At 45.3% G+C, this 57,529-nt stretch carries 64 protein-coding genes and 1 pseudogene; 63 read left to right on the top strand and 2 right to left on the bottom strand.

Features of this window, described 5'->3' with window-relative positions:
- Positions 1 to 364: 364 nt before the first annotated feature.
- A complete protein-coding gene (locus C7R93_RS18845) occupies positions 365 to 925 on the top strand; it encodes a PsbP-related protein (protein ID WP_158264036.1) in 561 nt (186 codons plus the stop codon).
- Between the two features lie 184 nt (positions 926 to 1,109).
- Here the strand turns inward: C7R93_RS18845 and C7R93_RS31055 are convergent, their stop codons facing one another.
- A complete protein-coding gene (locus C7R93_RS31055) occupies positions 1,110 to 1,262 on the bottom strand; it encodes a helix-turn-helix domain-containing protein (protein ID WP_341866944.1) in 153 nt (50 codons plus the stop codon).
- Between the two features lie 272 nt (positions 1,263 to 1,534).
- Between C7R93_RS31055 and C7R93_RS18850 the strand changes: the two genes are divergently transcribed.
- A complete protein-coding gene (locus C7R93_RS18850) occupies positions 1,535 to 1,753 on the top strand; it encodes an ATP-binding protein (RefSeq protein ID WP_106840265.1) in 219 nt (72 codons plus the stop codon).
- 12 nt (positions 1,754 to 1,765) lie between these two features.
- Positions 1,766 to 2,047, top strand: a pseudogene (locus C7R93_RS18855) (magnesium chelatase subunit ChlI family protein); the annotation flags it as partial.
- 488 nt (positions 2,048 to 2,535) lie between these two features.
- On the opposite strand, the gene C7R93_RS30720 reads toward C7R93_RS18855, so the two are convergent.
- Entirely contained in the window at positions 2,536 to 2,748 is a 213-nt protein-coding gene (locus tag C7R93_RS30720) for a protease inhibitor I42 family protein (protein ID WP_341866940.1), read from the bottom strand.
- Positions 2,749 to 3,336: 588 nt separating this feature from the next.
- Between C7R93_RS30720 and C7R93_RS18870 the strand changes: the two genes are divergently transcribed.
- From C7R93_RS18870 to rseP, 60 genes are all read left to right on the top strand, one after another.
- Positions 3,337 to 4,059: an EAL domain-containing protein gene (locus C7R93_RS18870; RefSeq protein ID WP_106840376.1), complete on the top strand. Its 723-nt coding sequence runs from the start codon at positions 3,337 to 3,339 to the stop codon at positions 4,057 to 4,059.
- 29 nt (positions 4,060 to 4,088) lie between these two features.
- On the top strand, positions 4,089 to 4,445 hold the full coding sequence (locus tag C7R93_RS18875) for a hypothetical protein (RefSeq protein WP_106840268.1): 357 nt from the start codon (positions 4,089 to 4,091) through the stop codon (positions 4,443 to 4,445).
- Positions 4,442 to 5,254 (top strand): CBS domain-containing protein, encoded by an 813-nt coding sequence (locus C7R93_RS18880; protein WP_106840269.1) that lies wholly within the window; start codon positions 4,442 to 4,444, stop codon positions 5,252 to 5,254. Before C7R93_RS18875 ends, C7R93_RS18880 begins: the two co-directional genes overlap by 4 nt.
- Before the next feature lie 123 nt (positions 5,255 to 5,377).
- Positions 5,378 to 5,692: a YbjQ family protein gene (locus C7R93_RS18885; protein WP_047067945.1), complete on the top strand. Its 315-nt coding sequence runs from the start codon at positions 5,378 to 5,380 to the stop codon at positions 5,690 to 5,692.
- A gap of 71 nt (positions 5,693 to 5,763) precedes the next feature.
- The gene (locus C7R93_RS18890; RefSeq protein ID WP_106840270.1) at positions 5,764 to 6,102 is read left to right on the top strand and encodes an SCP2 sterol-binding domain-containing protein; all 339 of its coding nucleotides are present in this window, start codon (positions 5,764 to 5,766) and stop codon (positions 6,100 to 6,102) included.
- A gap of 84 nt (positions 6,103 to 6,186) precedes the next feature.
- Positions 6,187 to 7,080, top strand: coding sequence for an AlbA family DNA-binding domain-containing protein (locus tag C7R93_RS18895; RefSeq protein WP_106840271.1), 894 nt, complete (start codon positions 6,187 to 6,189; stop codon positions 7,078 to 7,080).
- A gap of 36 nt (positions 7,081 to 7,116) precedes the next feature.
- Positions 7,117 to 8,172: a hypothetical protein gene (locus C7R93_RS18900; RefSeq protein WP_106840272.1), complete on the top strand. Its 1,056-nt coding sequence runs from the start codon at positions 7,117 to 7,119 to the stop codon at positions 8,170 to 8,172.
- A 186-nt stretch (positions 8,173 to 8,358) separates the two neighbouring features.
- The gene (sucC, locus tag C7R93_RS18905) at positions 8,359 to 9,519 is read left to right on the top strand and encodes an ADP-forming succinate--CoA ligase subunit beta (RefSeq protein WP_007719385.1); all 1,161 of its coding nucleotides are present in this window, start codon (positions 8,359 to 8,361) and stop codon (positions 9,517 to 9,519) included.
- A gap of 154 nt (positions 9,520 to 9,673) precedes the next feature.
- Positions 9,674 to 10,576: a succinate--CoA ligase subunit alpha gene (sucD, locus tag C7R93_RS18910; protein ID WP_007719376.1), complete on the top strand. Its 903-nt coding sequence runs from the start codon at positions 9,674 to 9,676 to the stop codon at positions 10,574 to 10,576.
- 133 nt (positions 10,577 to 10,709) lie between these two features.
- Positions 10,710 to 11,828 (top strand): DNA-processing protein DprA, encoded by a 1,119-nt coding sequence (gene dprA / locus C7R93_RS18915; protein WP_106840273.1) that lies wholly within the window; start codon positions 10,710 to 10,712, stop codon positions 11,826 to 11,828.
- Between the two features lie 106 nt (positions 11,829 to 11,934).
- Positions 11,935 to 14,013 (top strand): type I DNA topoisomerase, encoded by a 2,079-nt coding sequence (gene topA / locus C7R93_RS18920; RefSeq protein ID WP_106840274.1) that lies wholly within the window; start codon positions 11,935 to 11,937, stop codon positions 14,011 to 14,013.
- 39 nt (positions 14,014 to 14,052) lie between these two features.
- A complete protein-coding gene (gene trmFO / locus C7R93_RS18925) occupies positions 14,053 to 15,366 on the top strand; it encodes an FADH(2)-oxidizing methylenetetrahydrofolate--tRNA-(uracil(54)-C(5))-methyltransferase TrmFO (protein WP_106840275.1) in 1,314 nt (437 codons plus the stop codon).
- Between the two features lie 61 nt (positions 15,367 to 15,427).
- Positions 15,428 to 16,363, top strand: a complete 936-nt coding sequence (gene xerC / locus C7R93_RS18930) for a tyrosine recombinase XerC (protein ID WP_106840276.1) — start codon at positions 15,428 to 15,430, stop codon at positions 16,361 to 16,363.
- A gap of 21 nt (positions 16,364 to 16,384) precedes the next feature.
- Entirely contained in the window at positions 16,385 to 16,927 is a 543-nt protein-coding gene (hslV, locus tag C7R93_RS18935) for an ATP-dependent protease subunit HslV (protein ID WP_015891764.1), read from the top strand.
- A gap of 20 nt (positions 16,928 to 16,947) precedes the next feature.
- The gene (gene hslU, locus C7R93_RS18940) at positions 16,948 to 18,345 is read left to right on the top strand and encodes an ATP-dependent protease ATPase subunit HslU (protein ID WP_279629452.1); all 1,398 of its coding nucleotides are present in this window, start codon (positions 16,948 to 16,950) and stop codon (positions 18,343 to 18,345) included.
- Between the two features lie 40 nt (positions 18,346 to 18,385).
- Positions 18,386 to 19,165: a GTP-sensing pleiotropic transcriptional regulator CodY gene (codY, locus tag C7R93_RS18945; protein ID WP_106840278.1), complete on the top strand. Its 780-nt coding sequence runs from the start codon at positions 18,386 to 18,388 to the stop codon at positions 19,163 to 19,165.
- Positions 19,166 to 19,537: 372 nt separating this feature from the next.
- A complete protein-coding gene (flgB, locus tag C7R93_RS18950; protein ID WP_106840279.1) occupies positions 19,538 to 19,951 on the top strand; it encodes a flagellar basal body rod protein FlgB in 414 nt (137 codons plus the stop codon).
- 2 nt (positions 19,952 to 19,953) lie between these two features.
- Positions 19,954 to 20,412: a flagellar basal body rod protein FlgC gene (flgC, locus tag C7R93_RS18955; RefSeq protein WP_106840280.1), complete on the top strand. Its 459-nt coding sequence runs from the start codon at positions 19,954 to 19,956 to the stop codon at positions 20,410 to 20,412.
- Between the two features lie 18 nt (positions 20,413 to 20,430).
- Entirely contained in the window at positions 20,431 to 20,727 is a 297-nt protein-coding gene (fliE, locus tag C7R93_RS18960) for a flagellar hook-basal body complex protein FliE (protein WP_106840281.1), read from the top strand.
- Positions 20,728 to 20,757: 30 nt separating this feature from the next.
- Positions 20,758 to 22,347, top strand: a complete 1,590-nt coding sequence (gene fliF, locus C7R93_RS18965) for a flagellar basal-body MS-ring/collar protein FliF (protein WP_106840282.1) — start codon at positions 20,758 to 20,760, stop codon at positions 22,345 to 22,347.
- Between the two features lie 12 nt (positions 22,348 to 22,359).
- The gene (fliG, locus tag C7R93_RS18970) at positions 22,360 to 23,373 is read left to right on the top strand and encodes a flagellar motor switch protein FliG (RefSeq protein ID WP_007719331.1); all 1,014 of its coding nucleotides are present in this window, start codon (positions 22,360 to 22,362) and stop codon (positions 23,371 to 23,373) included.
- Positions 23,357 to 24,175, top strand: a complete 819-nt coding sequence (gene fliH, locus C7R93_RS18975; protein ID WP_106840283.1) for a flagellar assembly protein FliH — start codon at positions 23,357 to 23,359, stop codon at positions 24,173 to 24,175. Before fliG ends, fliH begins: the two co-directional genes overlap by 17 nt.
- Entirely contained in the window at positions 24,172 to 25,491 is a 1,320-nt protein-coding gene (fliI, locus tag C7R93_RS18980) for a flagellar protein export ATPase FliI (RefSeq protein ID WP_106840284.1), read from the top strand. Before fliH ends, fliI begins: the two co-directional genes overlap by 4 nt.
- Before the next feature lies 1 nt (position 25,492).
- On the top strand, positions 25,493 to 25,939 hold the full coding sequence (gene fliJ / locus C7R93_RS18985) for a flagellar export protein FliJ (RefSeq protein ID WP_106840285.1): 447 nt from the start codon (positions 25,493 to 25,495) through the stop codon (positions 25,937 to 25,939).
- 12 nt (positions 25,940 to 25,951) lie between these two features.
- Positions 25,952 to 26,860, top strand: a complete 909-nt coding sequence (locus C7R93_RS18990; protein ID WP_106840286.1) for a MotE family protein — start codon at positions 25,952 to 25,954, stop codon at positions 26,858 to 26,860.
- A gap of 61 nt (positions 26,861 to 26,921) precedes the next feature.
- Positions 26,922 to 28,145 (top strand): flagellar hook-length control protein FliK, encoded by a 1,224-nt coding sequence (locus C7R93_RS18995; protein ID WP_106840287.1) that lies wholly within the window; start codon positions 26,922 to 26,924, stop codon positions 28,143 to 28,145.
- A 23-nt stretch (positions 28,146 to 28,168) separates the two neighbouring features.
- Positions 28,169 to 28,564: a TIGR02530 family flagellar biosynthesis protein gene (locus C7R93_RS19000; RefSeq protein WP_106840288.1), complete on the top strand. Its 396-nt coding sequence runs from the start codon at positions 28,169 to 28,171 to the stop codon at positions 28,562 to 28,564.
- A gap of 101 nt (positions 28,565 to 28,665) precedes the next feature.
- Positions 28,666 to 29,484, top strand: coding sequence for a flagellar basal body rod protein FlgG (flgG, locus tag C7R93_RS19005; RefSeq protein WP_106840289.1), 819 nt, complete (start codon positions 28,666 to 28,668; stop codon positions 29,482 to 29,484).
- A 71-nt stretch (positions 29,485 to 29,555) separates the two neighbouring features.
- Complete coding sequence (locus C7R93_RS19010; protein ID WP_106840290.1) at positions 29,556 to 29,777, top strand: flagellar FlbD family protein; 222 nt, start codon at positions 29,556 to 29,558, stop codon at positions 29,775 to 29,777.
- A 15-nt stretch (positions 29,778 to 29,792) separates the two neighbouring features.
- Positions 29,793 to 30,248 carry a flagellar basal body-associated FliL family protein gene (locus tag C7R93_RS19015; protein WP_106840291.1) on the top strand — a complete coding sequence of 152 codons (456 nt, stop codon included), beginning with the start codon at positions 29,793 to 29,795 and terminating at the stop codon, positions 30,246 to 30,248.
- A gap of 39 nt (positions 30,249 to 30,287) precedes the next feature.
- On the top strand, positions 30,288 to 31,283 hold the full coding sequence (gene fliM / locus C7R93_RS19020; RefSeq protein ID WP_106840292.1) for a flagellar motor switch protein FliM: 996 nt from the start codon (positions 30,288 to 30,290) through the stop codon (positions 31,281 to 31,283).
- A complete protein-coding gene (fliY, locus tag C7R93_RS19025; protein WP_106840293.1) occupies positions 31,276 to 32,631 on the top strand; it encodes a flagellar motor switch phosphatase FliY in 1,356 nt (451 codons plus the stop codon). Before fliM ends, fliY begins: the two co-directional genes overlap by 8 nt.
- Before the next feature lie 36 nt (positions 32,632 to 32,667).
- Positions 32,668 to 33,030, top strand: coding sequence for a response regulator (locus tag C7R93_RS19030; RefSeq protein WP_007719294.1), 363 nt, complete (start codon positions 32,668 to 32,670; stop codon positions 33,028 to 33,030).
- Complete coding sequence (locus C7R93_RS19035) at positions 33,030 to 33,710, top strand: flagellar biosynthetic protein FliO (RefSeq protein ID WP_106840294.1); 681 nt, start codon at positions 33,030 to 33,032, stop codon at positions 33,708 to 33,710. The genes C7R93_RS19030 and C7R93_RS19035 overlap by 1 nt, the downstream gene beginning before the upstream one ends.
- Positions 33,707 to 34,468 (top strand): flagellar type III secretion system pore protein FliP, encoded by a 762-nt coding sequence (gene fliP / locus C7R93_RS19040; protein ID WP_106840295.1) that lies wholly within the window; start codon positions 33,707 to 33,709, stop codon positions 34,466 to 34,468. The genes C7R93_RS19035 and fliP overlap by 4 nt, the downstream gene beginning before the upstream one ends.
- Before the next feature lie 30 nt (positions 34,469 to 34,498).
- Positions 34,499 to 34,768, top strand: a complete 270-nt coding sequence (fliQ, locus tag C7R93_RS19045) for a flagellar biosynthesis protein FliQ (protein ID WP_007719290.1) — start codon at positions 34,499 to 34,501, stop codon at positions 34,766 to 34,768.
- A gap of 3 nt (positions 34,769 to 34,771) precedes the next feature.
- Positions 34,772 to 35,554 (top strand): flagellar biosynthetic protein FliR, encoded by a 783-nt coding sequence (gene fliR, locus C7R93_RS19050; protein WP_106840296.1) that lies wholly within the window; start codon positions 34,772 to 34,774, stop codon positions 35,552 to 35,554.
- Positions 35,551 to 36,648 (top strand): flagellar biosynthesis protein FlhB, encoded by a 1,098-nt coding sequence (flhB, locus tag C7R93_RS19055; RefSeq protein WP_106840297.1) that lies wholly within the window; start codon positions 35,551 to 35,553, stop codon positions 36,646 to 36,648. Before fliR ends, flhB begins: the two co-directional genes overlap by 4 nt.
- Positions 36,649 to 36,666: 18 nt before the next feature.
- Positions 36,667 to 38,709, top strand: coding sequence for a flagellar biosynthesis protein FlhA (flhA, locus tag C7R93_RS19060; protein WP_106840298.1), 2,043 nt, complete (start codon positions 36,667 to 36,669; stop codon positions 38,707 to 38,709).
- On the top strand, positions 38,706 to 40,052 hold the full coding sequence (gene flhF / locus C7R93_RS19065) for a flagellar biosynthesis GTPase FlhF (protein ID WP_106840299.1): 1,347 nt from the start codon (positions 38,706 to 38,708) through the stop codon (positions 40,050 to 40,052). Before flhA ends, flhF begins: the two co-directional genes overlap by 4 nt.
- A 4-nt stretch (positions 40,053 to 40,056) precedes the next feature.
- Entirely contained in the window at positions 40,057 to 40,920 is an 864-nt protein-coding gene (locus tag C7R93_RS19070) for a MinD/ParA family protein (RefSeq protein ID WP_106840300.1), read from the top strand.
- 31 nt (positions 40,921 to 40,951) lie between these two features.
- Positions 40,952 to 42,067 carry a protein-glutamate methylesterase/protein-glutamine glutaminase gene (locus C7R93_RS19075; protein ID WP_106840301.1) on the top strand — a complete coding sequence of 372 codons (1,116 nt, stop codon included), beginning with the start codon at positions 40,952 to 40,954 and terminating at the stop codon, positions 42,065 to 42,067.
- Between the two features lie 21 nt (positions 42,068 to 42,088).
- Positions 42,089 to 44,113: a chemotaxis protein CheA gene (locus C7R93_RS19080; protein ID WP_106840302.1), complete on the top strand. Its 2,025-nt coding sequence runs from the start codon at positions 42,089 to 42,091 to the stop codon at positions 44,111 to 44,113.
- 16 nt (positions 44,114 to 44,129) lie between these two features.
- Entirely contained in the window at positions 44,130 to 44,606 is a 477-nt protein-coding gene (locus C7R93_RS19085) for a chemotaxis protein CheW (RefSeq protein WP_106840303.1), read from the top strand.
- A gap of 5 nt (positions 44,607 to 44,611) precedes the next feature.
- Positions 44,612 to 45,238, top strand: a complete 627-nt coding sequence (locus C7R93_RS19090) for a chemotaxis protein CheC (RefSeq protein WP_106840304.1) — start codon at positions 44,612 to 44,614, stop codon at positions 45,236 to 45,238.
- Complete coding sequence (locus C7R93_RS19095) at positions 45,225 to 45,710, top strand: chemotaxis protein CheD (protein ID WP_007719270.1); 486 nt, start codon at positions 45,225 to 45,227, stop codon at positions 45,708 to 45,710. The genes C7R93_RS19090 and C7R93_RS19095 overlap by 14 nt, the downstream gene beginning before the upstream one ends.
- Before the next feature lie 3 nt (positions 45,711 to 45,713).
- Positions 45,714 to 46,097 carry a hypothetical protein gene (locus C7R93_RS19100; protein WP_106840305.1) on the top strand — a complete coding sequence of 128 codons (384 nt, stop codon included), beginning with the start codon at positions 45,714 to 45,716 and terminating at the stop codon, positions 46,095 to 46,097.
- Between the two features lie 16 nt (positions 46,098 to 46,113).
- The gene (locus C7R93_RS19105; protein WP_106840306.1) at positions 46,114 to 46,902 is read left to right on the top strand and encodes a FliA/WhiG family RNA polymerase sigma factor; all 789 of its coding nucleotides are present in this window, start codon (positions 46,114 to 46,116) and stop codon (positions 46,900 to 46,902) included.
- Positions 46,903 to 46,933: 31 nt separating this feature from the next.
- Entirely contained in the window at positions 46,934 to 48,352 is a 1,419-nt protein-coding gene (locus tag C7R93_RS19110; RefSeq protein ID WP_106840307.1) for a DUF342 domain-containing protein, read from the top strand.
- Between the two features lie 46 nt (positions 48,353 to 48,398).
- Positions 48,399 to 48,737: a hypothetical protein gene (locus C7R93_RS19115; RefSeq protein WP_106840308.1), complete on the top strand. Its 339-nt coding sequence runs from the start codon at positions 48,399 to 48,401 to the stop codon at positions 48,735 to 48,737.
- A gap of 32 nt (positions 48,738 to 48,769) precedes the next feature.
- Positions 48,770 to 49,285 carry a DUF6115 domain-containing protein gene (locus C7R93_RS19120; protein WP_244191581.1) on the top strand — a complete coding sequence of 172 codons (516 nt, stop codon included), beginning with the start codon at positions 48,770 to 48,772 and terminating at the stop codon, positions 49,283 to 49,285.
- Complete coding sequence (locus tag C7R93_RS19125) at positions 49,278 to 49,955, top strand: DNA polymerase III subunit gamma/tau (RefSeq protein ID WP_244191582.1); 678 nt, start codon at positions 49,278 to 49,280, stop codon at positions 49,953 to 49,955. The genes C7R93_RS19120 and C7R93_RS19125 overlap by 8 nt, the downstream gene beginning before the upstream one ends.
- 246 nt (positions 49,956 to 50,201) lie before the next feature.
- A complete protein-coding gene (gene rpsB, locus C7R93_RS19130) occupies positions 50,202 to 50,912 on the top strand; it encodes a 30S ribosomal protein S2 (protein ID WP_007719257.1) in 711 nt (236 codons plus the stop codon).
- Between the two features lie 139 nt (positions 50,913 to 51,051).
- Entirely contained in the window at positions 51,052 to 51,939 is an 888-nt protein-coding gene (gene tsf / locus C7R93_RS19135; protein ID WP_106840311.1) for a translation elongation factor Ts, read from the top strand.
- Between the two features lie 159 nt (positions 51,940 to 52,098).
- Positions 52,099 to 52,821 carry a UMP kinase gene (gene pyrH / locus C7R93_RS19140; RefSeq protein WP_106840312.1) on the top strand — a complete coding sequence of 241 codons (723 nt, stop codon included), beginning with the start codon at positions 52,099 to 52,101 and terminating at the stop codon, positions 52,819 to 52,821.
- A gap of 2 nt (positions 52,822 to 52,823) precedes the next feature.
- Positions 52,824 to 53,381 (top strand): ribosome recycling factor, encoded by a 558-nt coding sequence (gene frr, locus C7R93_RS19145; RefSeq protein WP_106840313.1) that lies wholly within the window; start codon positions 52,824 to 52,826, stop codon positions 53,379 to 53,381.
- A gap of 66 nt (positions 53,382 to 53,447) precedes the next feature.
- A complete protein-coding gene (locus C7R93_RS19150) occupies positions 53,448 to 54,218 on the top strand; it encodes an isoprenyl transferase (RefSeq protein ID WP_106840314.1) in 771 nt (256 codons plus the stop codon).
- 17 nt (positions 54,219 to 54,235) lie between these two features.
- Positions 54,236 to 55,021: a phosphatidate cytidylyltransferase gene (locus C7R93_RS19155; protein WP_106840315.1), complete on the top strand. Its 786-nt coding sequence runs from the start codon at positions 54,236 to 54,238 to the stop codon at positions 55,019 to 55,021.
- Positions 55,022 to 55,061: 40 nt separating this feature from the next.
- Complete coding sequence (locus C7R93_RS19160; protein ID WP_106840377.1) at positions 55,062 to 56,210, top strand: 1-deoxy-D-xylulose-5-phosphate reductoisomerase; 1,149 nt, start codon at positions 55,062 to 55,064, stop codon at positions 56,208 to 56,210.
- 43 nt (positions 56,211 to 56,253) lie between these two features.
- Entirely contained in the window at positions 56,254 to 57,519 is a 1,266-nt protein-coding gene (rseP, locus tag C7R93_RS19165) for an RIP metalloprotease RseP (protein WP_106840316.1), read from the top strand.
- Positions 57,520 to 57,529: the final 10 nt, after the last annotated feature.

A 57,529-nucleotide genomic window follows, 5' to 3' on the forward strand; every position in this document is an offset into this window, starting at 1 on the left:
TAGGGGGATGAAACCTTTTCATATATCGGTTGATGGAGTTTACACAAAATTCTTGACAGACCCTAAAAATGCTAATGAACTACTCTCTTTTATCAAACAAAAGTTTTAATTAACAGCTCAACATATCTCATACAATCGCATATCAAATATCCCTTCGCATAAGAGGAGGGATTTTTGATTTTTCATTCCCTCATTAATATGTCTAACTAACCGTAAAAACGATTTAGTTGCGAAAAATAACGAAGAATAGAAGCAAGAGATCCTCGTTCCAAAGGGGTGGCACTATAAGATAAAATGAATGCAACATTGCACCTTCGATTTGAAAAAAGTTTTAGACCAAGATATGACTAACTGGAGGAATATTATGAGAGCACCACGTCATCTGAGAATCTTCATACAAATCATTTTTGTGGTGACTTTGATTTCAGGTTGTTCCCAAACTAACAAACCAGTTGAGCCGACTGAATTCATCAAATATGAAGATAAAAATAATAACTTTGCTATTTCCTACCCAAAAGGTTGGACTATTGATTCCGAACAAAAAGATGTAAGTGTTTTGTTTGAATCCCCAAAAGAAAACGATCAAGATGCTATAACAGAAAGTATAAGTGTTAATGCGATCATATTGCCATTTGAAGCAACGGCGCCCTTGGAGAATTATAAAGATGGAATCATTGAGATGATTAAGAAGGGGTCACCTGGGATTGAGGTTCAAAATACAACCAAATTAAAAATTAAAGAGCATGAAGCTATGCAGATCCTATTAAAAGGAAAATATAATAATGTAGATTTAGCCTTTCAAATGACTTATGTGATTAAAGGTAAAATGGCATACATAATAGATTTGACTTGCTTATATGACGATCTTGAAAAATACGCCTCAACAATAGGGAAGGTCACAAACTCATTCGAGATCTTAGAATAAAATCCTGTTTTAGTAATTGAACAAATATGAAAATGTCCCTTGTACGATAAGGGACATTTTCTATTAAACTATGACAGATTTACAGAAGTAACAACTATTCAACAATAAGTAATTACTCTCGTTCCTTTAAGTGATCAATTGTAAAATTTCCTCTTTGTAAAGGTAAGCCTAAAATTCTCTACATTTATATATCTAAATATCTCTCGAGAATGACTCTATGTTTATCGGGCGGAATCTTACGAACATTTTCCCAATCGAAAAGTGTACGTTCATGTACTCCTAAATGTTTTGCAAATTCTCTCTTGGTGTATCCATGAAATAAACGCGCTTTTATAATACGTTCTTCTAAAGTGGATTCAGGTAATTGCTCAAAGCCACCTTAAAAAGAAACTGACACATTTAATACCCTGGAAAGCAACCTTAGGCTTGGAGGTGAAACTTTCAGTTTATTAGCTTCTGCTAATCCGAGTGTTCTTGTACATAATCCAGTGGTAGCGGCCAGATCGATTAAGTACATCTGTTTAGCTGTACGTGCTGCTCTAAGACGCCAACCAGGACTATCATCTTCCAAGTCCATAAAAGGGGAGTATGGTGTTTCCTTTTGTATAGATATTCGATGGGTATTATCTTCAGCCTTGTACGTGCGGATTCTTCGGTACCCGAGAGAAGCAAACTTGCTCATGCTCTCCCCAACAAATCTACAAATACCGCTCAAAGCTCTCAGGTCCCTTGCTAGACCGCATCGATCTGCACATCGAGGTGCCGAGAGTACCAGTTCAACTTCTTCACAACAGAAAAGCAGAGGAATCCTCAAAAGACATTCAGTAGAGAGTAGAACAAGCGAGGGCTGTCCAATGTGAACGATACCACTATCGTCCAGGATGTCCTTTTAACAGTGTGATGAACGGAGAAGAGCTGCGCCAATTTGCTCATCTAGATAAGGAAGGACAGGAGATGCTTCAGCTTGCCTTCGAGACATTAGGTTTGAGTGCAAGAGCCTACGATAGAATTGTAAAAGTGGCGAGAACGATTGCAGATTTAGATGGAGCTTCCCGAGTTGATGCTGCACATGTAGCAGAGGCAATTCGCTATAGAGCCTTGGACCGAGGCCTACTTTTTTAAACTTAAGTGATAACAAAATGATAAATGGAAAGGTAAAGGCAATTCTTCCAGTCAGTGAAAAAATTATCTTGCCATGATGAGCAATCCATAGGAAAAAAAGATCCATGCGATCAGGAACGATCCAAAGACTGCATTTCGCCTATAATCCTTATTGTTGACAATTTTCTTCATAATAAATGTAAAGTTTACAAAAAACAAAATAGCCAGAATCGGATTAAGAAATAACGCTGAGAAAACAATAAATCCCATATCATTCACCTCATCCAAATTATACCATATGCTTCTGGATGATTATCAATATGCGCAGTTTGGATCAGTATGCTTGCTACATAGTTTCGACTTCAAAGATGTCAGCGCTTGTCCATACGACATTTATTCCATTTTCCGAAGCGTTTAGTCAGCATGTGCCTCGTAAATGTACGCATTCCATAAAGACTAAACACTTCGCTACTGAGCATGTAACAATGGGTACTTTTTAACACATAACCTTATACAATCCTAACAACATAAAACACAAACTCCCCGCAATCCCCATTATCCCAAGGCCGACAATACTTCAAAGAGATCGACGTCATCCCTTGCTGCAGAGCCAGGAAAGACATTTCCTGATGCCCCTGTTGCCCAATTCGAGCTGGCGATGGTGGAGGAACAAAATGATTCGCATGCAACGATAAAAAGCGTGCATCTACTGGATTAGACAAATCCCATTGGTAGCCTGTTGAGGGATTTGGCCACTAGCGTAATCGTAAACAAATGGCCTGCCTGCACTTGTAGTGTATACGTTGAGGTCTTGACCACTGCATATCCTCCCTTTGGATGAAGACGATACCCATTTTCCATACCATATGAAAAATACTTGATAGATGCCAACGACGAAACAAGTAGTAAAAATTTTATTTTCATTTTTAAAATGCGATTCAGTTCAGCTTACGAGTTGTGGAATTACTTGATACACCTATCATTTAGCGAAATTATTATTATAGAAAATAGCCATTATACGTACAATGTTCCTAATTAATTTCAAACAATTAGTATGATCTGGAAAGGAATATGCAAGATGCTGGCGAATAAGTAGGGACAAAGACATATATTGTCGAAATGTCTGCTGTTATTTGTAATCTTTATTACCTAGTTATTGTTATGACTAGAAATATCCAGAGAGAGTAGAATTTCTTTTGCTCGTGCATGTAGGTACATTTCCCAGCACTTCCATGGCGCAAAAATATCTCGCGCATGGAAGAAGCTTTTTCTTTGTGTTCATACTTGCTAGGAAAGGGAAAGGAAAATTGATGGAGAGCATTGCAGAATTATTTAAGATAAAAGAGTACTACCACGCCTTTCAGCCCATTTGTCAACTTCCTGAGAAAAGTAGGATAGGGTATGAAGTATTACTTCGCAGTAAAGCGGGGATCCATCCAGAGGCATTGTTTTCTTTGGCGAAGGAAAACAAAATGCTGCCAGAACTCGACGCCCATTCCCTGCATCATGCGCTCTCGACTTTTTTTCATTCGTCGATTGAATACAAAAACGAGCTTTTATTTGTGAATATTTTTCCTTCAACCATAATAGAAGACACATTTCCTGACTTCATTCAAAAGATCGCTCGTTCCTTCCGTCCCTTTTTAAACCAAATCGTGTTGGAGATCAACGAATCGATTATGGAAGGAGAATGCTGGAGCGAACCCATTTTTACACGACGCATAGCTGAATTGAAAAAGATGGGGTTCCAAATTGCGTTGGATGATGTCGGAGATGGCGCGAATATATTCAGTAAAATAGAAGATATTTCGCCTGATTACATCAAGATTGATCGTTTTTTTTCGCAAGAGCTCTCGAACTCATTAGAAAAGCAAAAGACTGTAAAATTGTTTGTCGATTTTTGTAAAGATGCACCTCAACTCATTCTCGAAGGAGTTGAAGAAGAAGAAGATTTTGCTTGTGCTTCTTTATTGGGCGTTGCAATCGGCCAGGGATACTTGTTTGGTAAACCAGGCAGCTTGCCGGACGAATAAGAGGACAATGCAGAATTGGAGGAATTTTTATGGCTAGTGATAACAACGTACATTCTCGGAAGGCAACGCTTTCCTTAAAAATATCCGAGTTTGAAGTCCCTCCGATGCAGGATCTGTTGATCATCGGACGGAAAGCACCAATTGGACCTGAGGCTGTAAGGAGAATGGCGGATGCACTTTCCCCAGAGCAGTTTACTTTACTGAAGATGAATCATCCAAAGATTGAGGCAGTCTTGTTACGAAATACCCTTTTGCAAATGATTGATGAAAAATTATTGATGAAAATCATTCTGGAAGAGGCAGAGCGTATGATTAGCGACTCTATGGTTCTGCGATCTGAGTTGAAAATAGCATTGTCTGTTCAACGAGAGGTGGATCTATTATGAACATCTCCGACATCATGACGACGAAGATTTGTACCATCACCTCTGACAAAAGTGTCTCTTATGCGGCGGAGCGAATGAACGAATCTCATGTTGATTCGTTAGTTGTCATGGATCACGGAGAGGTACTGGGAATGGTTACGACGAGAGACGTGCTGTCCGCTCATCCTAACCGAATTGTTGCCGATGCTATGAGCAGTCAGCCGTTCTACCTGTCTGCCAATCACAATGTTTGGGAGGCCTATCACGCGCTTCATCAAGAACAAAATGGGCTGGCTTTGGTCAAGCAAGAGGATCAACTGATCGGATTCATCACAAAAGAAATCGTAGAGATGAAAATAGCAGAGTATCGAGACCCATTATCGGGTTTGTATCGCGCTCCATACATCCAGTTTATTGGAGAAAATCTTTTAAAGGAGCGTAAACCTTTCCATTTGCTTTTTATCGATTTGAACGACTTTGGCCGAATTAATAAGCTGCATGGCCATCCATTCGGGGATGATGTTATCCGCACCTATTCATCGGTTCTCTCTTCTTTGGCTGAAGAACAGGGTGATTACTTATGTCGTTATGCAGGGGACGAGTTTGTTTTGATCTCTACGATTTCCGATGAACAGATTCAGGAATACATTACGCTCATTACAAGTCCAACAAATGTGCTGGATATCTTTGTATCTGCAGCTGTTGGTCATGTGAACGGGTACAATACACCAGACTTCTTCGCTAGATCCTGGCGGGAACTAATCGCTGAAGCAAGTTTAGGCTCCTCAGCTGCCAAATTATCCAAGACACTATCTTCCACGGTCGGATAGGAAAAGTATAGTTTGCCAGCAATGCGCATAGACTTTTGGACAGGTTAAGAACTTTCTTTGCAACCAATTATTCTGTGTAACGTAATACTTGATGTGAATAGATCGATATGAGGAGGCAATGACATGATTGTAACTACTACCAGCATGATCCAAGGAAAAGAAGTTGAGGAGTATCTGGATATCGTTAGTGGAGAGGTAATCATGGGCGCAAACGTAGTCCGTGACTTTCTCGCAGGGATTACGGACATCATCGGAGGTAGAAGTGGCTCGTATGAGAGCAAGCTCTCAGAAGGTCGTGAACTGGCCTTGCGTGAAATGAAAGAAAAAGCGCGGGCATTAGGCGCAAACGCAGTAATTGGGGTTGATCTCGACTTCGAAACATTGCGAGAAGGTATGATGATGGTTATTGCCACAGGTACAGCTGTTCGTGTGAAGTAAGCCGGTAAACACCCGGCTTTCTTTTTTTACCGGAAGCGGTCCTAATACATAGCAAGCAAGGAGAAGTGAGCATGCAGGTTCAAGAAACTCTTCAGGATTTATCGAATAAGATAAACGCACAGCCACAAGGGATTGCTGGATTACATGCGGTTTACCATTTTGTCCTAAGTGGAGAAGAGGCGGGCACCTACGAGGTTGTTTTTGCCAATAATCAAGCGGACTACACGATGGGTGTGACAAGGGAAGCGGGCTGCAAGCTGGAGTTGTCTGACAAAGATTTTATTAAGCTCATAGAGGGACGTTTGAATCCCACCGTTGCTTTTGTAACGGGTAAGCTAAAAATTAGCGGAGAAATGGGACTTTCGTTTAAATTACAAACAATCTTACATCACTATCAATCACGAAATTAACGAAAAAACTAGTCAATTCTTTAAAGGTTGCGTTAAAATATGACCAAACAATGACACCTACTCCAACACAAAACGAGGGGAAACATGCGCCATATTTGTTCATTGATTGCGATTGTAAGCCAACTGGAAGAACAATCTGTGCGATTTGATTTTTATCAAGAAATCAGACGACCCAAGCCAGAACGTCAGTTATTAAAGCATCATGCACAATTACCGCGTCATTATTTCGATTATTTAATTCATTCAGGAGTATTAGAAGTAGAAAAAGATGCTCCTTATCAGCCGGGGAAAATCATGCCCGCTTCCATCGGTATGAACATACGCTCGCTCGGTGGAAATGTATTGTTTGACATGTGTTTTGCTCCGCAAACATATAAATTGTGGCAAAACACAGATGCAAGCATAGAAGACCTTTCTTTGCCTGCTGATATATTTGAAGAATATGTCTATCGATTGGGCGCCATCAGTCGCTTTCGCTATTTAGGCCGAATTGATGATCCCGAAACAGCGACCAAACTCGGTGAAAACGACATGATTGAATTCAAACGCGACTTTCTGTATTCGAAGACGGGAATTATTAAGTCTATTGTGGCGTTTGCAAATTCAAACAACGGGAATTTATTTTTAGGCATTACGGATGAGGGGACAGTGTGCGGGGTTGACCATGAAATCGAGCAGTATGGAGACCCGGACAAATACATTCTTGCTATTACGCAATACATTCAGGATAAGACGTCACCGTTTGTGGCCCCATTTCCCAAAATTTCGTTGAAAAAAATAGATGGGAAAACGGTGGTAGCTATTTTTGTAGAAGCCTCATCTGATTTGATTTGTGGTTTGGACAAAAACAATGAAAAGTATGTGGTCATTCGTACGAACAATCGCTCTGTTGTCGTGAAAGATCCGCACCAAATTGGTGAAATTTACGTGAAACGAAAGCTTGGCAGTGAGATCAGCCGTCGATTGGGACTTCTGTAGCGTTATCTTACAGGAATACACGAGGAGGGTTACTGCGTGATATCGTCTTTGCGTACTTGTCTACTGGTTATGATGGTGAGTAGCTTGTTCGTCACTGGCTGTGCACAGTCAGGTAAGGTTTCTGATGACATGAAAGATCATATCGAGACAGAGCTTGGAGCAGTTGAAAAAGTAACTGTGATGTCAACGGATGGACAGGAAGTATTATTGGACTTGCGTTTGTTTTTGCAAGAACTGTCTGGGCAGGGACAAAATTTACAAATATCATCCGAGCCATTAAAGCAAGAAGATGTACGTTTTACGTTTGTCCTCTACCGAACACAGCAGGCACCACTTGTCGTGACAGTGGGGGAGTCAGCAAGTGAGTTTGGAGGACACACATATCGTGGAGCGGGTGCCAGCTACTTTTATCAGTGGGTAAACAAGTTAACTGGCAAAGGAGTGCTCTCACAAAAAATTCAAAGCGTGCGTTTAGCTGCAGAGGACCTTGGTCAGGCGCGCGTGTTGAACGAATCAGAAGCAGAGTACATTAGGAAAGTAATGGGATCGGCAGTCGCAGAGATGGACAGTCGCAGTAAGCAGTATCCACTCTACCCCAACTATCGGATGAGAATAAATTCTACGGACAAACCGGTCGAGGTGGCTATTTTGACGCCGACGCTGATTGCTGTTCCCTTTGGGAGAGAAACGTTTTTCTTTCACGTAGAGGGTAGCCTCTTTTCGCGGTTAACGGAATGGTTACCCCCAAGCAAACGTAAGGAAGACCGGATCGACCAGTTATTTAAATCTACGCATATTCGCATCACAGCAAATGGTGAAATGAACGTGCATGATACAGAAGTGGATGTCACGCAGACGACAATCGAGCAAGGAATTGCCCATCAATCTGTCCGATTGCTAAAAAATGCAGATCCACTAAAAGATGCACCGAAAGAACCAGGCTTAAAACAATACGAACTTCATTTTTTGGTGAATGATACAGAACAGAGCATTGAACTTTATCCACGTTACTTTAAGTATGATCAAACTTGGTATATTCATGATGATCTAGCTGAAAACGAGTGGAAATTGTTTCAATCTCTACGAAAATGAGGGATTTCCTCATGAAGTTTCGTACTTCTGGTCACGATAAAAAGAACATATTACTACCACTTTTGCAGTTTTTGTCGTAGAATAGTTACGTTGCACTGATAGTGGAGGTTATGACCGGAAAAAGACAGACGTCTTTGGACCGGTCTAAAAGCCTGCCGATCTTTATCTGCCATAGGAGGATGGAGAATGAACATTCATGAGTATCAAGGTAAAGAGATACTTAAGCAGTACGGTGTAAAAGTTCCTGAAGGACGCGTAGCTTTCACAGTGGAAGAAGCTGTTGAAGCAGCGAAAGAACTGGGCACCCAAGTAAACGTAGTAAAAGCGCAAATTCACGCTGGTGGCCGTGGTAAGGCTGGCGGTGTAAAGGTTGCAAAAAATCTTGATGAAGTTCGTACATATGCCAGCGAAATTCTTGGCAAAGTACTGGTTACTCATCAAACAGGACCAGAAGGTAAAGAAGTTAAGCGCCTTCTGATCGAGCAAGGCTGCGACATCAAGAAAGAATACTACGTTGGTGTAGTTGTTGACCGTGCTACTGGAAGCGTTGTAATGATGGCTTCCGAAGAGGGCGGTATGGACATCGAGGAAGTAGCAGCAAACAATCCAGAAAAAATCTTTAAAGAAGTAGTTGATCCAGTAACAGGTTTGAATGGCTTCCAAGCTCGTCGCCTGGCTTACGCAATCAACATTCCAAAAGAATTGATTAACAAAGCTGCCAAGTTCATGATGAGCTTGTACCAAGCTTTTGTTGATAAAGATGCTTCTATCGCTGAAATCAACCCACTGGTTGTAACTGGCGACGGTGAAGTAATGGCACTGGATGCGAAATTGAACTTCGACAGCAACGCTCTCTATCGTCACCCTGACATCGTAGCTCTGCGCGATCTGGATGAAGAAGATGAGAAAGAAATCGAAGCTTCCAAGTTCGATCTGTCCTACATCGCACTTGATGGCAACATCGGTTGCATGGTAAACGGTGCAGGTCTGGCAATGGCAACAATGGACATCGTGAAATTCTACGGTGGAGACCCAGCTAACTTCCTTGACGTTGGTGGCGGAGCTACTGAAGAGAAAGTAACGGAAGCGTTTAAAATTATTCTCCGTGACGAAAAAGTAAAAGGTATTTTCGTCAACATTTTCGGCGGCATCATGAAATGCGACGTTATCGCAAACGGCGTAGTGAATGCAGCAAAACAAATCAAATTGGACAAACCTCTCGTTGTACGTCTTGAAGGTACAAACGTAGATTTGGGTAAGAAAATCCTCAATGAGTCCGGTTTGAACATCGTAGCTGCAGAATCTATGGCGGATGGCGCTGAGAAAATCGTATCCTTGGTGAAGTAAGATATTTCGAGAAGATACGTTAAGAAAACATCTCTCGATGCGAACTCAGTGCTGAGCGACCGCGACTCTTCGGAAAGTTTTCATGCGCTCCGGAAATTTATAAGCTTTAAGCTTATAAATTCCTACACGTTAAAAAAGGTGGGAAAATTACGCGATGAGTATTCTCGTTAATAAAAATACAAAAGTAATTACGCAAGGGATTACGGGTGCAACTGGTCTGTTCCACACTCGCGGAGCCGTTGAATACGGTACACAAATGGTGGGCGGTGTAACACCTGGTAAAGGTGGAACCGAAGTTGACGGTATTCCAATTTTCAACACAGTAAAAGAAGCAGTTGAAGCAACTGGTGCAACTGCATCCGTTATCTACGTTGCTCCTCCTTTCGCTGCTGACGCGATCATGGAAGCAGTTGACGCTGAACTGGATCTGGTAATCTGCATCACAGAAGGTATTCCAGTTCTGGACATGGTAAAAGTTAAGCGCTACATGGAAGGCAAGAAAACCCTTCTCGTAGGTCCTAACTGCCCTGGCGTAATCACTCCAGGTGAGTGCAAAATCGGTATCATGCCTGGTTACATCCATGTTCCAGGTAAAGTGGGTATCGTATCTCGCTCCGGTACCTTGACTTATGAAGCAGTTCACCAAACTTCTACTCGCGGCCTTGGTCAATCCACTGCTGTAGGTATCGGTGGAGACCCTGTAAAAGGTATGGAGTTCATCGATGTACTGAAAATGTTCAACGAAGATCCAGGTACTGAAGCAGTTATCATGCTGGGTGAAATCGGTGGTACTGCGGAAGAAGAAGCAGCAGAGTGGATCGCTGCTAACATGAAAAAACCAGTTGTAGGCTTCATCGGGGGACAAACTGCTCCTGAAGGAAAACGTATGGGCCACGCTGGTGCGATCATTTCCGGCGGTAAAGGTACAGCTGCTGAGAAAATCGCGAAGCTCGAAGAATGCGGTATTCGCGTAGCGAAAACACCTGCAGTTATCGGTGAAACACTTGTTGAATTGCTGAAAGAGCGCGGTATGCTCGAGAAAGTAATGGGCAAGTAAGCAGATAAGACAGAAGTGGACAGGCTTAGGCTTGTCCACTTTTTTATTTTTGAAGCAGCCTCTTTCTTTCGATAGAATAGCTTTCAAAACCGTCCGCTGTGACAATTGTGATCGGGATGAAGGAGGAGTTCGGATGGAAAAGGCGAAACTCGACGAGAGAGACTGGTTGTATGTGTTAACGATGATATCGGGTTTGGGAAGAAAGAAAATCCGAGAAATTTTTGAAATCGCTGGTTCCTTTCAGGTCGCGATCGAAAATTGGCATGAACTGGCCCGTGAGCTCAGATTGACTACCTTGATCACAGGGCAGGTTGACAAACAAAGCAATGAAGCTTCAGTGATGGCGCTATTGGAAAAGCGTGAAGAAGAGGGTACGCGCTTCTTATGTCCTTTTGACGAGGCTTATCCTGTTTCGCTCCGCAATATTCCAGACTCTCCACTGACGTTGTTTTATCGTGGAGATCACACATTATTGGAGAAAATGTCGATTGGTGTCGTTGGTTCGCGCAAGCCGACACCATATGGAAGAGCGAGTTGTAACTTTTTCGTCCGAGAGCTGGTACAGGCAGGCCTAGTCATCGTCTCAGGGGTAGCGTATGGAATTGATGCGGAAGCTCACCAAACTACCTTGAAAGCAGGCGGTAAGACAATAGGAGTGCTCGGTTGCGGAATGAATCATGTTTATCCTTCGCGACATAAAGAGCTTTATCACGAAATTGAATCTTTTGGCCTACTCCTCAGCGAATATCCTCCCCATATTCCACCAATAGCTGGATTATTTCCAGAGCGAAATCGTATCATAAGTGGACTTGCCATCGGTGTATTAGTAGTGGAAGCAGCAGAAAAAAGCGGATCATTGATTACGGCAGACTGTGCACTTGAGCAAGGTAAGGAAGTTTTTGCAATTCCTGGACCGATTTTTTCATTGATGAGCGCGGGACCGCATAACTTGATCAAACAAGGTGCAAAGCTAGTAACGTGCAGTAACGATATATGGGAGGAAATCAAACACCATCTTCCAAAAGCTGAGCAGATGCAGCGAGTCGAACAAAGAAATGGATCAGACGTTGTTCCCTTATCTAATGAAGAAAAAGCTATTGTAGAAGCTGTAACCTATGATGGCATTCATCTGGATGAGCTAATGAGCAGCTTAGAAAAAGACCAACGCCGGATGCTGCATCAACTGGTTATTCGCTTGGAAGCAAAAGGGGCAATCGTGGCACTTCCTGGCGGTTATTTTGCACGGCGATAGCATATCCGCTACCTTTTTGGCAATGCTTAGAGGCACAAGTGTTTGACAAACCGGATGAGGGTATTTAATAATAGGGAAGATTCCTTACTAAAAGGGGAGGAAAAAAATGGCTGATACGCTAGTAATCGTAGAATCCCCTACGAAGGCCAAGACCATTGGAAAATACCTGGGTAGTAAATATATCGTGAAAGCGTCTATCGGGCATGTGCGCGATTTGCCGAAAAGCCAAATGGGTGTAGACGTTACGCGTAATTTTGAACCCAAATACATAACCATTCGCGGCAAAGGCGATGTATTGAAGGGCTTAAAAGATGCCGCTAAAAAAGTAAAAAAAGTATATCTCGCAGCCGACCCGGATCGCGAAGGAGAGGCTATTGCTTGGCATTTGGCACAATACTTGGGGCTCGATTTGAGTCAGCCACTTCGCGTGGTATTTAATGAGATTACCAAAGATGCCATCAAAGAAGCGTTCAAGCATCCACGACACATAAACATGGACTTGGTAAATGCTCAACAGGCACGTCGCATTCTCGACAGACTCGTGGGCTACAATATCAGTCCAATTCTATGGAAAAAGGTTCGAAAAGGCTTGAGTGCTGGACGTGTTCAATCGGTTGCGGTAAAGCTTATCATGGATCGCGAGCGAGAGATCCAAGAGTTTATACCGGAAGAGTATTGGACGATTGCGAGTACTTTGATCAGCGATGGAAAAGAAATTAACGCGAAGTTTTATGGTTATGGCGATGAAAAGGTTGAGCTTCATTCGGAAGAGGATGTTGCAGCGGTATTGAAACGAATGAAGAACAAGCCATACGTGGTACAAAAGGTAACGAAGCGTGAGCGTAAGCGCAATCCTGCACCTCCTTTTATCACGAGTTCTTTACAGCAAGAGGCAGCGCGTAAGCTAAACTTCCGCACTTCTAAAACCATGCGAATTGCCCAAGAGCTATATGAGGGGATCGACGTTGGGAATAAAGAAGGCGCAGTTGGTTTGATTACCTATATGCGTACAGACTCTACTCGCCTATCTGCAACTGCACAGAACGAAGCACGTGAATACATACTTGAGAAGTACGGTTCAGACTATGTGTTATCTGAGCCACGCAATCAGGCAAAAAACGAAAATGCTCAAGATGCTCACGAAGCGATTCGTCCAACAGGTGTGATGCGTACACCAGATGAAATCAAGGAATACTTGTCGAGAGATCAGCTTCGCCTGTACCGATTAATTTGGGAGCGTTTCCTCGCCAGTCAAATGTCATCTGCTGTTCTTGATACGATGAGCGTAGATGTTGACGCAGGTGGAGTAACCTTCAGAGCAACAGGTTCAAAAGTGAAGTTTCCTGGATTTATGAAGGTATATATTGAAGGAAGCGATGATGGTGCAGAAGAAGAAGGCTTCTTACCACCCATTGTAGAAGGACAAATCCTCGAACAAAAAGAAATCGAGCCTAGTCAGCACTTTACACAACCACCACCTCGGTTCTCCGAAGCGCGCATGCTTAAATCGATGGAGGAGATGGGAATTGGACGACCTTCTACTTATGCTCCTACATTAGAGACGATTCAAAAGCGAGGCTATGTGGCGTTAGAGGAGAAGCGATTCGTACCGACTGAGCTAGGCGAGATTGTGATCACGCTTGTCGAGGAGTTTTTCCCGGAGATTCTTAATGTAGAATTCACTGCTCATATGGAATCGGGTTTGGATAACGTCGAAGCAGGAACTACGAATTGGGTGCATGTGCTTGATGATTTTTATCAAGACTTTGCAAAGCGCGTAGTTGTTGCAGAAGAAGAAATGAAAGAAGTAGAGCTGAAAGCAGAAGAATCGGATGAAACATGTGAGCTCTGCGGCCGCGTGATGGTTTATAAGCTAGGTCGATTTGGCAAGTTTTTAGCTTGTTCCGGATTCCCGGATTGCCGTAATACAAAGCCGATTGTTAAAGAAGTCGGAGTAAAATGCCCGCAGTGTGAAACCGGAGAGATTATCGAACGTAAATCTAAGAAGAGCCGTATTTTTTACGGTTGCAATCAATATCCGGAATGCGAGTTTGTATCGTGGGACAAACCGATTGCCAGACCTTGTCCAAAATGCTCAAGCATGCTCGTGGAGAAAAAGCGCAAGAAGCAAGGAGTTAGCATTATTTGCACCAAGTGTGATTATCAAGAAGAAGCAGACTCCTAAGCAGCTTGATTTGATTTTGTAGTTTGGAGGATTAACAGCATGTCACAACCAACAATTACAGTAGTGGGCGCTGGCCTCGCTGGTAGCGAGGCAGCATGGCAAATCGCGCAGGCGGGTGTAAAAGTAAAGCTGTATGAAATGAGACCGAAGACACAGACGCCTGCGCACCATACCGATAAATTTGCAGAGTTGGTATGCAGTAATTCATTGCGTGCTAACACGCTGACGAATGCAGTAGGTGTATTAAAAGAAGAAATGCGTCGACTGAACTCTGTCATTATCGATTCAGCAGATCGCTGCGCGGTTCCAGCTGGAGGCGCGCTTGCTGTAGATAGACACGAGTTCGCGGCTCATGTTACAGATGCCGTTCGTAATCATCCATTGGTTGAGGTCATTTCGGAAGAGATTACCGAGATTCCTGATGGGATTGTAGTAGTTGCGACGGGACCACTTACTTCTCCAGCTTTGTCTCAACAGTTAAAAGAACTGACGGGTGAAGAATATCTGTACTTCTATGATGCAGCTGCACCCATTATCGAAAAAGATTCGATTGATATGAACAAGGTATTTGTTGCTTCCAGATATGATAAAGGTGAAGCAGCCTACTTGAACTGCCCGATGACAGAAGAGGAGTTTAATCGCTTCTATGATGCGTTGATCTCCGCAGAAACAGTTCCATTGAAGGAATTTGAAAAGGAAATCTTCTTCGAAGGCTGCATGCCAATTGAAGTATTGGCAAAGCGTGGGCACAAAACTATGACATTTGGTCCCATGAAGCCAGTAGGTCTGGTTGATCCGCGTACAGGCAAAAAGTCTTACGCGGTTGTACAGCTTCGTCAGGACAATAGTGCTGCGACGTTGTATAACATCGTAGGTTTCCAGACTCATCTGAAATGGCCGGATCAAAAAAGAGTCTTTTCACTGATTCCTGGGTTGGAAAACTGCGAAATCGTTCGTTATGGCGTCATGCACCGTAACACCTTTATCAACTCGCCAAAACTGTTGAATCCTACGTATCAGTATAAAGATCGGGAAACGCTTTTCTTTGCTGGTCAAATGACTGGTGTAGAAGGATATGTAGAGTCAGCGGCATCTGGTTTGCTTGCCGGGATAAATGCAGCTCGACTCGCAAAAGGAGAAGAATTGATCGTGCTTCCGCCTGAAACAATTATGGGAAGCATGGCTCGCTATATTACAACTGCAGATCTAAAGCATTTCCAACCAATGAACGCAAACTTCGGGTTGGTACCGGAATGGCCAGAAAGAATCCGAGACAAGCGTGTGAAAAATGAAAAGCTCGCTGAGCGGGCGCTAGATACAATTCAGAATTTTACACAAGAACGACACAATTAACATTGATATCCGATTTTCGTCTGTGTTACTATATAGGTGCTTCGAGGAGGGTGCATCCCGTATGGACATTTCGCATCAAAATTCTGCGGATATTGAGATGTTTACCCGCTATTTGCGAGTTGAAAAAAACGCCTCTCCTCATACGGTGAAGCAGTATGTGGCAGATATCAGCGAATTTGTCTCCTTTATGGAACAGCACCAAATCACCGTATTTGCTGCTGTTTCTTATTTGCATGGTCGCTCCTTTCTCTCGCAATTGGCTGGCAGGGGGCTTTCCCGGCGAAGTATTGCCCGCAAGCTTTCCAGTTTGCGTAGCTTGTACCGATTTCTGTTGCGTGAAGGTCAACTGGAACAGAACCCATTTCAACTAGTCTCCACTCCCAAAATGGAGAAGAAACTTCCTTCCTTTTTATATCCGCAAGAAGTTCAAGCTTTTTTCGATCTGCCTGATACAACCACTCCATTGGGAATTCGTGATCGTCTGATTTTTGAACTGTTGTATGCAAGCGGCATGCGTGTTACGGAGCTCACAACTTTATCTGTAAATGATGTGAATCCGAGCATGGGAGTCGCCTTGGTTTATGGAAAAGGAGCGAAAGAACGGTATGTGCCGGTTGGAAGTTATGCCTGCGACGTTCTTCGGCAATACCTAGAGTATGGAAGAGAAAAACTGTTGGCTGGAAAAGTAGAACACGGTAATTTGCTGGTTAACTATCGGGGAGAACCGTTATCCGACCGCAGTGTTCGGCGGATTGTAGACAAATACGTAGATACGTACGCTCTTCAATTGCGGGTTTCACCACATACTTTTCGTCATACGTTTGCAACCCATATGTTGAACGGCGGCGCTGATTTGCGTACCGTGCAAGAATTATTGGGACACGTCAATGTTTCGACGACACAGGTGTACACGCATGTGACCAAAGAGCGACTTAGGCATGTATATGACACCGCTCACCCACGAGCAAACCCGGGCAATACAGGTTCCGCCAATTAGACATAACGGGAGGAATCAGTGATGGAACAGTTTCACGCAACAACCATATTTGCTGTACAGCACAATGGGTCTGTAGCGATGGCCGGAGATGGTCAGGTTACTTTTGGCAACAGCATGGTGATGAAGCACGGTGCCAAAAAAGTAAGACGTCTATATCGCGGCGAAGTTTTAGCAGGATTCGCTGGCTCTGTTGCTGATGCTATTACGCTTTTTGAGAAGTTTGAAGGAAAGCTGGAGGAGTATCACGGTAATCTGCAGCGTGCTGCTGTAGAGCTGGCGAAAGAGTGGCGCATGGATAAAATTTTGCGTCGTTTGGAAGCAATGATGATTGTTGCCAATAAGGAGCACTTGTTGCTTATTTCCGGAAATGGCGAAATCATTGAGCCTGATGATGGGATTCTTGCAATTGGTTCTGGCGGTAGCTTTGCCCTTGCAGCAGGTCGTGCATTGAAGACATATGCGCCTCATCTCGGCGCACGTGAAATTGCGGAAGCATCGCTTCGTACTGCTGCTGAAATTTGCGTGTTCACAAACAACAATCTTGTTGTGGATGAGTTGAATTGAGCGAAAGGGAGGAACCTACTTTGCTGAATCTTGAGCAATTAACCCCGCGTAAGATCGTAGAGCATTTGGATAAATACATTGTCGGGCAGGCACAAGCCAAGAAAGCCATCGCTGTAGCGCTTCGCAACCGCTATCGTCGCAGTCGTTTGCCGGAGCAAATGATTGAAGAGGTTGTTCCAAAAAACATCTTGATGATCGGACCTACTGGTGTTGGAAAAACGGAAATTGCACGTCGGATTGCCAAACTGACAGGTGCTCCTTTTATTAAAGTAGAAGCAACGAAGTTTACGGAAGTCGGTTATGTAGGACGAGATGTGGAATCGATGGTCCGTGATCTGGTGGAGGCTTCTATCCGTACGGTCAAACAGGAAAAAGTAGAGTCGGTGAAAGAGAAAGCCGAGAAGCTTGCGAATGAAGCGATTGTGAACGTACTTGTCCCATCACGCAAGCAGTCGAACTCGTTCAAAAATCCGTTGGAGATGTTCTTCGGCGGACAGCAGCAACAGCAGCAGGATACCACTGATCAAGAAGAAGTGTCGATCCAGCAGCAACGCAGACAAGTCATGTGGCAATTGACGAATGGCCAGTTAGAAGAGCAAATGATTGAGATTGAAGTCGAAGATCAATCACCTTCGATGTTTGACATGTTCCAGGTTCCGGGTACAGAACAAATGGGGATGCAAATGCAAGATATGCTCGGTAGTCTGATGCCTAAGCGGATGAAGAAACGAAAATTGCGAATAAAAGATGCGCGAAAGGTATTAATTCAGCAGGAAGCGCAAAAACTGGTGGATATGGACGAAGTTACGCAGGAGTCAATTCGTCGAGCTGAACAACACGGTATTATCTTCATTGACGAAATTGACAAGATTGCGGGTAAGGATGGGCGTGGCCCGGATGTATCTCGTGAAGGAGTCCAGCGTGATATTTTACCGATTGTGGAAGGCTCAACTGTCATGACCAAATATGGTCCTGTCAAAACAGATTACGTTCTGTTCATCGCAGCTGGTGCTTTTCACATGGCAAAACCATCAGATTTGATTCCTGAATTGCAAGGCCGTTTTCCGATTCGGGTAGAGCTGACTAGCTTGCGCGTTGAAGATTTTGTCCGAATTTTGACAGAGCCTAAAAACGCGTTGCTCAAGCAGTACGTAGCCCTCTTGGAAACAGAAGGTGTGCGTATTGAATTTACGCCGGAAGCCATTCAGGAACTCGCTCGTCTCGCTGCTGAGGTCAATCAGAGCACAGATAACATTGGTGCTAGACGATTGCACACCATATTGGAGAAGCTACTGGAGGATCTCTCTTTTGAAGCCCCAGAAATCCACCTAGAAGTTGTACAGATTACCCCCGATTATGTCAAACAGAAATTAGGTACAATCGTGGGGAACAAAGACTTGAGTCAATATATTTTATAAACATTGGATAGGCAGCACATATAATTAGGAGGAAATACAGATGGATCTACTGTCAAAAACAAGAAGAATTAACCGCATGTTGCAAAAATCCGCGGGTCATGCCGTGAATTTTAATGAAATGTCCCAAGTATTGAGTGACGTTATTGAAGCAAATACTTATGTTGTAAGCCGCAAAGGAAAACTTCTCGGATTTGCGATTCATCAAGAAATGGACAACAGCCGTATGCGCAAGATGCTGGAAGAGCGCCGTTTTCCAGAAGAGTACAGCATGGGGTTACTGAAAGTGGATGAAACATCCGCGAACCTGGATGTAGATAGTCCATACACGATTTTCCCTGTTGAAATGAAAGATGTATTCCGCACAGGTTGGACGACGCTCGTTCCAATTATGGGTGGAGGAGATCGTCTCGGTACGCTGATTTTGGGTCGTATTAACGATCAATTTGTCGATGACGACCTGATTCTTGCAGAAGTAGGGGCAACTGTAGTCGGTATGGAAATCTTGCGCGAGCGTTCTGAAGCAATCGAAGAAGAAGCACGCAGCAAAGCAGTTGTACAAATGGCGATTGGTTCCCTCTCTTATAGTGAGTTGGAAGCAGTTGAGCATATTTTTGAAGAACTCGAAGGCAAAGAAGGCTTGCTTGTTGCCTCCAAAATCGCGGATCGCGTAGGGATTACTCGCTCCGTAATTGTAAACGCACTGCGTAAGCTGGAGAGTGCGGGTGTTATCGAATCCCGCTCTTTGGGGATGAAAGGTACCTTCATTAAAGTGCTGAATGAAAAGCTGTTGCCTGAGCTGGAGAAGCTCAAAACCTCGTAATAGACCTTGCCAAAAGTTACAAGAAAGTAAACAAAAGGTGTAGCAACTCATGTTGCTGCACCTTTATTCATGGGACTTTAGTCCTGGTTATAGCAAAAAATGACACATTATTACCATAAATTATATATTGATTTTTAATGCTCTACTGGACGTTTGCGATGGTTTGAATATGGATTCCTTGTAAAATGCAGTAAAAAAACAGGAAAGATAAGGGATTTAGTCCCATTGAATCATTTTGAAAAACGTCATGAAAAGGGGCTTTTTTGTCCAAATTGATTTTGCTATGATTGAATCGTATTAGGGTGTCGAAAATACAGGAAATATAGGTGGTTTTAGGGAAAACAATTGACTCATATTGGGGGAGAAGGAAAAATGCTGGATAGTTACCATCTGCAGGTCCTGGAGAGATCACTCGACGCTGCAACATTGCGACATAGAACGATCGCAAACAACCTTGCCAACATAGACACCCCTCAATTCAAAAGTCAACAAGTCATCTTCGAGAGCTTTTTGCAAGATGAGTTGAACGCAAGAGCGGGACATGGCAAGTTAGAAGCGTATCGGACCAATCAACGACACCTCCCGTTTGGAAATGCAGGGGGCGTTGCGGTACCACAGGTTGTGTCCAATCCGAATAACTTCATTCAGAACAGTGGCAATGATGTTGACTTGGAATCAGAAACAACAGAATTAGCCAAAAACCAAATTTGGTACAGCGGTTTGACGCAATTGACAGCAGGACATTTTCAAAAGCTACGCAGTGTAATTGATGGTGGAGGTAAATAAGGATGAGCTTGTTTCAGGGAATTAATACAAGTGCTTCTGCCTTAACAGCTAACCGCTTGCGATTGGATACGATTGCTTCCAACATTGCAAATGCGGAAACCACCCGAGCAAACTTCGTAGATGGCGCTTGGCAGCCATATCGGAGGAAAATGGTGGAGTTGTCACCTCGAACAAATGAATCGTTTGATAACTTCCTGCAAGCAGCCGTGGGGACGGTCTCTGGAAGTCGGGGTGGACAAGGTGTGAAGGTTACAGCGATTCAAGAAGACAATACGCCGTTTAAGCGCGTATTTGATCCATCTCACCCAGATGCAGATCAAGACGGATATCTCTTGATGCCGAATGTCGACCCGATGAAAGAGATGGTGGACATGATCTCCGCATCAAGATCATACGAAGCCAACGTGACAGCATTGAACGCTTCCAAATCCATGATGCTAAAAGCATTGGAAATCAAGTAAAGCGGGTGACAGTAAGGAATGGAAATGAGTGCAATCTCCCAACTAACGCCAATTCGAACACCGAGTGTGAACAAGCCAACCCCAGCTGAAGTTTCCCAAGAATTCTCATCGTTTCTATCGGATGCCGTGAATAAAGTGAATCAGGCGCAAGTAGAATCGTCGAATCTTGCTGATAAGTTTGCAGCGGGAGAAATTACTGACTTGCATCAAGTGACTGTTGCAGGGCAAAAAGCTTCCGTGATGCTACAAATGACTATGCAGGTCAGGAACAAGATGATTGAGTCTTATCAAGAAATCATGCGCATGTCGATTTGATCGTTGTTGGTATCCTTTGAGAGGTGAAACATGAACGAACGTTTAGCAGTATACAAAGACCAGTTTATGTCAAAATGGAACCAAATTTCCAAGAAACAAAAATGGATGATTCTCGGTATTTCGCTCTTCCTCTTGATTTCTCTTGGTCTATACATATACATCGCTTCTCAGCCGGTGTACAAACCACTCTACAACCAAAGATTGAGTGAACAAGAAATCGGGACTATCAAGCAAGAGTTGGAAGCATCACAAATCCCTTATCGCATCACAGGGAATGGTACTAGCATCGAGGTTCCTGAAAAAATGGCACAAGATGTCATTGTCGATTTGGCTGCACAAGGTATTCCGAGTCAGGCAGGGATTAATGCAGAAATTTTCTCCAGTACGCTCGGAGTTACAGATCGCCAATTTGATGTCATGAAGAAAGAGGCCTTGCAGCAAGAACTTCGCAAGATGCTGGAACGTGTAAAAGGTGTACGATCCGCACAAGTGATGATTACATTGCCGCAAGAAAGCGTTTGGGTGACAGAGACTCCGGATACAGCGACTGCTTCTGTTATCGTAGATGTTGAACCGGGAATGACTCTTGACCAAAAGCAAATTAACTCGCTTTATCTGCTCGTTTCCCGAAGCGTTCCGAAATTGCCGATGGAAGCGATTGCGATTACTGACCAGTATTCCAATCCGCTTGAACGTTCTGAAGGCAACGAAAACGAAGGAACATTGAGCAGTTTCAAGCAACAGGAAACAATCAAAGCAGATGTTGAAAAGAAAATTCAACAAAATCTGTACAACCTGTTGGGAACAATCATGGGCCGCGATAAAGTCATCGTCCATACGTTCATTAAAATGAACTTTGACAAAGAAAACCGCGTAGAAAATATCGTCGAGGCACCTGACAAAGAGAACAACGAAGGACTTATCATTTCTTCTCAAAAATTATCAAAAGCCTTCTCTGGACAAGGTCAACCTCCAGGAGGAATCGCAGGAACAAATAACAATGCCGTTCCGAACTACCCGGGAGCTACCCCGCAAGGAAGTAACAGTCAATACGAAGAGTTGAACGATACAATTAATCGTGAAGTAAATCGCATCACACGAAATGTTACATCAAGCCCTTACAAGATCGAAGACATCACAATCAATGTTGGGGTAGAACCGCCAGCTGGTGGAACGGTGGATGCTGCTACGCTCGAGAGCATCAAGCAAGTGTTGCGCAATGTTGTTCGTGTCACATTAAGTGATCAGGCATCTGATTTAACTGATGTTGAGTTGGACAAGCATATTTCTGTACTCCCTCGTCAGTTCTCAGGAAAAGCTGAGATTGAGGATTCCAGTGCACTAAGTCCTGCTGTTCTTTGGACAGTTGGTGGTATTGCAGTCTTGGCACTTGCTGCTGTTGCCTTCCTCGTATATCGCAGACGCAGTCAAGCGAAGCAACAACAAGAAGAAGAGGAATTGCCAGACTTGCTGACACCGTTCAACGCGGCCGAAATACCAGACTTGATTTACCAAGAAGATGGAGACCAGGTAGTGGTCAGAAAGCAACTTGAAAAATTGGCGCGAAGCAAACCAGATGAGTTTGTTGTTCTGCTTCGTACTTGGTTAGCAGAAGATTAAGGAGTGAATGGTATGGCTCGCGGCGCTAAAGAGTTGTCAGGACGACAAAAGGCAGCTATCCTCCTCATCTCACTCGGGCCGGAAGTTTCTGCCCAGGTGTTCAAGCATTTGCGTGAGGATGAGATCGAGCAACTGACATTAGAAATCGCCAATGTGCGAAAAGTGGATACGGATGAAAAAGATAAAATTTTATCTGAATTTCACCAGATAGCAGTTGCCAAAGAGGTAATTGCACAAGGCGGGATTACGTACGCCAAAGAAATTTTGCAAAAAGCTTTGGGTGAGACCAAAGCGATGGATATTATCAATCGCTTGACGGCAAACCTTCAAGTTCGACCGTTTGACTTTGCTAGAAAGGCTGACCCAGGTCAAATCCTTAACTTTATCCAAAATGAGCATCCACAGACGATTGCTTTGGTGCTTTCTTATCTGGAGGCTCAACAAGCAGCCATGATCTTGTCCGCTCTACCGCAAGAACGTCAAGCAGAGGTTGCGAAACGTATTGCGACAATGGACAGTACTTCACCGGAAGTAATCGCTCAAGTTGAACAGGTATTGGAGCAAAAGCTCTCTGCCACTGTTACCCAAGATTACACTCAGGCAGGCGGGATCGAAGCGATCGTGGCTGTACTCAATGGTGTCGATCGTGGAACCGAACGCACGATTCTGGATTCCCTCGAAATTCAAGATCCAGAGCTGGCAGAAGAAATCAAGAAGCGTATGTTCGTCTTCGAAGATATTGCTACACTCGACAACCGTTCGATTCAGCGCGTTATCCGCGATGTGGAAAATGCCGATCTGCAACTTTCTCTCAAAGTATCCAGCGAAGAAGTTCGGGAAGTTATTTTCCGGAACATGTCCAAACGGATGGCGGATACCTTCAAAGAAGAAATGGAGTTTATGGGCCCAGTTCGTCTACGCGACGTCGAAGAGGCACAATCTCGTATCGTTGCAATTATCCGTCGCTTAGAGGAGGCTGGTGAGATCATCATCGCCCGCGGTGGAGGAGATGATATCATTGTCTAGGATCATCAAAAGCGCCAATTATCGGCCTTCTGAGGAATCTTTTCTCCTCTCGGTAACGCCTGTACCACTTAAGACGGAAGAAGTTGCCGAAAGGTTGCAAGAAAATCAAGAAATTTTAAATCAAACTGAGATCGAAGCGAAAACGATCATCTCAGATGCAGAAGAAACTGCGCAAAACATCTTGCAGCAAGCTGCGGATCAAGCAGAGCAATTAAGACAAGAGACGCTTGCTCAGATGGAAGAATGGTGGGAACAAAAGCGTCAGGAAGCTGCGCAACTGTTTCAACAAGTACAAGATCAGGCTATGAATGAAGGACACGAGGCAGGCTTCGAAGCGGGAAAACGTGAGGCGTACGAGGAGCAAACAGCTGCTCTCAGCCAAGCAAAAACCATTTTGGAACAAGCGTTTGCCGAGAAAAAACAGATCATAGCTGAGGCAGAGCCTTTCCTAGTGGAACTCAGCATGGAGATCGCTAAAAAAATCATTGGACAGGAAGTGCAACAGCATCCCGAGCAGGTCCTGGAAATGACCAAAAAAGCACTCCGCCGCTCCCGTGTTCACGGTGAGATTACGGTGTGTGTCAACCATAAGTACTTCGATTATGTGCTCGAACATCGTGCTGGTTTTCTGGAATTGTTAGATGGACAAGCAGAGCTCTCCATTTACCCCGACTATACAGTACAAGACGGTGGATGTGTCATCCGTACTGCCTTAGGAAGTGTCGATGCTCGCATCGATACACAAATGGAGGAGATTAAACAAGCACTGCTTACGATTGCCAGAGGAAGTGAGGCTCCATGAGCATCCTAGATCTCTCGAAGTACAAGCACATGCTGCATGGATTAGATCCGATGCGAGTGAATGGCAAAGTGACGCAAGTTGTTGGACTCACCATTGAGTCACAAGGGCCAGAAGTGAAATTAGGCGAGATATGCCATCTATATCCGTCTAACTCAAAGGAACCGATCATCGCAGAAGTCGTTGGTTTTCGTGAAAACAAAGTGCTTTTAATGCCATTAGGCGAATTGACCGAAATTGGTCCAGGTTGTGATGTGGTCGCGACAGGACGTTCGTTAGATGTAAAAGTTGGACCTGAAATACTGGGTTCGATCCTCGATGGATTAGGCCGACCCTATCAAGGCTCACTGCCATTTGGGCTAACGTCTTATCCTACGAACAATATGCCGCCAAATCCGATCCTTCGACCGCGCATTCAAGAACCATTGAGTGTAGGCGTAAGAGCGATAGATGGCCTGCTTACCATCGGGAAAGGTCAGCGGGTCGGTATCTTCGCTGGATCAGGGGTAGGAAAAAGTACATTGATGGGAATGATCGCTAGAAATACTACGGCAGATATCAATGTCATTGGTCTCATTGGAGAACGCGGCCGTGAAGTCATGGAGTTTATTGAGCGCGATCTTGGGGAAGAAGGACTAAAGCGGTCTGTTGTTGTCGTAGCTACTTCCGATCAACCTGCCATGATTCGAATTAAGGGAGCGATGATTGCGACATCCATAGCGGAATATTTTCGCGATCGTGGAATGAATGTCATGCTGATGATGGATTCCGTCACGCGCTTTGCCATGGCACAACGTGAAGTGGGCTTGGCAATCGGAGAACCGCCTGCTACGCGTGGTTATACGCCATCGGTGTTTGCGATGCTGCCAAAGCTGATGGAGCGCGCAGGAACAGCGGATAAGGGAAGTATTACCGCCTTTTATACCGTATTGGTTGATTCTGACGACATGAACGATCCGATTGCGGATGCGGCGCGGGGGATTTTGGACGGTCACATCGTTCTTGACCGAAAAATCGCTCACAAAGGTCACTTCCCTGCTATTGATGTGATGGCGAGTGTAAGTCGTGTCATGAATGAAATCGTCGATAGCAACCATTTGGATGCTGCTCGTCAGCTGAAAAAGCATTTGGCTACGTTTCGTGAAGCGGAGGACCTCATAAATATTGGGGCGTACAAGCCGGGGAGCAACCGGGAAATCGATGCGGCCATTCGCTATCGAGATATCATTTCGGGCTTTACGGCACAAGGAACGCATGAGCCATCTACTTTGCAGGGTGCTATCCAAGCGTTGACAGCTCATTTCGGAGGAGTGAACTAACGTGCGAGTGTTTCAGTTTCATCTCCAAAAGGTTCTTGATATAAAAGAAAAAGAAAAAGAACAAGCAGAGTGGGCTTTCGGAAAGTCGATTCAGCGTAAAAACGAAGAAGAGTGGAAGCTTTCTCAACTAACCGAGCATCATGACGAGATGACGATGAAGCTCCAGGAAGTACAGCTGCAGACATGCAGTGCTGCGCAGCTCATTTCTATTACGCAATATCAGCAATCTGTTGCGAGATCCATTCAGAATCAGCAACGTACCTTGCACGGCTGTGAACAGGATGTGGAACGATGTCAGTCACGATTGACGGAACGTATGAAAGAGTCCAAACTATGGCAACGCCTTCGGGAAAAGTCGCTCCACCAATTTCTGGACGACCAGAAGCAAAGAGAGCAAAAAGAGTTGGATGAGATCGGTACGCAGCTCTATCTTCGCCGAAGCTACTGAGGGAGGTTCCAAATGGAAGAAATCCAAGAAGAACGGGAATACGGCAGGTGGGAATGGTTCTTTTATATGATTGTCATTCCTGCACTGTTTGCCAGCCTCCTTGGCGGTGTGCTCCTGAGCTTGCTCGGAGTAAATGTGTTAGGGACTGTTCTCCACTGGGCTAACTCCATACCGTACGTGGAAAAATTAGTCCCGGACGATTATGCGGCTACTCCCGATTCGGAAGAACAGCCTGACATGGACAAACAAGTGGCAAACCTGCAGCAAGATCAAACAAAAAATCAGCAGCAGATTGCCACGCTAACAGAAGAGTCAGCAAAGAAAGACGCCACCATTGCGGCACTGGAAAAGCAACTGGATGATGTAAACAAAGCAATGGAAGACAAGCGTACGTCTGAGGAAGAGCGTCAAAAGCAATTTACAGACTTGGCAAAAGTATATACCACTATGTCTCCAAAGAATGCGGCAGCCATCATTGAAAAGCTAAAACTACAAGAGTCAGTTGCTGTCATGACAAAAATGAAGCCTGCACAACAGGCAGACATCTTAGCTAAGATGGAACCGAAGAAAGCTGCTGATATTTCGATCTTGTTAAAAGATTCAGTAGTGAACAAAGATGATGATATTGCTGCTCTACAACAACGTGTGGATGTTCTTACAAAGGCGTTGAGCAATACGCGTGATGGGTCTGAATCGAACGAGGATCTAAAGAACACATTTGTTCAATTGCCGCCAGCGGATGCTGCTGCAATCATTCGTTCACTCATGGATACAAACAAGGGTCAAGCTATTGCCTTAATGAAAGATTTGCCTGTGGATAAACGGGCACAAACTCTCTCAGCGATCGCCAGTGACGACAAGAAACAGAAAGAACCAGACAATCTGGCGGCTCGCATTACAGCAGAGTTGCTTCGAAAATAGATTGAGCACTCATCTGTTTTCGTTCCTATAAGCAACAAATTAACAAGAGGAGGTGAACGAGATGAATGTGGCCAATTTGACTCCTGCCGTAGGTTCAGCAGGATCTGTTACAGCGACACCTGTAGCGAATGCGGGAGGAACTGGCTTAGGTCAAATGTTTTCCATGCAATTGATGCAGGTGCTGGATCAGGTGGGGAACCCAGAAGAGACAATGGTGGCATCAGAGGGCTTAAGTGAAGAGGAAATGCTAGCGTTAGCTGAGCTCATGGCATTATTTGCCCAACTACTTGGTTCCGGTCAAGCTACGCAAGACGAATTACCGCCTGAAGCCCAGGAAAAATTTGCGACTGCGATTGAACAACTATTGGGTAAAGCGCAAGGAAATGCCGATCAAGTGAGTGAGGATTTGAAACAGATTCTAGCTAACCTAAAAAAAGGGGAAGCAACTCCAAACGAGCTGGAGAAGCTGGCAGCTCTTCTCGAATCCCTGAAGAATCAAAAAGGAAATGCTGAGGAGTCAAAACGAAGTGGACTGAACTTGCGATCTGATGTGATGGCAAACATGAACACAACACAGCAAGATACGCTCAAGACTTTTACTCCAATGCGTTTGAACCAAGGTCTCACGGCTTACAAGCTGGAGGCAGGGATTCAGTCTCAGACTGTACAGCCTACCCTGCAAGGCGGCCTTTTGAATCAAGAGGGCAATGCACAAGAGGGTATGTTGAATGGAAATGGTCAGACACCGATCATTGCTTCATCTAATACACAGACACAATCTGTACAGACCTTTTCGCAACAGTCGGTCCCAACGCATCATGTGAACGCTAATCAACTGACCCAGCAAGTCACACAGCTCTTCGTGTCTAAAATGCAGTTGACGCAAAACAATGGTGTACATGAGGCAAGGCTGATTCTGAATCCACAATCTTTGGGTCAAGTAGATGTAACGATTACTTCTCAAAATGGAGTGATTACAGCACAGTTCCATGCCGAAACACAGGCTGGAAAGGAAATGCTGGACAACCAGCTTCCACAGCTTCGAGCTGCTTTGACTCAACAAGGCTTGCAGGTTGATCGCTTGGAGGTAAACCAACAGCAGGATACAGCTTTTAACTTCCAACAACAGCGTGAACAAGCGCGACAGCAACAAGAGAATCGACAACAGCAAGATAAAGACGAGCAAGAATTTGCTCTCGATGCCCTGGTAGACACCAATGAATCATCTGAAGTGCTTTGGAATCGATTGCGGGAAACGGCTCGCGGCATTGACGACATCGTCTAGGATTGGATAAAGGAGGAAGCGCCATGAACCATTTTCGAGTGGGGCAACCCTACTTTCCTCCGAAAACGAATCACGTCGCAAAAGCTACTACCCAAACTGCGCCGGGAAACAACAAGTTATTTCAGCAGTATTTGACGGAATCGATTGGCGCTGCAACCAAGGCGGAGCCACTTAGCTTTAGTCAGCATGCCGTCAATCGCTTGCAGGAGCGGGGCATTACGCTCGAAAGACAGCAGATGGAGCGTTTGGAATCCGCTGTCCAAAAAGCAGCCGCCAAAGGCGCAAGAGAGTCTCTCATTATGATGGATAATGTGGCCTATGTCGTGAGCATCGTAAATCGGAAAATTATTACCGCCGTAGACGATGGCAGCATGAAGGACAACGTATTTACTAACATTGACAGTGCCATTTTCGTGTAGGTGGCTGTTTACTGGGCTGGACCTCCTTATGAGGAAGCCCATTCGGCTACTGACTGACAGAGGTAGCCGCTGTAAATGAGAAGGTAAAGGAGGAAATTAGTATGCTTCGATCTATGTACTCAGGTATTTCAGGCTTGCGTGGTTTTCAGACAAAATTGGACGTGATCGGTAATAATATCGCGAACGTTAACACAGTCGGTTTTAAAAAGGGTCGAGTGATGTTTCAAGATATTTTGAGCCAGAACGTTCAAGGGGCTGGGGCTCCTACAGCTGGTGGAAAGGGCGGGACTAACCCGACTCAGATCGGTCTTGGTGCTTCCATTGCTTCTATTGATACTGTTTTCTCAGCAGGTAGTCCAATGACAACCAACCTTCCGACAGATCTATCTATCGAGGGTGACGGATTCTTTATGGTAAGCCCGGATGAAGGAGCCACGATCTATTATACGCGTGCAGGCAACTTTACACGTGATGCTGAGGGGTACCTGGTAAATTCACAAGGTATGAAGCTGATGAACTCTGATCCAGGTGTCATTCAGATCAACCAAAATGATGGAATTGTTTCTTACTCCATCGGAAAAGACGGAGTCATCACAACGGTTGATGAGACAGGTGCATTAGACTCTGCGAATACCATTGGGGTCATGACCTTCAATAATCCAGGTGGTTTGAAGAAGATTGGGAACAATCTTTACGAAAACACAGTAAACGCTGGAGCGAATGATGATGACCCGTTGACACCAGTGACGCCAGCAGATGCAAAAGTAAGCATCATCGCAGGACAACTGGAAATGTCCAACGTTGACCTTTCTGAAGAATTTACAGAAATGATCGTGGCACAACGCGGTTTCCAAGCAAACTCTCGGATCATCACGACATCAGACACAGTACTAGAAGAACTGGTGAACCTGAAACGATAATTTCGTTTAACGGAAAAAAGCCGGGGAAGTGTTCTAAACCTTCCCCAGCTTGATCCGGAAAGGAGCAGCCAATGATTAAGTTAACTCGATTTAACGGCTCTACTTTTTATCTGAACATCACTCACATTGAAACTGTTGAAGCAACTCCGGATAGCGTGATTACGCTGTTCAACGACAGAAAGTACATCGTGAAGGATTCGGTGGAATCCATCGCTGAACGTGTTCAGGCTTTTTATCATAATGTTCCTCCGGCAACGTCTATACCGAGAATGCCGGGTGATTCAAATGAATAGCGGGAGGCATTAGTGATGTTTCAAAATCGATTGTTTAACATGGCTCTAATCATTATCATCGCGATATCGCTACTGGGAGTGATCTCGTTTGTTCTCTGGCAAACGTATCTCTCTCCGGCTGCTCAAACAGCCACAACGGGAGAGCAAGAAGTGAAGCCCCTAACGGCAGAGGAAATGAAAGAGTTCTCCGTTGACACTGGCGAAATTACTACGAACTTGCTAACGAATAATTACATGATTGTACGCTTTAGCATTACGGCGGACAGTGCTGATGCTAAAACAGAGTTGGAGCAGCGTTTGCCACAAGTCAATCAGGTGATTATTAAAACATTGGCGGGGTTGACACCAGAAGACATAAAAGGAACTGAAGGTGTGAACAAGCTGGAAGCAAAAATCATGAATGAAATCAGCTCCCTAATGCAAGAAGGTAAGATTGTTCAAGTAGTGACAACCAAACGCGTCTTGTCATAGGAAGCGATTATGGTATACATAGCAAGGAGGTGACGACATATGGCCGAGGTTCTCTCACAGAGTGAGATTGATGCGCTGTTGGCTGCCCTATCTTCGGGCGAAATGGATGCCAACGAGCTGAAAAAGGAAGAAACTGAGCGTAAAATCAAAGTATATGATTTCAAACGCGCCCTGCGGTTCTCAAAAGATCAGATACGCGGTTTAACGCGAATCCATGAAAACTACGCGAGGCTGTTGACTACGTATTTTTCAGCTCAGCTCCGTACCTTCGTGCAAATTACGGTTGCCTCCGTCGATCAATTGCCGTATGACGAATTTATACGTTCTATTCCCAAGATGACCATCTTGAACATCTTTGAAGCCCCTCCACTGGAAGGACGAATGGTTTTGGAAGTAAATCCAAACATCGCCTATACCATGCTGGATCGACTTCTGGGAGGACAGGGGGCGATTCCGGAAAAGATGGGCGCCCTTACGGAAATTGAAACAACGGTGATGGAACGCGTATTCGGCAAAGCGCTGGATACTTTCCACGAGGCATGGAAGCAAATCATTGAGCTGGATCCGTATCAGGAAGGTTTGGAGATGAATCCACAGTTCATGCAGATCGTCTCACCTAACGAGATTGTCGTGGTAATCTCTTTTAGTACCAAAATCGGGGATACAACGGGAATGATCAACCTCTGTTTGCCTCACGTGGTACTAGAGCCAATCATGACAAAGCTGTCTGGACAATACTGGTTCTCCAAACAAAAGAAAACGCGGGATGAAGAAGAGCGTCTGCGTGTAGAAGAGCGAGTAAAAGTTGCAAAATTGCCGATTGTTGCTGAAATGGGAACGGCTACGATTACTGTAGGAGATTTCCTGCAGCTACAAAAAGGCGATGTCATTCAATTAGATCAATCGATTGACAACAAGTTGAAAATTAAAGTGGGCGACCACTTAAAGTTCTTGGGTCAGCCAGGAACACTTAAAGGAAGAGTGGCCGTACAGATTGATGAAGTCATAGAGGAGGGGGAGGAACAAAATGAGTAGAGATATGCTTTCTCAAGACGAGATTGACGCGCTGTTACGTGCGAACAACTTGGTTGAGGACGAAGAGGAAGCTGTGTCGGTAGTGACCCAGGATGTTGCCGAGTTTCTGTCCCCGTTTGAACAAGATGCACTCGGAGAAATTGGTAATATCTCCTTTGGGAGCGCAGCTACTGCGTTATCTACTTTGTTAAGTCAAAAAGTAGATATTACAACCCCTACTGTTACCGTAGTCAATGTCGATGAATTGGAAAGCGAATTTCCGATTCCTCACGTGGCAGTCCACGTGGAATATACAGATGGTTTCAAAGGAATTAACTTGTTAGTCATTCGCATGGAAGATGCTGCAGTTATCGCGGATCTGATGATGGGTGGAGACGGTAGACCGGCGAACACTGAAATGTCAGAGCTTCATATCAGCGCGGTTCAGGAAGCAATGAATCAGATGATGGGTTCCGCTGCTACATCCATGTCGACGATTTTCAACCAGTTCATTAATATTACACCACCAGGCATCGATGTAATGGATCTTGCGCAAGGCAAGGGCGGAGACAGCTTCTCTGATGATGACAGTCCTTTGGTGAAAGTATCTTTTCGCTTAAAGGTAGGAGAGCAAGGCGAACTTATCGATTCAAATATTATGCAGCTTCTCCCGCTCTCCTTTGCGAAAAAGATGATTGATAGACTAGTTGGAGGTTCAGAGGATGAAGCAGCAGCGGCGGCCCTCATAGATGAGATAGAGATGCCTTCTCTGCCTGCTATGAGTCTGTCGGCTCCTTCTATCCAGCCAAGTGCGCCAGAGCAGCCACAGAGCCACGTACCGCCTGTAGCGCCACCACCACAACAGCCGATGTATCAGCAACCGCAGGGTTACGCACAGCCAATGGGCTACCCAGGACAGCCGATGTATCCTGACGCGTATGGACAACCAATGATGCCACCAGGCTACGCTCCGTACCCAGGTATGTATCAGCAGCCTCCAATGGCTCCGCCAACACCACAGCATTTCGGAGGTCCTGCCGCTAGTCAGGCGAATGTAGTACCAGCACAATTTGCTCCGCTTGGAGGTGCTCCTATGTATACAGGAGACATACAAAACTTGAACTTGCTTCACGACATTCCTTTGCAAGTAACTGTTGAGTTAGGTCGTACGAAAAAGCTTATTAGAGAAATCCTTGACTTGTCCGCTGGATCGATTATACAGTTGGACAAGCTGGCAGGTGAGCATGTAGACATCTTGGTAAACAACAAGTTGATTGCCAAGGGCGAGGTTGTCGTCATTGATGAGAACTTTGGGGTTCGTGTTACAGACATCATCAGTCAGATAGATCGTGTTCAAAAATTACAATAATACAATCAAGAGGGAAGTATTAGGGAGGAGCTATTCATGTCTAACAAAGTTTTAATCGTAGACGATGCAGCATTCATGCGTATGATGATCAAGGAAATTCTTTCGAAAAACGGGTACAGCGTCGTAGGGGAAGCAAGTGACGGTGCACAAGCAGTTGAAAAGTACAAAGAATTGGGACCTGATCTCGTAACTATGGATATTACCATGCCAGAGATGGATGGAATTTCTGCATTGAAAGAAATTAAAAAGTTGGATCCTAACGCACGCGTGATCATGTGCTCCGCGATGGGACAACAAGCGATGGTAATCGATGCGATCCAGGCGGGCGCAAAAGACTTCATCGTAAAACCATTCCAGGCGGATCGCGTTCTGGAAGCGATCAAAAAGACAATGAGCTAATGATGATGATCCGGAATGCAGGGGCAAGACTCATTTTAGCCTTCAGTCTGATCCTGTTGCTTTTCGTCTCCTCCCTGCCGAGTACCGTTTTTGCGGAAGGTTCAGTAGCGGATGCGTACAACCAGGGAAAAGTGCCAACTAGCAATGCGCCCGCCGGCAGTGAACAGCCGGCGGCCATTCCGGGCAGCGGAACAGGAAGTATGATCGGGTATCTAGTTCAAGTCATCTTTTCGCTTGGCTTTATTGCAGTATTGATCTTTTTATTGCTCCGTTTTCTTGGTCGACGTCAAGGTGCTCAAAGTCATGGACCGATTAAAGTGATTAGCGCTACTGCCTTAGGTAGTGGCAAGACACTGCAGGTTGTCATGATCGGCGAGTCGTTGTACATCGTGGGAGTGGGAGAAAATGTTCAATTGCTTCGTAGGATCGAACCGGGTGAAGAAGTAGATCTGATCTTGGCTGACGCAGAGATCAAACCAATGAAAAGCCCAATCTCGCTAGATTGGCTCCCGTTCGGTAAGAAAAAGCAGGCAGAAGAAGAAATCTTGTTTTCTTCTGATATGGAAGGTAAAAGCTTTCAAGATCTGTTGCAGGGTCAATGGAACGACTTGAAAAATCGTCCACAGCAAACAGAACATTGGGAGAAAGAGCAAGCTCAGGACAGAGGGGACCAAAAATGAAATATTTTTTGCAGGTGCTGATGCTTGTTGCAGTGTTGCTATCCGTACCTGAGATGGTCATGGCAGCGCCAGCGGGTACACCGCTTGTTCCGAGCATTGATTTGAAGATAGGTGGCGGAACAGGGACACCGCAGGAGACATCAACGGCCATTCAGCTGTTACTGATTTTGACAGTATTATCTGTAGCTCCAGCCATTTTGCTTTTAATGACCAGTTTTGCCCGAATTGTCATTGTCTTGTCTTTTGTACGAAATGCGCTGGCAACTCAACAAATGCCACCGAACCAGGTATTGATTGCCCTTGCACTATTTATGACTTTTTTCATAATGGCTCCGACACTTGGACAAGTAAACCAAACTGCCGTACAGCCATTTATGCAAGGAAAGCTAACGCAACAGCAGGCATTAGACGCAGCGGTCATACCGTTTAAGGAATTTATGGCAAAACAGACGCGTGAAAAAGATTTAGCGCTATTTCTGGAATACACAAAAGCCGAACGACCTAAATCGATTCAAGATATTCCATTGAATGCGCTGGTCCCTGCTTTTGCCATTAGTGAATTGAAGACGGCTTTTCAAATCGGTTTTATGATATTCATTCCATTTCTCGTAATTGATATGATCGTCTCCAGTATTTTGATGGGGATGGGGATGATGATGTTACCGCCGGTTATGATTTCATTACCGTTTAAGATTTTATTGTTCATCATGGTGGACGGCTGGTATCTCATTGTGAAATCACTTTTGACCAGTTTTTAGCGACATTCCGAATACCTCAGGAGGTAGAGCATGACACAAGAATTACTTATGCAGATTGCCCAAAGCTCTGTTTATACCATCCTGCTGATTTCGGCACCTGCACTTGGGGTCGCCTTACTGGTTGGTTTGATGGTCAGCGTCTTTCAGGCAACGACACAAATTCAGGAGCAGACACTCGCTTTCATTCCAAAGATCGTGGCCGTATTTGTTGTGATCTTGGCTGCTGGCCCATGGATGCTTCGGGTACTGCTTGATTTTACGATGGGGATCTTCGGTAACCTTCATCGTTTTGTTGGGTAGCATATGAATCTTTTTCTGATGTATCTGCCCGTATTCTTGCTTGTTTTTGTCCGAATGAGTGCTTTTTTTGTAACGGCTCCATTCTTCTCCATTCGTGGTGTACCGAATCAGTATAAAATCGGTCTTGCATTTATCATGGCCGTCATCAGTTTTCAATCCTTGCCGGTACAAGGCGAGATTCCGATGGATTTGACTTTTATTCTGTATGTCATGAAGGAAGCACTTGTTGGTGTCATTCTTGGTTACATATGCGAAATGATGTTTATCGCCATTCAGGTTGCCGGCGGACTGATGGATATGCAGATGGGTCTCGCAATGGCAAACGTTATTGACCCTAAAACGGGTACATACATCCCGGTGACAGGTAACTTCAAAAACATTCTCGCCGTCCTGTACTTTTTCAGTATTGACGGGCATCACATGCTGATACGAGGTGTGATAAGTAGTTACCAGATAATACCGGTGGACATCATGTGGGCGGCTTTCGGTAGCGAAAACGTCATGATGACAGCGGTAAAAACATTTCAAACGATGTTTGTAAGTGCATTTATGATTGCGGCACCTATCGTCGTCGCATTGTTTCTGGTTGATCTCTCTCTTGGTATTATCGCCAAATCTGTCCCGCAGTTTAATATCTTTGTGGTGGGTTTGCCCATTAAACTGCTTGCCGGCTTTTTACTGCTTATTGTGGTGATGCCTGCGTTCTTGCTGACCCTGAACGGATTGTTTGGAAACATGTTCCGGGCACTTGCAGAAATGATGAAATCGCTCGGAGGATCACCATGAATCAATTGAGATTTTCTTATGAAGTAGATCTTCAATTTTTTAATGGGGAAAAGACAGAAAAAGCCACGCCCAAGAAAAAGCAAGACGCACGAAAAAAAGGGCAAGTCGCGAAAAGTCAGGATCTTTCCCCAGCCTTATCTTTGACAGCATTTTTCTTTCTGTTAATGATGCTTGGCTCTACCATGCTAGGCACATTTCAAGATTTGATGCGTGAGTCATTGATTACATACACTACGTGGCAACTAAATGAAGAGAATTTGAAAGTCATCGTGATGCAGATTGTATTTGAAGCAATAAAAATTGTAGGACCTATCCTGGCCTTGAGTTTTCTTGTCGCATTTGCGGTGAATTACATGCAAGTAGGCTGGCTAATTAGTACCGAGCCTCTTCAAATGAAGCTGGAAAAGATCGATCCGATTAAAGGGGCAAAACGAATTTTTTCCTTACGCTCGCTCGTAGAGCTACTGAAGTCTTTATTAAAAATAAGCGCAGGCATCTATGTCGCTTATGTCATTTTGTGGAATGCAAAGGAACAAGTTGTACAGCTTTCCTTATTGTCTCTCGGAGCAGTCTTATCGTTTACTGCCGAAGAGGTGACAAAGCTAGGAATCTATCTCGGGTTATTGCTTTTCATTCTCGCGATTCTGGACTACGCCTATCAACGTTATGAGCATGAAAAGAATCTGCGGATGTCCAAGCAGGATCTCAAGGACGAGCATAAGCAAGCGGAAGGTGATCCGCTCATCAAAGGGAAGATTCGTGAACGGCAAAGAAGTATGGCCATTCGCCGTATGATGCAGGAGCTTCCCAAAGCGGATGTCATTATTACGAACCCGACTCACTTTGCTGTTGCTGTTCGCTATGACGCAAGTGCGATGAGTGCACCGACGGTAATCGCCAAGGGGCAAGACTATCTAGCATTAAAAATAAGGGAAGTAGCGAAAAAGCATCGTATCGTTACCATGGAAAACAAGCCCTTGGCCCGGGCTCTCTATAGTCAAGTTGAAGTTGGGCAACAAATTCCCGAAGAGATGTTTAAAGCGGTCGCGGAAGTTCTCGCGTACGTCTACAAGCTGCAAGGGAAAGTGAAATAAATGGAAGGAGGATAACCAGTGGGATTCAAATTTAAAGAAGTTGGTACGATCCTTTTTGTCATAAGCATTGTTGTCATGATGGTAATCCCACTTCCTTCAGCGCTACTAGATTTGCTGTTGATTTTGAATATCTCCCTTGCATTGACCATCTTGCTTGTGTCGATGTATACAAAAGAAACTTTGGAATTCTCGATCTTTCCGACGGTTTTACTTATTACAACACTTTTTCGCCTAGCCTTGAACGTGTCGACGACGAGAAATATTCTATCGCACGGTGAAGGCGGTAAAGTTATCGAAACGTTTGGTAGCTTCGTAGTCGGTGGTAATCAAGTCGTCGGTTTCGTTGTGTTTCTGATCTTGATCATCATTCAGTTTATCGTTATCACCAAAGGTTCTGAGCGTGTCGCTGAGGTAGCTGCACGTTTTACGCTGGATGCGATGCCTGGTAAACAGATGAGTATCGACGCGGATCTGAATGCAGGAATGATCACAGAAGCAGATGCACGTGTCCGAAGAAAAAAGATTGAGAACGAAGCTGACTTTTATGGAGCAATGGATGGTGCCAGCAAATTCGTAAAAGGGGACGCCATCGCGGGTATTATCATTTTTATCGTAAATATTATCGGTGGTTTTATCATCGGAATGCTCATTCATGATATGAGTTTTGCCGAGTCTGCCTCTCGTTTCACTACCATGTCTGTCGGTGACGCACTGGTGAGCCAGATTCCAGCGCTCTTAATCTCGACAGCTGCGGGTATTATTGTAACTCGTTCCACTTCTGGTGAAGGTCTGGGAGAAGACATCGTCAAGCAAATGTTCAGCTTTCCTCGCCTTCTCTATATCGTAAGCGGATGCATGTTGTTACTAGGTCTCTTTACACCGATTGGAATTCTGCCTGTACTCCCGGTATGCGGGATAATGGCATTTGCTGCTTGGAAAATGGAGAAGAACCAAAAGATGCAAATCCAGGAATCCGCCGACAAGGTGGAAGAGCAGCAAATGGAAGAAGTGCGCAGTCCAGAAAGCGTTGTGAACCTGTTACAGGTTGATCCGATCGAATTCGAGTTCGGTTATGGATTAATCCCGCTTGCCGATGTGAAGCAGGGAGGAGATCTGCTAGATCGGGTCATTATGATTCGAAGGCAAATCGCACTGGAGATGGGGATCGTTGTACCGGTCATTCGTATACGTGACAACATCCAGCTTCGACCGAATGAATATATGATCAAAATAAAAGGCAACCAAGTCGCAAAAGGGGAAATCATGCTGGATCACTACCTGGCGATGAGCCCGGGGATCGAAGATGATTCTATTGTTGGTATAGAAACCGTAGAACCTGCGTTTGGATTGCCTGCATTATGGGTAACAGAAGAGAATAAGGAGATTGCTGAGCTGTCTGGTTATACAGTTGTCGATCCGCCATCTGTTGTGGCTACACATTTGACAGAGGTTATCAAGCGACATGCGCACGAATTGTTAGGTCGCCAGGAAACAAGGGCCCTGATCGACAATGTACGGGAGACAGCACCAGTTCTCGTAGACGAGCTGATTCCGAGTCTGCTTGCCATTGGGGACGTACAAAAAGTATTGCAAAAACTGTTGCGTGAAAAAGTGTCTGTTCGAAATCTTCACGTCATTCTTGAAGCACTTGCGGATCATGCCTTGTTTACAAAAGATCCAGATGTGTTGACTGAATATGTGAGACAGGCCATGGCGAGACAGATTACACTCCAATTTACGGAGCCTGGACAACCACTTCGCGTGCTTACAGCTGGAGCAGGATTGGAAAAAGCAATCTCTGAACGTGTGGAACAGTCTGAGCAAGGAAGCTATCTGGCGATGGATCCGGAAACGTCTCAGCGAATATTCCAAAACATGTCGACTGAAGTGAGCAAAATGATCAACTCGGGTCAACAGCCGATCATTCTTTCATCACCAGCGGTCCGAATGTACTTGCGTCAATTAGTAGATCGTATGATGCCAGACGTTCCCGTTTTGTCGTACAGCGAGCTCGAACCACATGTTGAAGTGCAAAGCGTAGGGATGGTGAACATTTCGTGAGGGTAAAACGTTACATTGTCGATTCGATGCCAGAAGCAATGGAAAAAATCAGGACGGACTTAGGAATGGATGCAGTGATTCTTAATTCCAAGCCGATCAAAACAGGTGGATTGTTCGGGATGTTTGGCAAACAACGAATCGAAGTAATCGCCGCTGTCGATGAAAAGGCATCTGAGCGAGAAAATTCCACCGTAGCAGCTGAACATCGAACCAACAACGTTTTGCCCAAATCGCAGACGGGTACGTACACGGCTGCTCAAGCGTATCGAAGACCGACTGTGACAAAAACTTCTGAGACTCAACAAGTTGAATCATCAGGTAGGGAGCAGGTCGTAGCTGCGATGACACAAACCGCGGTTGCGACGCCTCCCAAAGAAGAGATTTCAGATACGAGAGCTGTGCTAAAGCAGGTAGAACCAACTGAGCAGCATGCTCCTGTCGCGACATCCCAAGAAAGAGCATTACATGCAAGCAATCATGACGCGATTGCTACTGAAATGCGAGATATGCGTCAAATGTTTCAAAAGCTGTTGGTGCATGATTTAAGTGAACAACTTCCTCCGGAGATACAGTCTATTCGTGCAAAGTTACTGAAACAAGAAGTGACTGAAGAGCTAACAGCGGAAATCATTCGAAAAGTAATGGAAATGTCGCATCCGGGTGAAAAGTGGACGGAGGAAGAAGCGTTTACGGTATGCCGAAAGATTATTACTTCCATGATCGAGCCATATACAGCATCTTCCCCAAAGCTGGGTAAGAATGTCCGATATGCTTTCTTTTTCGGTCCGACAGGGGTAGGAAAAACAACGACCATTGCGAAGCTCGCGGCGAACAGCATGTTGAAGGAAAAGCGAAAAATCGGCTTTATCACGGCTGATACGTATCGAATGGCGGCTGTAGAACAACTGAAGACGTACGCAAACATCCTGAATGTCCCGCTAGAGGTTGTCTTTTCTCCTAAAGAAATGGCGACAGCGATGGAACGCTTAAGTGATTGTGACCTCATTTTTGTAGATACGGCTGGACGAAATTTTCGCAACGATGAATACGTGGAAGGCATTCGTGAATTGTTGGAGCATGGAAAAGACAGCGTGAACTACCTAGTACTTAGCTTGAGCTCCAAATTCAACGATATGAAAGCGATCGTCGAAAACTTTGCGGAAGTTCAAGTGAAGCAAGTCATATTTACAAAAGCGGATGAAACGAAGAGCTTTGGCACGATGCTGAATGTTTGTCAGGAGATGAATTTACAACTCTCCTATGTAACGACAGGTCAAAATGTACCAGATGATATCGTTGTGGCTACACCCGAGTTAGTTTCAACGATGATTATGGGAGAGTAAACAGATGCGTGACCAAGCAGAGCAACTCCGTGAGCGGATGCTACAAAACAAGAAGACACGACCAACTAGACTGGTGACAGTGACGAGTGGAAAAGGTGGTGTCGGCAAGTCCAATTTCAGCTTAAATTTTGGACTTGGTTTGATTGAGAAGGGTCATAAGGCGGTTTTGTTTGACTTGGATCTGGGTCTGGCAAATCTGGATGTATTAATGGGGATAACACCAAAAAAGCATCTGTTTCATTTGTTAGAGCCAGATACGACTGTTTGGGACATTATCGAGCACGGGCCAGGAGGTTTAGAATTCATCGCGGGTGGTTCTGGATTTACGCAGATTATGCAGTTAGATGATCACAAACTCGATCGCTTGTTTTCGCATCTGGACCCGCTGCAAGGCTATGCCGACACAATCATTTTTGATACGGGAGCAGGTTTTTCTAAAGAATCCATGCGATTCATGCTCTCCTCAGATGAGGTCATTCTCGTTACCACCCCCGAACCACCAGCAATAACGGATGCATATGCAGTCATCAAAATGCTACACGCACGTAATCCCGCTGTCTCCATTCGTTTGGTGATAAACCGAGCGTCGTCGGAGAGAGAAGGGAAAATGACGGCGGACAAGCTTGCGATGGTTTCCAAACGCTTTTTGAATATGGATATTCAGTCGCTTGGATATGTTTCGGATGATCCTTATGTTTCAAAAGCTGTTAAACAGCAGCGTCCTTTTCTACTTACATATCCACAATCGCAAGCCGCGAGAAGCATACGAAATCTGGTAGAACGGTATTTGGATCGACCGGTCACTACAGATGCTTCTGTCAGTGGTCTCAAAGGTTTTCTTGCGAGGTTGAGGCACTTCATACGATGAGACATAAAAGTAGGAAGGGAGCGACATTCAAATGAGCAAAATCCGCGTTCTCGTCACGGACGATTCTGCATTCATGCGTAAAGTCATTTCGGACATTTTATCTACTGATCCTGAGATTGAAGTCATTGATCGAGCCAAGAATGGACTCGAATGTATTGAAAAATGTAAAGAACTGGCGCCGGATGTTCTCACACTCGACATTGAAATGCCGGTCATGAACGGTTTGGACGCTCTGGAAAAACTGATGAATGAGTGCCCAGTTCCGATCGTCATGTTGAGCAGCCTGACAAAAGAAGGAGCCGATGCTACGATTCATGCGTTGGAACTAGGCGCGTTTGACTTTGTAACGAAGCCTTCTGGTCCAATTTCTCTCGACATCCACAAAGTGGGCGATCGTCTTATCGAACGAGTAAAGGCTGCGGCAGCATCGAAAGTACGTTTGAGGAAGCAGATCCCTCGCGTAGTCAAACCGGTATCTCCAGAATCAAAAGCTGCACCTGGAACACCGGAATCTCCAGTAATCCGTACGAAAATACCGAGCCCGCCTGCCGTGATGCGGTCACAAGTGGGCGGAAAGGCAAGACTGGTGGTTCTAGGTACTTCCACAGGTGGTCCTAAAGCATTGCAGAGTGTACTAACTGCAATTCCGGCGAACTTTCCGGCACCAATTGCCATCGTTCAGCATATGCCAGCAGGTTTCACAAAATCGTTAGCAAATCGGCTAGACTCGTTATGCCAAATTAGAGTAACCGAGGTTGTCGATGGCGAGTATTTGGAAAATGGTACAGCTTACATCGCTCCAGGAGGCTTCCATTTCGAAGTTCGTCAAGTAAATGGGAGACTGCAGGCCTATTTACATCAAGAGGAGCCACGAGGCGGTCACAGACCGTCTGTCGATATCCTGTTTGAATCAGTCAGTCAATTGACAAATGTAGACAAATGGGCAATCATCATGACAGGCATGGGAAATGATGGGACTAAAGGGCTAAAGCTGATGAAGGAGCTTGGCCGTGTCACTAGTATTGTCGAAGACGAGACGAGTTGTGTCGTATATGGAATGCCGCGAGCAGCGATTCAAGCAGGCTTGGCAGATAACGTGGCCCCATTAGAAAAGATTCCGGAGCTGTTGTGCAAGCTCTTGCACTGATTTTTGGGAGGTGGATCACCTATGGATATGAATCAGTATTTGGACATGTTTATTGAGGAGTCAAAGGAACACCTACAGGCAATCAACGCCAACTTGTTACTTTTGGAAAGTGATCCGGGTAATATTGGCCACGTCAAAGAAATTTTTCGTTCCGCACATACATTGAAGGGTATGTCGGCGACCATGGGCTTTGAGGACATGGCGAGTTTGACTCACGAAGCGGAAAATGTACTCGACCTGATTCGCAATCAGAAGTTAACGATTACCAGTGATATCATGGACGCTATTTTTCAGAGCGTAGACTTGATTGAAGGCATGGTAATCGATATCACTGAAGGTGGAGATGGTTCAGCGGATGTATCCGCTATTGTAAAGAAGCTGCGGGCGATTGTAGCTGGAGACTTTTCAGCCGAGCAGGAAGTAGCAGCTACTACGATGACAGTGGAAGCACCGCAAGAGGAAAGTACGCCAGCTGAAGATCATGAGCTGGATGATTATGCAATGATGGTCTTGAAGCAGTCTCAGGAGCTCGGAAACAACGTTTTGTGGATCAAAGTGACATTAAATGAAAACTGCATGCTCAAGGCTGCTCGCTCTTACATGGTTTTTGATCAATTGGAATCCATGGGCGAAGTGATCAAAACGAAGCCAGCTGTTGAAGATATCGAGAACGAGCGGTTTGAACAATCGTTTGAAATCGCATATGTGACGGAGCAATCGATTGAAAAAGTCCGCAATACGATTCTTAACATTTCGGAAATCCAAGATGTGACAATCGAAACCATTCAATTGAAGAGTGAAGCTCCACCTGCCCCCGTTGTGCAACAGGCACCTGCATCAGCAGAAAAAGGCGCAGCGGAAGCCCCACAAGCACCTGTGAAGAAGGCAACGGCTGGTGGGAAAACAATTCGTGTCGATATCGAACGTCTGGATATCTTGATGAATCTGTTCAGCGAATTAGTCATTGATCGCGGTCGTCTGGAGCAGTTGGCACGGGAGATCGGAAAGAACGAATTGCAGGAAACCGTAGAGCACATGAGCCGGATTAGTGGCGATTTGCAAAACATCATTCTGACGATGCGCATGGTTCCAGTGGAGCAAGTGTTCAATCGTTTTCCACGTATGATTCGTGATTTGCAAAAAGATCTGAATAAAAAAGTGCATCTGGAGATTATCGGTGCGGAGACAGAGTTGGACCGTACCGTCATCGACGAAATCGGTGATCCACTCAATCACTTGCTGCGTAACTCGCTTGACCACGGAATTGAGTCTCCAGCAGACCGGAAAAAGGCGGGTAAGCCAGAGGAAGGAAAAATCGAGCTGCGCGCTTTCCACAGTGGGAACCATGTATTTATTGAAGTAAAAGATGACGGTGCAGGAATCAATAAAGATAAAGTTCTCAAGAAAGCGCTTGAGAGAGGGATTGTCAATCCTGCCATTGCAGACAGCATGAGTGACAAGCAAATCCACGAGTTGCTATTTGCAGCTGGCTTTAGTACAGCGGAGGTTGTTTCTGATATTTCCGGTCGTGGTGTTGGACTGGATGTCGTTAAGTCCAAAATTGAATCGTTGGGTGGCAGCGTCGGCGTAGATTCTGTGCGCGGCCAGGGCACGACTTTCCTCATTCAATTGCCACTTACGCTCTCGATCATTTCCGCGATGCTGGTACAAGTGAAAGATGAGAAGTACGCTGTCCCACTCAGCTCCATTATTGAGACGGCTGTATTTAAAAAGGAACAGATCATGATGGCTCACCGCCAAAAAGTGATCGACTTCCGGGGACGTGTTGTTCCGCTCGTTTCGCTGCAGGACATTTTCCAAGTACCTGATAATGGGGAAACGATGGAAGATGAAGTGGCAGTCGTCATCGTACGTAAAGGTGAGAAAATGGCAGGCCTTGTCGTCGATTCGTTCATCGGTCAACAAGAGATTGTTCTAAAATCTCTCGGCAAATATTTGGTCAATGTATTTGCCATCTCAGGTGCAACGATCCTAGGAGACGGTCAGGTCGCGCTCATCATAGATTGTAACTCGCTGATTAAGTAGAAGGAGGGGCAGCCACATGCTCGATCAAAAAGAAGTCATTAGCGAAGTCAAAGTGATTGTCTTTCGATTGAAGGACGAAGAGTATGGCGTAGAGGTTCATCAGGTCAAATCCATTGAAAAACTGGAGCACATCACAAGAGTTCCTCGAACACCTAGTTTCGTCAAAGGGGTTATTAATCTGCGTGGCGTTGTGACACCGATTATTGACCTGCGCAATCGCTTTAGTCTCGAAGAAAGCATCTATTCCGAAGCGACTCGAATCATTATCGTGGCCGTAGGTGAATTGGAAGTGGGTCTCATAGTAGATGCTGCAAACGATGTTATCGATATACCAGTTGATGCGATTGAGCCGCCTCCAGAGGTTGTTGGAGGAGTGGAAGCTGCTTATTTGCGAGGGGTCGCTAAGCTGGATAAACGACTGTTAATCCTCTTAAACCTCGATAAAGTATTGAGCACTGAGGAAATCAAGCAGTTGGATGCAATTGAGGGGTAAGCGAAATGGGCGATTTTACGAAGTTTGGGGATTTCCAATTTGACGTGTTACGGGAAATTGGGAACATCGGTGCTGGTCACGCTGCCACGGCTCTCTCCATGCTCATACAAAAAGAAATCGATATGAAAGTTCCACAAGTCAAGATTATCCCCTTCGACGAAGTCGCAGATTGTGTAGGAGGAGCGGAAACTGTAGTAGTGACCGTCTTCCTCCGGGTTGAAGGAGATTGTCCAGGGAACATGTTTTTCATCCTTGATTTGGATTCTGCCAAGCACCTGCTCGAACAAATTACAGGAATTAATAAAGATGTGTACGAGTGGGAAGAGCTGGAGATCTCAGCGCTGCATGAGATTGGCAACATCTTAACAGGTTCTTATCTTTCATCGTTAGCTGATTTTACACAATTGAATTTGCAGCCGTCCGTACCCGCACTCGCTGTGGATATGGCAGGAGCTATTCTAAGTTATGGATTAATAGCGTTGGGTCAAGCGGGTGACTTTGCCCTCACGATTGACACCGCTTTTTTCGAAGGCAATGATCAAGTAAAAGGGAACTTTTTCTTAATTCCTGATCCTGAGTCGCTCCCAATACTATTTCGTTCATTAGGGGTTCCGTTCGATGGAGATTATTAAGATAGGGATGGCTGATCTCGGTGTGGCAAAGCCGCCGAGCAAGCTGCGTACTACCGGTTTAGGTTCTTGCGTAGGGGTAGTGCTCTACGATCATATCCATAAAATTGCAGGTATGGCACATGTTATGCTTCCTGAATCGTCTTTGGCTAAAAGCGGGGAGCTAACGATAGGCAAGTATGCGGATACAGCAATTCCCCATCTGATTCAGTTGATGGTGAAGGCTGGAGCGGAGACCAGACACACAGTTGCGAAATTGGCTGGCGGTGCACAAATGTTCGCATTTTTAGGGAATAATGACACCATGCGGATTGGGCCTCGGAATGTAGAGGCGTGCAAACTTGCATTGAAGGATGCTCATATAAAGATCGTGGCAGAAGATACAGGGGGAAACTGCGGTCGGACAATAGAGTTAGATGCCACTAACGGGATTCTTCAAATCAGGACCGTAAATCAAGGTGTGAAGGAAGTATAACCAATGTTGGGAACCATTTGGATTAATTTTGGATTAGGGATGCTCGCATTTCTTGTTACGCTAGGTACGGCTGTGGCAAGTAATGTCTGGCTCGTATCATTGGAGAGAGCAGGTATCGCATTTGTCCTATTCTTCCTCGCTGCATTTCCAATTCGTTGGCTGCTTGCAACGTTCATACAGTCATCTAACCCACCAATGGTTACGGACACGCTAGAGGGGACAAGCTCGCCTCTAGCAGAAGGTGGGGTCGTACTGGAAATTGGACAACAATTAGAGCAGGAAGAGCAAACATTTGCACCACTCTCAATCAACAAGATGGAAAGGATTCATCCTACTGAGGATCCAGCCACCGTTGCAGAGGTCGTTAGGCGCTTATCAGATGAGTAAAGGTTGGTGACTATTCGTGGCACGGCTAACCAGTCAAGAAAAAGCAAAAGAGTTCGATAAATGGGTCATGTGGAAACAAGAGGGGAGTCGCGAGGCGGAGATTGACTTGGTCACGCGGTTTTTGCCACTGGTTGATAAGGTGGCAAATCGGTTGGCAATTAATCTGCCAGCAAATGTGGACAAGGATGACTTAATTAGTTATGGTCGCTTTGGGCTATTGGACGCTTTGGCCAAATTCGATCATACACGGGGTCTCCAATTTGAGACGTATGCCATGTGGCGGATTCGTGGTGCGATGATCGATGGACTACGCGAGAACGACTGGATCCCTCGTACTGTTCGAGACAAGGCCAAAAAAATCGAAGAAGCATACACCACCTTGGAACAGCAAATGCTGCGAATGCCAACCGATCAAGAAGTATCTGATTATCTGGGAATAAGCAAAAAGGAACTTCAACAGGTTTTCTTGGAAACATCTCTTGCCAGCATGGTTTCTATTGATGAGGCAGTAGGCGATGAAGATGAACAAAAAACAGCAAGACATTCATATATCATCGACGAGCTTACACCACGCCCTGATAATGTGGCGGAAGTATCCAGCCTAAAGGAGGTTCTCGTAACGGTCATCGATAAATTACCTGAAAAGGAACGACTGGTTGTCTCCTTGTTTTATTTTGAAGAAATGACCTTATCAGAAATTGCGGAAATCATGAGCTTGTCACCTTCAAGAATATCCCAGTTGCACTCCAAAGCTCTTTTCCGACTTCGTTCTGCGTTGTCCAGATGGAAATCGCAATTGATGTAAAGGGACATTACCCAAGCTTGAGAGGGGTAGAATGATGGAAGGAATCGGGAAATATAAAATAGAAGTAAAAATATCAGCTGATAAAATGGAGGCTGAGGTTCTTCTACGCGTAGACGAACAAGATATCGACGAAATTGTTATCTTGGAAACAGATGTATACAAAGCATTACAGGCAAGCAATGTGAAGTATGGAATTCTCGATGATATCGTTCAGAATTTGTGTACCTTACCTGCGAAGTATGCAAACGCGAGAGTAAAAGTTGCTCAAGGGATTGCTCCTGTGGCCGGAACCGATGCAACGATTGAGTACCCCTATTTGGCCTCTATTAATGAAGGGGAAGGTCCGAAAGAGCTAGAGGATGGCCGGGTTGATTTTTATAATGTGACGACAATCCCCAATGTGGCAAAAGGACAACTCTTGGCACGTAAAATATCAGCAAGCCAGGGACAACCAGGCACAGCAGTTACCGGAGAGCCCATCGCTCCCAAAGCCGGCAAGGAAATAAACATAAAGCCTGGGAAAAATGTTGTTCTCAATCAAGAGCGAACGATGCTATACGCCGCTATTGACGGACAAGTATCCTTCACAGAACAGGCTAAAATGAATGTGTTTCCCGTATTTGAAGTAAACGGGGATGTTGATTTTGGTGTTGGCAATATTGATTTTGTGGGAACGGTGGTCATTCGCGGGAACGTATTGAATGGCTTTCGTGTAAAGTCATCAGGAGATATCCGCGTACTTGGCAGTGTAGAGGGCGCCGAGTTGTATGCGGAAGGCTCCATTGAAATCAAAAGCGGGATTGTTGCCCAGGACAAAGGCTGCATTGTCGCGGGGAAAGATGTCCGGACATCCTTTATCCAAAACGCCAATGTAACGGCTGGCAATCAAGTGATTGTTTCACAAAGCATCATGTTCTCAACCGTACGAGCCGGAAAGCAAATCATTTGTAAAGGGTCGAAAGGCTTCATCATTGGCGGCGTGCTGCAAGCTGGGGAAAAGATTGTGGCAAGAGTATTTGGGAACAGCAGTGCGACTCCTACGATACTAGAAGTAGGGGTAAAACCGGAATTAAGACAAGAGCTAGCGAACATTCAAAAAGAACTGCAAAATGTGTATGAAAATTTACGCAAAACGGATCAGGGTCTAGGGGTTATGAATCAGATCCTCCAAGTCAGCAAAGAACTTCCAACAGACAAACGTCTCATGCAAATTAAGCTAACCAATACTCGTTTGGTTCTGGAAAAAGAAAGCAAGGAACTGGAAGCACGCAGGAATGATATTGAACTCGAGCTGAAAGGGGAAGGCCCAGCAGCCATCGAGGCATATCATGTAATGTATCCAGGAATCAAAATGACGTTTGGAAAGCTGGTGCACTTTATCAAGCACGAGTATGCCAGAACGCGATTTATTGTGCTAGACGGAGAAATTAGCACAGCAACTCTGATCTAATCCAGGATGCTTACATACTTAGTGTGACAAAGGGAGTTGGGGCCATATGAGTTTGAAAGCGGTTGAATTGCAGGTGGCAATACCACGCACGCTAGAAGTCAGCCGAATTCAGGAGCATCAGCAACAACGATCCATGCATGAACAACAGTCGATGATTGACCAGCGAAGAGACCTGGATGAACATATGCGCCAGCGCCCGAGCGATATTGAGCAATCACAAAAGAACCAGATACGTGAAAGAGAAAAAAAGCAAGGACAGCAAGATCATAAAGACAATAAAGAATCCACTAATAATCAAACGTCCGAATCGAGCGAGGGTGTATCTGCGAACGCTGATCTCATGAGAGATCCGTTGCGTGGACGTATTATAGATATTTCTTTGTAAACGAAGTCAAGCCAGAAATAAAGGTGGACAACATGGACGTAGTGTATCCCATCCTGATTGGAGCAGGAATTATCAGTATGCTTCTTGCTTTTGTCATTAAAAAGAAGCAGCCTGTTGACTCCTTTTCCTCCTTACCGACACAACGCACGACGGACAAGGACGATCTCGAAAAAAGCGTGCAGCGTCTTCAAAAACAGTTAAAGCAAGAAACCAATCTACTTGCTGCAGAATGGCAGGAAATGAGAGCGGATCTTCTCGAGGATATCGCTAGTTTGGGCAAGCGATTGGACAATATGGAAGAACAATGGAAAAAGAGTGACAACCAAAAGCAAGAGGCTCCAAAGGATGCCAATAGGATCGAACCAGCACCTCAACTTCAAGAGGTGGATATGCTGGCACTGCGAGAACGTTATCGCCGTGCCTTTGAGCTGAGTAAAGAAGGTTTGTCTCGGGATGAGATCGCAAAACGACTCGGTGCCGGAAGAGGGGAAATCGATTTGATCTTTTCCTTAGCTGACAGGCATGAGCGAGGTCTTGCCGATGCGTAAACAAGAATTATTATATGGATTTGGGGCAGGACTGATTGTGGCTACCTCAATCATCGGACTGTTAGCGCCAAAGCAGACTGCGCAAGCCCCGGCTATGACTGCAGATCAAATGAAAGTAGCTGCACAAGAGCTGGAAATGGTCGTACTTACAGCAGAAGAATACAAACAGTGGCAGGAAGAAAAGAAAGTGAGCATACAGCCAGCCCCTGGAGGGCCTAAGGCGCCAGTTGCGCCAAAAGTAGGTCAAACAGTGGCGCCTGTTACAAAGCAACCACAGACGCCAGCTGTGCAGCCTGCGACACCTGTAGCTTCATCAGAGCAAAATGTGATTCCGCCAACAAATCCAGTGAGTAAGGACGGCCAGCCTACTCCAACAGTACCGAATACGAAGACACCAACGCCACCCAATACGGGGGCACCTAAAGCTCCGACAGTGGAAGCACCTGTAGTAGATAAGAAGGTATCTTTCACTGTTCCTTACAAAGCAACTGCAGAGGATGTAGCGCAGATTCTTGTAAAGGAAGGAATCCTTCCTGCTGACAATCAATTTGTGGACCAGTTACGTGCGAGCGACAAGCTAAATCGTATTCGTGTCGGTACCTATGAAGTGTCGACCGCTACTAAGGAAGCAGACATCGTCAAGTTGATAACAACGCCGCCTAAAAAGTAGGCGGTTTTTTTCAATATAACGATATGTGTCCATTTGTCGTACAACTAGAACGGTCATAACATTTTTACGAAATAAATGGAATTCGTTTGTTGCAATTGAAACTCCCATATGATATATTCATTTACGGTGTTGAAATCGCACGTCCACCAATTCCGGCAACGGTGCTGCCTCTGGCAGAATTGCTTGGAACATGCGGTGAGACGGAGGTAGGCATCACAAAAACCATTTTTGAAGGAGGTGTGAAATATGGCAGTAATTTCGATGAAACAATTGCTCGAGGCTGGTGTACACTTCGGTCACCAAACTCGTCGTTGGAACCCGAAAATGGCTCGCTATATCTTCACCGAACGTAACGGAATCTACATTATCGACCTGCAAAAAACCGTTAAAAAAGTAGAGGAAGCGTACAACTTCGTACGTGAACTCGCTCAAGACGGCGGTAAAGTGCTCTTCGTTGGTACGAAGAAACAAGCACAAGAATCCGTTAAAGAAGAAGCAGAACGCACAGGTCACTACTTCATCAACCAACGTTGGTTGGGTGGTACCCTGACAAACTTCTCTACCATCAAAAAACGTACATCTCGCTTGGCTGAGCTGAAGCGTATGGAAAACGATGGTACTTTCGAAGTATTGCCTAAGAAAGAAGTTATCGTTCTGCGCAAAGAGATGGATCGTCTGGAAAAATTCTTGGGCGGTATCGCTCACATGGATAAACTGCCTGACGCTCTGTTCGTAATCGATCCTCGTAAAGAGCGCATCGCTGTAGCAGAAGCTCGCAAATTGGGTATCCCAATCGTTGCAATCGTAGATACTAACTGCGATCCAGATGAGATTGATTATGTGATCCCAGGTAACGATGACGCAATTCGCGCTGTGAAATTGCTCACTGCTAAAATGGCAGACGCTCTGCAAGAAGGAAACCAAGGTACAGAGCAACAAGCAACAACAACTGCGTAAGCATGTGTGTTAAAGGGTGGACTGAGGGTGTCAGAACCCCCGTCCATCCTTTTTTGCTGATTAGCGTCGCCGAGGTGTTAGCAGGCGGCTTGCTTTTCGACTATAATAGGATCGTAACTTTCCGAGGAGGTTTCACTCAATGGCAATTAGTGCACAAGCGGTTAAAGAACTGCGTGAGCGTACAGGCGCAGGTATGATGGATTGCAAACGCGCGCTGGAAGAAACAGCAGGCGACATGGAAAAAGCAATTGACTTGCTCCGTGAGCGCGGTGTAGCGAAAGCAGCGAAAAAATCCGGACGCATCGCAGCAGAAGGTTTGACTGCAACTGCGGTAGCTGGAAACGTTGCAGCAGTTGTAGAAGTAAACTGCGAAACTGACTTCGTAGGTAAAAACCCTGAGTTCCAAACACTCGTAAAAGACATCGCTGAGCACGTTGTATCCCAACGTCCTGCAACAGTTGAAGAAGCTCTGGAGCAACCGTTCAAAGGTGCTGGCGAGACTCTGGGTCATGTAATCAATGAGAAAATCGCGACTATCGGAGAAAACATCTCCTTCCGTCGCTTTGTACTCTCTGAGAAAACAGACAACGGCGCATTCGGTGCTTATCTCCACATGGGTGGCCGTATTGGCGTTCTGGTTACTTTGGAAGGTACACAAGACGAGACACTGGCTCGCGACCTGGGGATGCACGCAGCAGCGTCCAACCCACGTTTTGCTAACCGTGAAGAAGTTTCCGCTGATGAGATCGAGCGTGAGCGTGAAGTTTTGAAAAACCAAGCACTGGCTGAAGGCAAACCTGCTAACATCGTTGAGAAAATGGTAGAAGGCCGCCTCTCCAAATTCTTCGAAGAATACGTACTGGTTGAGCAACCATTCGTAAAAGATACTGACAAGAAAGTAGCTGTTCTGCTGAAAGAAGCAGGTGCTACCTTGAAAGGATTCGCTCGCTTCCAAGTAGGCGAAGGTATCGAGAAGAAACAAGAAGACTTCGCAGCTGAAGTAATGGCTCAAGTTAATAAGCAATAATAAAGGTTATAGGGAACACCTTCGTGTTCCCTATTTTCAAAGCGAGAGTTTCACTTTGTGTGAAACTCTCTGCATGTAAATAGCAGTGTGTACCTGTTCCCAATTAGAAGGAATGAAGACTGGGCACAGAGAATGATTCATGAATGGAGGCCGTTTCACATGCCACTTCCTGCCTATAAACGGGTTGTGTTAAAGTTGAGTGGGGAAGCTTTGGCGGGGGACTTAGGGTATGGAATTGACCCAAAGGTTATTTTCTCCGTCGCTAACCAGATCAAGGAAATCGTAGAATTGGGTGTACAAGTCGCAGTAGTCGTCGGAGGAGGTAACATCTGGCGCGGACTTTCCGGCAGCTCTAAAGGAATGGATCGGGCAACAGCCGATTACATGGGGATGCTGGCCACAATTATGAACTCACTCGCCTTGCAGGATGGGTTAGAAAAAGTGAACGTCCCGACTCGTGTTCAAACCTCGATTGAGATGAGACAGGTAGCAGAACCATACATACGCCGTCGTGCCATTCGTCATTTGGAAAAAATGCGCGTGGTCATCTTCGCTGCCGGTACTGGTAACCCTTACTTTTCAACGGATACGACTGCTGCTCTGCGTGCAGCTGAAATTGAAGCTGAAGTAATCCTCATGGCGAAAAACAAGGTAGACGGTGTGTACTCTGCAGACCCAAGCCTTGACCCGAACGCTAAGAAGTACGACCAGTTGACATTCCTGGAAGTGCTGAATAAAGGTTTAGGTGTCATGGATTCAACAGCGTCCAGCTTGTGCATGGATAACAGTATTCCGTTGATCGTCTTTAACATTTCTGATGAAGGCAATATTCGTCGGGCAGTAATGGGCGACAAAATCGGTACTCTAGTGAAAGGGGAATAATTATGCCACAAACTGTGCTAAAAGACATGGAAGATCGCATGAATAAAGCAATCAATGCGTTGAAAAAAGACCTGTCTAGCCTGCGTGCAGGCCGAGCGAACCCAGCAATGCTGGATCGTGTATCGGTAGACTATTACGGTTCACCAACACCGATTAGCCAATTGGCTAACATCAGCGTGCCAGAACCACGTATGCTGATCATTCAGCCATGGGACAAAACGGCACTCAAAGAAATTGATCGTGCCCTGCAACAATCGGATCTGGGTATTTCCCCATCCAATGATGGCGTGGTCATCCGCCTGATGATTCCTCCACTCACAGAAGAGCGTCGTAAAGAGCTAGTGAAGCTGGCTGGAAAAGGTGGAGAAGAAGCAAAGGTAGCGATTCGTAACATCCGTCGTGATGCAAACGATGAAATCAAAAAGCTGGAAAAGGCTGCTACCATTTCTGAAGACGATTCCCGTCGTCACCAAGAAACTATCCAAAAGACTACGGATAAATTCATTGCTGAAGTTGACAAGACCGTCAAGGACAAAGAGAAAGACATTTTGGAAGTATAGGTAATGGTAATCCCCCTCGTTTGAGGGGGATGTACGTCTATATCTCTCATTACGGGGGAACACTTTATGTTAGAACATCTGGCGCGCAAATGGAGCCGCAAAGAAAAGCAATCGGAGCCAGCCGAGTTGGATCGTTCCGGTAAGATTCCAGAACATGTGGCGATTATTATGGATGGCAACGGTCGTTGGGCCAGCAAGCGCAGTTTACCCCGGGTTGCGGGGCACCGTGCAGGAATGAAAGCAGTAAAAGAAGTCGTCAAGGCTGCAGACGAGATCGGCGTGCGCTATATAACGATGTACGCGTTCTCTACCGAAAACTGGAAGCGTCCGCGCGATGAAGTGGATTTTCTCATGAAACTTCCGCAGGAATTTTTGTCGACAGAATTGGATGAATTAATAGAACGTGGTGTCCGCATACGCATGCTGGGCAGTAAAAACGAGCTGCCTTCTCATACGCTGAAAGCGTTGTTGGAAGCCGAAGAGACAACGAAGGACAATAGCGGCCTTCAATTGAATTTTGCCCTGAATTACGGTGGGCGAGATGAACTTGCAAAAGCATTTTCAGTGATGGCAGCACAAGTAAAAGCAGGTGAGCTTCAGCCAGAGCAACTGACTGAGGAATTGATATCGAGCTACCTGTATACAAGCGAAATTCCCGATCCAGACCTCTTGATTCGCACAAGTGGAGAGATTCGCTTGAGTAACTTTATGCTGTGGCAATTGGCATATACAGAATTATGGTTTACGGACGTGCTATGGCCTGATTTTACCCGTGAACATTTTTATCAAGCAATCGTGGAATACCAAGGCCGAGCTCGTCGCTACGGGGCGGTATAGCCGAGAGGTGGAATCAGTTGAAGCAACGTATAATAACAGGCCTGATTGGTGGGGCTGCGTTTCTATTATTGATGTATGCTGGTGGAGCTTGGTACTCACTTTTGGTGTTTTTACTGGCTGTCATTGGCTATTTTGAATTCATGAGAATGGCTGGCATTCAGTCATTTTATTTGGCAGGATTGCTCGGATATGTATTGATGTTAAGCATTTTGTGGCCGTCTCTGTTATTTTCGGATTGGCTCAGTATCAGCATGCCGGATCTGATGCTGCCCGTCATCCTGCTCTTGTTGATTTACTCCGTTTTACGGAAAAATCAGTTTCACATTGAACACGTCGCCCTTACGTTGGTGGGGGCGTTATACATAGGCTACGGTTTTACTTATATGGCCGCTACCCGAAACCTTCCAGAAGGATTCATGCTTACGGTCATGGTCATTATGGGAATTTGGTCGACTGATTCGGGCGCCTATTTTGTCGGAAAAGCAATAGGTAAGCGTAAACTGTGGCCAGAAATAAGTCCAAACAAGACCGTGGAAGGGGCCTTAGGAGGTCTTGTTGCTTCTGTCTTGATTGTTCTTTCCATCAATGCAAGTTTTGGTCATTTTGCGATTGATCAGGCTTTGACCATCGCACTTGTTGCGGGGATCGTCGGGCAATTGGGTGATTTGGTTGAGTCGGCTTTCAAGAGGCATTTCCATGTAAAAGATTCAGGACAGCTCATTCCAGGTCACGGGGGCGTTTTGGATCGCTTTGATAGTTTTTTGCTCGTCTTTCCGGTTCTACATCTATTAGGTATTGTCTAAAACCTTTTGCATATAGAAAGAGATATAGAGGGTGAAATCCGTGAAAAAAATAGCGCTCTTAGGTTCAACGGGGTCAGTTGGAACGAGCACGCTTGAAGTCGTAGACCAGCATCCTGAGGATTTTTCGGTGGTGGCTATGGCTGCAGGAACAAACGTTGATTTATTGACACGCCAGGTGGAAAAATTCAAGCCCGAACTCGTTTCTGTAGGTAATGAGCAGGCTGCCGTTGAACTGCGAGAAAGATTGGCGGGCAAGTCTCAACCAGAAATCGTTTACGGGGCGGAAGGATTGGAACTGGTTGCCCGTCATGAAGCTGCCAATTTCGTTATGACCGCTGTTGTCGGCAGTGTAGGGGTCGCACCTACACTCGCTGCGATAGAGGCGGGAAAAACAATTGGACTGGCCAATAAAGAGACACTGGTGAGCGCTGGCCCTGTCGTCATGAAACGAGCGAAAGAAAAAGGCGTATCGATCATTCCGGTAGACAGCGAGCATTCAGCTGTCTATCAATGTCTGCAAGGTGAGCGCAAGGAAGATGTGGCACGGGTTATTTTGACCGCTTCAGGAGGTTCCTTCCGTCACCTATCTCGCGAAGATCTACAGCAAGTGACAGTAGAGCAGGCATTGGCTCATCCGAATTGGAGTATGGGTGCTAAAATTACCATCGATTCTGCTACCATGATGAACAAAGGTTTTGAGGTGATTGAGGCTCATTGGCTGTTTGATCTACCTTATGAGCAGATTGAATGCGTATTGCATTATGAAAGTATCATACACTCTATGGTAGAATACAAAGACAGAGCGGTCATGGCTCAACTCGGTACGCCGGATATGAAAGTTCCGATTCAGTACGCCATGAGCTATCCCATAAGAAAAGATCTGCCTACGGAACCACTTGATTTGGTCAAGATCGCCACGCTTCATTTTGCAGCCATGGATTATGAGCGTTACCCTCTGTTAAAATTAGCGTATGAGTGCGGCATAGCAGGTGGTACACATACGGCAGTACTGAATGCGGCCAATGAGGTTGCAGTTGATAGGTTCTTGAAGGGAGCAATCAGTTTTTTAGACATCGAAAAGGTCGTCCGAAAAACTTGCGAAGCTCACGCTGGTGTAGCGAGTCCAGAGCTTGCAGATATTTTTGCAGCGGATGAGTGGGCACGCTCTTATGCGCTCGTCTCCATCTAAGGAATATGAGTGTTAGATACTTGACAGAAAGGTGGCTGTTCACTTGCCTTTGCCCAACCTGGATTCCGTTGAATCAATTCTCGCGATTGTAGTTGTATTTGGGGTACTTGTCTTTGTGCACGAACTAGGACACTTCCTTCTGGCCAAGAGGGCAGGGATTTTATGTCGTGAATTTGCACTGGGAATGGGGCCAAAAATCTTTCGCGTGAAGCGGGGAGAAACGGAATACACCCTTCGCCTTTTACCCATCGGGGGACTTGTTCGCATGGCGGGGGAAGACCCGGAGATGGATATGTTGAAACCGCACATGGAAGTAAGCGTGGAGCGGGATGCGTTAGGAAAGGTCACACATATTTTGCTCGATGGGCCAAGTTCTGGTTCTGCTCGTGCGATCACCGGTACGGTGGTACAATTTGATCTGGAGCAAAATTTAAATATCGTGCTTGAACTGGATGGAGAGCAGAAGACGTTTGCTGTTCATCCACAGGCTCATCTGGTCAAGGATGGACAAGAAGTACAGATTGCCCCTCTGAACAGACAGTTCAAAGGCAAGACAGTATCACAACGTTTTTGGGCGATTTTTGCAGGACCTGCGGCCAACTTTTTGCTGGCGTTCGTCTTGTTTATCGTAATCGGCTTCTTGTACGGTGTACCGAATGGCAGCCATCTGGGGAATGTGATCCCGGGAGGGCCTGCTGCACAAGCTGGATTATTGCCAGGTGATAAGGTGATCGCGATTCAAGGTCAGCCTGTTTCCTCGTGGAAAGACGTTGTCGAGAAGATTAGCAAAGCGCCGGATCAACAATTAACCTTTGAGTACGAGCGTAATGGCCAGCGAATGACTGTGCCAGTTAAAGTAGGGAAAGACGAAAACAACGTGGGCAAAATCATGGTTACCAATGCACTCACGTTTGCCCCAGGAGAAGTTCTGAAATACGGCGCAACCTCCACTTACGATTTTACGGTGATGATCTTGAAGAGCTTGGGAATGCTCGTAACGGGGGAATACGGACTGAAGGACTTGAGTGGTCCGGTCGGTATTTTCAAGATGACTGGTGAGGTTGCCCAACAAGGTATGGCGATTTTGCTGAAATGGGCTGCTGTATTGAGCATTAACCTTGGGTTATTCAATCTGTTACCGCTGCCAGCTTTGGATGGCGGACGTCTCGCTTTCTTGGGAGTAGAGGCGCTGCGCGGTCGACCTGTTGACCCTCATAAAGAAGGAATGGTTCACTTCTTGGGATTTGCCTTTTTGATGTTGCTGATTTTGGTAGTGACTTGGAACGATCTGCAACGATTGTTCTCCTAATCACGTACTA

It is taken from the genome of Brevibacillus fortis (assembly GCF_003013395.1).
In the GTDB taxonomy this organism is placed as follows: domain Bacteria; phylum Bacillota; class Bacilli; order Brevibacillales; family Brevibacillaceae; genus Brevibacillus; species Brevibacillus fortis.

Coding starts and splice junctions, on each gene's coding strand:
- flgB (WP_106840279.1), top strand. CDS start 19,538: ATGCTGGATAGTTACCATCTGCAGGTCCTGGAGAGATCACTCGACGCT.
- fliP (WP_106840295.1), top strand. CDS start 33,707: ATGAAATATTTTTTGCAGGTGCTGATGCTTGTTGCAGTGTTGCTATCC.
- C7R93_RS19095 (WP_007719270.1), top strand. CDS start 45,225: ATGGAGATTATTAAGATAGGGATGGCTGATCTCGGTGTGGCAAAGCCG.
- C7R93_RS18845 (WP_158264036.1), top strand. CDS start 365: ATGAGAGCACCACGTCATCTGAGAATCTTCATACAAATCATTTTTGTG.
- C7R93_RS19070 (WP_106840300.1), top strand. CDS start 40,057: ATGCGTGACCAAGCAGAGCAACTCCGTGAGCGGATGCTACAAAACAAG.
- flgG (WP_106840289.1), top strand. CDS start 28,666: ATGCTTCGATCTATGTACTCAGGTATTTCAGGCTTGCGTGGTTTTCAG.
- sucD (WP_007719376.1), top strand. CDS start 9,674: ATGAGTATTCTCGTTAATAAAAATACAAAAGTAATTACGCAAGGGATT.
- C7R93_RS19115 (WP_106840308.1), top strand. CDS start 48,399: ATGAGTTTGAAAGCGGTTGAATTGCAGGTGGCAATACCACGCACGCTA.
- trmFO (WP_106840275.1), top strand. CDS start 14,053: ATGTCACAACCAACAATTACAGTAGTGGGCGCTGGCCTCGCTGGTAGC.
- dprA (WP_106840273.1), top strand. CDS start 10,710: ATGGAAAAGGCGAAACTCGACGAGAGAGACTGGTTGTATGTGTTAACG.
- C7R93_RS19075 (WP_106840301.1), top strand. CDS start 40,952: ATGAGCAAAATCCGCGTTCTCGTCACGGACGATTCTGCATTCATGCGT.
- hslV (WP_015891764.1), top strand. CDS start 16,385: ATGGAACAGTTTCACGCAACAACCATATTTGCTGTACAGCACAATGGG.
- flhB (WP_106840297.1), top strand. CDS start 35,551: ATGAATCAATTGAGATTTTCTTATGAAGTAGATCTTCAATTTTTTAAT.
- C7R93_RS19100 (WP_106840305.1), top strand. CDS start 45,714: ATGTTGGGAACCATTTGGATTAATTTTGGATTAGGGATGCTCGCATTT.
- fliR (WP_106840296.1), top strand. CDS start 34,772: ATGAATCTTTTTCTGATGTATCTGCCCGTATTCTTGCTTGTTTTTGTC.
- sucC (WP_007719385.1), top strand. CDS start 8,359: ATGAACATTCATGAGTATCAAGGTAAAGAGATACTTAAGCAGTACGGT.
- C7R93_RS18890 (WP_106840270.1), top strand. CDS start 5,764: ATGCAGGTTCAAGAAACTCTTCAGGATTTATCGAATAAGATAAACGCA.
- topA (WP_106840274.1), top strand. CDS start 11,935: ATGGCTGATACGCTAGTAATCGTAGAATCCCCTACGAAGGCCAAGACC.
- pyrH (WP_106840312.1), top strand. CDS start 52,099: ATGCCACTTCCTGCCTATAAACGGGTTGTGTTAAAGTTGAGTGGGGAA.
- C7R93_RS19015 (WP_106840291.1), top strand. CDS start 29,793: ATGTTTCAAAATCGATTGTTTAACATGGCTCTAATCATTATCATCGCG.
- fliQ (WP_007719290.1), top strand. CDS start 34,499: ATGACACAAGAATTACTTATGCAGATTGCCCAAAGCTCTGTTTATACC.
- frr (WP_106840313.1), top strand. CDS start 52,824: ATGCCACAAACTGTGCTAAAAGACATGGAAGATCGCATGAATAAAGCA.
- C7R93_RS18885 (WP_047067945.1), top strand. CDS start 5,378: ATGATTGTAACTACTACCAGCATGATCCAAGGAAAAGAAGTTGAGGAG.
- codY (WP_106840278.1), top strand. CDS start 18,386: ATGGATCTACTGTCAAAAACAAGAAGAATTAACCGCATGTTGCAAAAA.
- C7R93_RS19030 (WP_007719294.1), top strand. CDS start 32,668: ATGTCTAACAAAGTTTTAATCGTAGACGATGCAGCATTCATGCGTATG.
- C7R93_RS18880 (WP_106840269.1), top strand. CDS start 4,442: ATGAACATCTCCGACATCATGACGACGAAGATTTGTACCATCACCTCT.
- rpsB (WP_007719257.1), top strand. CDS start 50,202: ATGGCAGTAATTTCGATGAAACAATTGCTCGAGGCTGGTGTACACTTC.
- fliH (WP_106840283.1), top strand. CDS start 23,357: ATGATATCATTGTCTAGGATCATCAAAAGCGCCAATTATCGGCCTTCT.
- fliG (WP_007719331.1), top strand. CDS start 22,360: ATGGCTCGCGGCGCTAAAGAGTTGTCAGGACGACAAAAGGCAGCTATC.
- C7R93_RS19125 (WP_244191582.1), top strand. CDS start 49,278: ATGCGTAAACAAGAATTATTATATGGATTTGGGGCAGGACTGATTGTG.
- fliY (WP_106840293.1), top strand. CDS start 31,276: ATGAGTAGAGATATGCTTTCTCAAGACGAGATTGACGCGCTGTTACGT.
- C7R93_RS18895 (WP_106840271.1), top strand. CDS start 6,187: ATGCGCCATATTTGTTCATTGATTGCGATTGTAAGCCAACTGGAAGAA.
- fliE (WP_106840281.1), top strand. CDS start 20,431: ATGGAAATGAGTGCAATCTCCCAACTAACGCCAATTCGAACACCGAGT.
- C7R93_RS18990 (WP_106840286.1), top strand. CDS start 25,952: ATGGAAGAAATCCAAGAAGAACGGGAATACGGCAGGTGGGAATGGTTC.
- flgC (WP_106840280.1), top strand. CDS start 19,954: ATGAGCTTGTTTCAGGGAATTAATACAAGTGCTTCTGCCTTAACAGCT.
- C7R93_RS18995 (WP_106840287.1), top strand. CDS start 26,922: ATGAATGTGGCCAATTTGACTCCTGCCGTAGGTTCAGCAGGATCTGTT.
- C7R93_RS19000 (WP_106840288.1), top strand. CDS start 28,169: ATGAACCATTTTCGAGTGGGGCAACCCTACTTTCCTCCGAAAACGAAT.
- fliI (WP_106840284.1), top strand. CDS start 24,172: ATGAGCATCCTAGATCTCTCGAAGTACAAGCACATGCTGCATGGATTA.
- xerC (WP_106840276.1), top strand. CDS start 15,428: ATGGACATTTCGCATCAAAATTCTGCGGATATTGAGATGTTTACCCGC.
- fliF (WP_106840282.1), top strand. CDS start 20,758: ATGAACGAACGTTTAGCAGTATACAAAGACCAGTTTATGTCAAAATGG.
- C7R93_RS18875 (WP_106840268.1), top strand. CDS start 4,089: ATGGCTAGTGATAACAACGTACATTCTCGGAAGGCAACGCTTTCCTTA.
- C7R93_RS19090 (WP_106840304.1), top strand. CDS start 44,612: ATGGGCGATTTTACGAAGTTTGGGGATTTCCAATTTGACGTGTTACGG.
- C7R93_RS19010 (WP_106840290.1), top strand. CDS start 29,556: ATGATTAAGTTAACTCGATTTAACGGCTCTACTTTTTATCTGAACATC.
- C7R93_RS19085 (WP_106840303.1), top strand. CDS start 44,130: ATGCTCGATCAAAAAGAAGTCATTAGCGAAGTCAAAGTGATTGTCTTT.
- tsf (WP_106840311.1), top strand. CDS start 51,052: ATGGCAATTAGTGCACAAGCGGTTAAAGAACTGCGTGAGCGTACAGGC.
- C7R93_RS18870 (WP_106840376.1), top strand. CDS start 3,337: ATGGAGAGCATTGCAGAATTATTTAAGATAAAAGAGTACTACCACGCC.
- fliM (WP_106840292.1), top strand. CDS start 30,288: ATGGCCGAGGTTCTCTCACAGAGTGAGATTGATGCGCTGTTGGCTGCC.
- C7R93_RS19110 (WP_106840307.1), top strand. CDS start 46,934: ATGATGGAAGGAATCGGGAAATATAAAATAGAAGTAAAAATATCAGCT.
- C7R93_RS19080 (WP_106840302.1), top strand. CDS start 42,089: ATGGATATGAATCAGTATTTGGACATGTTTATTGAGGAGTCAAAGGAA.
- C7R93_RS19150 (WP_106840314.1), top strand. CDS start 53,448: ATGTTAGAACATCTGGCGCGCAAATGGAGCCGCAAAGAAAAGCAATCG.
- C7R93_RS19120 (WP_244191581.1), top strand. CDS start 48,770: ATGGACGTAGTGTATCCCATCCTGATTGGAGCAGGAATTATCAGTATG.
- C7R93_RS19035 (WP_106840294.1), top strand. CDS start 33,030: ATGATGATGATCCGGAATGCAGGGGCAAGACTCATTTTAGCCTTCAGT.